Origin of the sequence: Serratia sp. CY71090, assembly GCF_052166845.1 — a bacterium.
In the GTDB taxonomy this organism is placed as follows: Bacteria; Pseudomonadota; Gammaproteobacteria; order Enterobacterales; family Enterobacteriaceae; genus Serratia; species Serratia nematodiphila.
The window spans coordinates 1-55762 of record NZ_JBJNOA010000014.1 but is presented as its reverse complement, the minus strand read 5'-3'; the positions used below and the strand labels follow the sequence as shown (position 1 = coordinate 55762).

Genomic DNA, 55762 nt, shown 5'->3' with positions numbered 1-55762 from the left:
CGCTGTTCGGGCCGACCGATCCCGGCCTGATCGGCGGTTACGGGCAAAATCAGCACTCGCTGATTTCGCCGGAAAAAAGCATGGCGACAATCGACGCCGATACGGCATGGCAGGCGTTGCAAAAGGTTATAGCATGAAAAAACTGCACATTATCAACCTGGGTAAAATGGGCGGCGTCGAGCGCCTGTTCCTGCAGTACATCAACGATACCACCGACGGCAGCAACCAGGTCCTGTGCATCAGCGGCGACATTGGCGAAGAGATCCGCCGCCAGTTGCCGGCGCATCAGCCCGTCACCTTCGCCAACCGCCTTATCAATGCGCTGCCGTTGCGTTGCCCGCAATTCCTGCGCAAATTTTTGCTGAAACGGAAAATTGAACGGGCGAACGCTGACGTGGTGATCGTCTGGGACCTGGTGCCGGGGCTGGCGGCCAAACCCAAGCGCGGCAAGCTGGTTTACTACGATCACGGCTGCTCCTGGCGTTACCCCAAGAATAAAAAGACGCTGCGTTTCTTCGCCATGCTGGACGGCGTCATTTCCGCCTCACACGCGTCGAAACGGGTGATGGCGCTGCGCTTTAATCTGCCTTGCCCAAATCACGTGGTGATCAACCGCATCAAGACGCCGGCGGGGATCGACGCTGCGCCGAAAACGCTGTCGCAGCCGGTCAGGATCGGCACTGCTTCACGCCTGGTCAGCCTGAAAGGCATCAGCGTTTCATTATTGATGATGCAGGAACTGCTGCGGCGCGGGCATGACGTCACGCTGGAAGTGGCCGGCAAAGGGCCGGATCGCGCGGCGTTCGAAGCGCTGGCGGCACGGCTGCAGCTCGGCGATCGCGTCACCTTCAGCGGTTATCAGGATGACGTCGCCGGTTTCTTCAATCGCACGCACATCTACATGAGCACGCCAATCACCGAGCCGTTCGGCTTGTCCTGCATGGAATCGCTCTATTTCGGCGTGCCGGTCATTTTCCCGCGGGTCGACGGCCAGCCGGAAGCGGTCAGGGACGGGGTCTGCGGCCTTGGCCTGACGCCGTCGGTCACCATCGAACAACACCGGCAGCTCACCGATATCGAGGTCGACTTCCCGCATGAGGTCTACGATCCGCAGACCGACAGCCTGGTGGCGCCCAAGCTGCTGTCGCATATCGACTGTGCAGATGCCGTTGAGAAATTGCTGGAGCGAGAAACCTACCAGACTCTGAGCCGAAATGCGCAGCGCTATCCTGCGGATCATTTCAACTATGCTCAGTTCAAAGTTGAGTTCGACGACACGCTGCGCTCCTTCATCGCTTAATTAAAACGTGAGCCGGAAAACACGCCCAATGTTAAAACACAGAACACCGCACCCTGCCTTTAGCTATCTGATCTATCTGGGGTGCGCCATCGCTTTTTGCACCATTCCTTTCGGTTCCGCGACCGGACGCAATCTGTTTTATGTTTCCAGCTACATCGCCTTTATCGCCGTTTGCCTGTATCCGCGCTACTACTTCAGCAACGTTAGAAATCTGCTGCTGCCCGCGCTGATGTTCAGCGTAGGCATGGGAACCATCCTCTGGATGCACCACTTCAAACAGCCGGGTGAATACATCAACATTTACCGCTCTTATATGTCGACCGGTAAACTCCAACTGGCAACCGCCTTCATCCTGCTGATTGCGCTTAATGAGCGGTTGTGCGTGCAGCGCCTGCTCGTTGTCGTGGCCCTCATTACCGGTCTGGCGGTCAACGGTTATTCACTCTATCAGGGGCTGCGGCTGGATATTCCGCGCGTGGAGCTCAACTTCGATCGCGCCACGGTCGTTGCCTACCTGATGACCGCCATCGATCTGGTGATGATGCAAGCCATCCTGATGCTGCGCACCCGCTACCGTCTGGTGTTGTACATTGCGGCGTTCCTGCTGTCCTTCTCTGCGCTGGTGCTCACCGGCACGCGCGCGGCCATGCTGGTTTACCCGGTGGCGGTTTGCCTGTCGCTGCTGGCGACCAAGCATCTGGTATCCAGAAAACACAAGTTTTTGCTGGTCTCCTCGGTGCCATTATTGCTGCTCATCTGCGGATTCGTCTTTAAAGCGCAGATTGAACAACGCATTGCCGACTTCAAAACCAACATGCAACTGATCGATAAACCCGAGATAGATAACTCGATCATTTCCCGGCTGTCGATGCAAACGCTGGCATGGCGTACTGGTTCACAAGCCCCTTGGGGCCAATCCGCCGAACAACGCGGTGAAGAGATCCGCACCATCGTCGCGCAGCAGCCACATCTGTACGGCGTCATGCCCTACATCAACGTTCACCTGCACAACGAACTGCTGGAAACCTACTCGCTCAAGGGCGTCTGGGGCGCACTGCTGCTGCTGGCGCTCTACGCCGGCCTGCTCTTCTCTTCGTTCCGGCCGCAGCGCAACGCGTTACTGCTGAGCGTCAGCGCCAGCCTGTTCGTTTACGGCCTGAGCGACGTCATCTTCTTCAGCACGGAAGGCACCGTCATGTTCTGCCTGGCGCTGATCGCCGCCGTTCTTTCCGTTACGAAACAGCCCCCAGTTCAGGAGCCCGCCTTGTGAATCCTCAGCAGCCGCTGCTCAGCGTTATCGTGCCGTTTTATAATAATGAAGCGTTCGTTATCGCTGCGCTGGATTCGTTATTTGTACAGATTGGCGACGATATCGAGGTGGTGATCATCGACGATGGCTCCACCGACGCCTCCGGCGCGCTGGTCAGCCACTATCTGGCGCAGCGGCGGCATCCGCGCGCGGTCCTTACTTCACAGGCCAACGGCGGCATTGCGCACGCCCGCAACGTCGGGCTACAGCGGGCCACCGGGCGCTATGTCACCTTTCTCGACGGCGACGATCTGCTGAGCGACGACTATCTGGCGATCCTGCGCCCCCTGTTGATCGCCGGTGAATATGACCTGATCGATTTTAATTATCAGAAGTTCACCGAACATCCGTCGACAGCGGATAACCGCGCGGCGCAGCCCGCAGCCTACGACTTTTCACAGTTGGGGCTCGGCTGCCTGCAACCGCTGTTTGCACGCTCGATGTGGCATCTCTGGAGCCGGGTATATAAACGCACGCTGCTGGAAGGGGAAGCGTTCGAAGACGGCAGGCGCTACGAAGACGTGATTTTCACGCCTTTTCAGTATTTCAAAACTCGCCGCATCGCCCATCTTGACTGCGAACTCTACTTCTATCGGGACAACAGCCAGGGCATCACCCGCAATATCAAACCCAAAGATATTGAAGATCTGCTGTTCGCCATGGAGAAGATGCTGCGTTTTGTGGCGCAGCATCCCGGGGATGAGCCGCTGCGCCGGTTAGCCGCACTGATGCTGGCCAACTGCTTTTCCGAGGTGAAAAGCATGTCGAAGGCGGTATACGGCTATTACCATTACGCGCCGGCAACGCTACATATCCTGCGCCGCGCCGCCGCTGTCTGCCGCAACAGCGACGTGCCGGGCAAAAAAGTCCGCCAGATGCGCTATGCGCGAGTGGATACCTTTCTTTCGAAGCTGCGCGGGCGCAGGCCGCATTAACCGCATCGGCCGGGCGGCCGATGCGTCGTCTCGCCTTTAGCGCGCTAAAGGCACGTGCGCGACCAGCTCGTCATAAATCCGCTGCGGCTGGATAACCCCCATCGGGCTTTCCGCCTCCAGCGGCATCGTATAGCCGGTACGAGACACCTGAATGATGCGATGCAGTTCAGGATCCTGAATCGGCCCGGTGGAACGTGAGTCGGCGGTCACGAACAGGCTGATGGTTTTCACCTTCAACGCCACCGCCAGATGCAACGGCCCGGTATCGCCGGTAACCAGAACATGGAAACTGTCGAGCAACGTCAGCAAACCTTGCAGCCCCGTTTTACCGATCTGGTTATCCACGCAGGCCTGCGTTTGCGGGCCGATCAGACTCAAAAACTGTTTGGCCTTGCCGTCGTCAAACGGTGCGCCAATCAGCACGATGCGTACATTTGGGTGCTTCGCCACCAGCTCATCGGCCAGCCGCGCATAGTGCGCAACCGGCCAGCAACGCGACTCCGTTGACGCCCCCAGCTGAAAACCGATGGTGGGATGCTCGCTGCTTTTGACGCCGCGCTGATAATCCACGGGAATTTCCATCGTCGGATCGTCGCTGCGGCAGCCCAAAATGGAAATCAGCTCCAGCTTGCGGCGCACGAAGTGGCCGTAATAATGGAAGACGTAGTTGGTTAGCCAAGGCTCCAGCCCGCAAATGCCTGAACTGTAGTTATCCCTGATAATGTACTTCGCCCCGGCCAGTACGGCGCTGATGATGTCATAAGGCAGATGGGAATGCAGGATCAGCGCCAAATCCGGCTGATGTTCGCGCAGCGATTTCAGCAACGGGCGCATCGTCTTGATCTTGCTGTCCCAATACACCACGCGATCGTAATAGCGGCCGTTTTCCACCAGCTCGCGGTTTTTCTTGTGCACCACCAGCGTGATGTGCGCGTTGGGGTAGCGTTCCCGCATCGCCCGCAGTGCCGGCGTGTTGAACATGAAGTCGCCCAACGCCGTGGTGGAATAGATGACGATATTGTCAAACTGCTGGGCGCCGTCGAACGTCGCCTTATCCTGAAAACGGCCGTACTTCGCCGTATAGCGCCGCAAGAACCAGTCGGCAACCTTGATTTTCCATTTCTTCGACATGTGCGTGCTTAATTCGCTTTAAGTTGATAATACTCGGCCAGCGTCATGCCCACCGTGCGCTGCTGCAGCCAGTCAAACAGCTGCTCCAGATCGCGGTACAGCCCTTCGATATCCTGCTCGGTTTTGAACGTCGGGCTGCCGCCCGGCATAAATTCGGAGGAGTGCAGCATGAATTCGACGTAGTCATGCCCCTGCGCCAGCGATGTTTCAGCCACGCTTATCATCTTGGCCACATTGCCGCCACTCGGCCGCAGCCAGTTGACGGACGGCGAACGCCGCTTGCCGCGCAGCCGGTCATAGCCCTGCTTGAAGGCATTCATCAGCGCCGAGTGCTTGTACTGGATACTCATCGGCACTTCCAGCAACGACGAAGCGCCCGGTTTGGCGATGTTCTGCGGATCGATGAAATAGGCCTGCGACGGGAACCGGCTATAGTCTGTGCCGCCGTTGCCCTGCGGATTGCCCGGCGAAAACTGCCAGTTGACCCGCGGCGTCACCGAACAGTCCACCTGATAGCCATACTCCAGCAGCAGCGAGGCATAATATTCGTTGAACGCCCAGCGGCCGGCGCGATGGCTGAGCATTTTGGTCTGGAAGGCATCTTCCAGCAGCTTGGTCATGTGATCGACCTTGGCGCGGATCTGATCGGCGGGATACTCGATCAAATAAGGCTTGTGGCGCCAGTCGTCGTCGGTCAGCGGCGTCAGCGGCGGGCTGTTCCAGGCATGCAGGTGCATGCCCACTTCACCCGTGCCGCGAGCGATCACGTCGCGCGCAAACTCGACATAAGCCGGGTCCATCGCCATTTCATAGTTGGTGAGATAAACCGGTTTGAAGGCGTATTTTTCGCACAATGCCTGAAAGCGCGGCAAGAAACGCGTGTTTTCGGTCGCGATGCGATCGTGGTTTTGCCACAGATTATCGCCTTCGGTATCAATGGTGATGAGAAACGCCGGTTTAGTCATGAATATCGAGCCTGATATCAACAGAATGCACTATGTTACGCAGGCCGTTTCGCCAGGGCAAACGACTTTGCTGCCTGGTTTGGACAACGTTGAAGCGCATTCGTCCCCGGCTCGGCGATTTTTTTACGGCCAGGCAAGAAAACCTTGCAACAGTAGCCACATGCGATCGTGTCATTTAGAATCAAAGATTGGTTTCCCAGAAAGCGACTCATGATGAACGACGCGCCAGCCCCAACTTCCGCCCCATCCGTACAGCGTATTTTGATCATAAAACTGCGCCATCACGGCGATATGCTGCTGGTCACGCCGGTCATCAGCAGCCTGCGGCAAAACTACCCGCAGGCGCAGATCGATGTGCTGCTGTATCAGGAAACGCAGGAAATGCTGGCCAGTAATCCGGAACTGTCGACGCTGTTCGCCATTGACCGTCAATGGAAAAAACAGGGCACCCGCGCGCACCTGGGGCACGAACTGGCGCTGCTGCGTCGCCTGAAGGCGCAACGCTACGATCTGGTGGTCAACCTGGCCGATCAATGGCGCAGCGCCATCCTCACGCGCCTGACCGGTGCGCGTATCCGTCTGGGCTTCGATTTCCCCAAACGCCGCGGCTTCCTGTGGCGCCATTGCCACACCCAGCTGGTGCCGGTCGACAATCACGCCCACCTGCATACCGTCGAACAGAATCTTTCGCTGCTGGCGCCGCTGAACCTGCCCGCGCTCAATGAACATGTGACCATGAGTTACGATCCGCAGGATTGGCAGACCTGTGAGCAACGGTTGCAGAAACAGGGCGTCGCCGGCAGTTATATTGTGGTGCAGCCCACCTCGCGCTGGTTCTTCAAATGCTGGAGCGAAGAGAAAATGGCCGCCACCCTCACCGCCTTGCAGGCCGACGGCCACCAGCTGGTGATCACCTCCGGCCCCGACGCCAGAGAACAAGCCATGGTCGAGCGCATTTTGGCGCTCTGCCCGCCACAGGGCGTGATCTCGTTGGCCGGCCAGCTGACGCTGCGCCAACTGGCCGCCCTGATCGACCACGCCAAGCTGTTTATCGGCGTGGATTCGGTGCCGATGCACATGGCCGCCGCGCTGCAAACGCCGTGCGTGGCGCTGTTCGGCCCTTCCAAGCTGACTTTCTGGCGGCCGTGGCAAGCTACCGGCGCCGTGATCTGGGCCGGCGACTTCGGCGAACTGCCCGATCCGGACGCCATCGATACCGGCACCGACGAACGGTATCTCGACCTTATTCCTACAGACGCGGTGATTGCAGCCGCGCGGAGCACGCTGGCATGAAAGCATTCCGTTTGGCGATCGTTCGCCAAAAATACCGCCCGGACGGCGGAGCCGAACGTTTCGTTTCCCGCGCCCTGGAAGCGCTGGAGCAACAGGATCTCGATCTGAACGTCATCACTCGCGAATGGCAGGGCGACGCCAATCCCAACTGGCATATCCACCTGTGTAACCCGTTAAAGCTCGGCCGCATCAGCCGCGAGCGAGGCTTCGCCGTGGCAGCCAGGGCGCTGTGGCAGAAAGAGCGCTTCGATCTGGTGCAAAGCCACGAGCGCATTCCCGGCTGCGACATCTATCGCGCCGGCGACGGCGTACACCGCCGCTGGCTGCTGCAACGCGCGCGTCTGCTGCCGGAATGGCGCCGCAAGTGGCTGTTCTCCAATCGCTATCACCGCTATGTGATGTGCGCCGAACGCGCCATGTACGCCGCGCCCGAGCTGAAAGCCGTCATCTGCAACGCCGAGATGATCAAGCAGGAAATCATCGCCGACTTTGGCGTGCCCGCCGACAAGATCACGGTGATCTATAACGCCATCGACAATCAAAAGTTCCCGCCCGCCGACGAGGCCCTGCGTCAACGTCTGCGCGAGCAATATCAGATCCCGCAACAGGCGCACTGCCTGATCTTCGTCGGCTCCGGTTTCGAGCGCAAAGGGCTGGCCGCCGCCATCCGCGCCGTGGCGGCGACCGACAGTCACCTCCTGGTGGTCGGTAAAGACAAAGCCGAAAAACGCTACCGGGCGCTGGCGCAGTCGCTGGGCTGCGGCGATCGCATTTACTTTATGGGCGTGCAGAAGCAGACCCTGCCGTTCTATCAGGCCGCGGACGCGCTGCTGCTGCCGACGCTGTACGATCCGTTCCCGAATGTAATTCTGGAAGCGATGTCGTGCGGCCTGCCGGTTATCACCAGCACCACCTGCGGCGGCGCCGAGTTTATCACCCCCGGCCAGAACGGCTTCGTGACCGACGCGCTCGATGTACCGGCCATCACGGAGGCTATTCGGGCACTGCCGCGCCAGGCGCTGGGATCATCCATGGGCGAAGCGGCGAGATTGCGCATTATGACGGCTACGCCGGCGCATCTGTCCGAACAGCTGATTTCCCTCTATAACCGGTTACTGGATTAGCTATGCGTATTCTGATGATCATCGACGGCCTGCCGGGAGGCGGCGCGGAAAAAGTGGTGCTGACCCTGTGTCAGGGCATGCAGCAACAGGGGCACGACGTCAGTCTGATCTCGCTGCGCGACGTCTGCAATTACCCTATTCCACCGGGCATTGATTATCAGGTGCTGGCCGATCGCAGCCGTGCCCCCTGGCGCAAGCTGACCGAGCTGTCGCGCCGCGCCGCCGCGCTGGATCGCGCTATAGCCGAACACGAGCGCCAAAACGGCGCGTTCGATCTGGTGTTCTCCAACCTGCATAAAACCGATCGTATCGTCAGCCGCAGCAAGCGGTTGGCCGCGGATCGCCTGTGGTTCTGCATTCACGGCATCCTCTCCACCTCCTACCTCGGTCACCGCAAGGGTCTGGATCGCTGGCTGAAGCAACGCAAAATCGCCAACGTTTACCAGGGAAGAAATATCGTCGCCGTTTCACAGGCGGTCGGCGACGATCTGCAGCGGAACTTGCCGATCCGCCCGCGCCGGTTGGCGGTCATCAACAACCCGTTCGACATCGACGCTATTCAGCAACAGGCGGCGGCGCCTTGCGAACTGGCCGGCCAGGACTATCTGGTGCACGTCGGCCGCTTTCACACCACCAAGCGGCATGACCGCCTGTTGAAAGCCTATGCGCTCTCCGGCATTCAGGCACCGCTGGCCTTGATCGGGTCCGGTGACGACGCCAAAGTCGCCGAGGTCAAACGTCTGGCGACAGACTTGGGCATCGCAGAGCGCGTGTTGTTCCTCGGTTTCCAGAGCAATCCCTACCCGTTTATTCGCCATGCCTCGCTGCTGGTGCTCAGCTCCGACAGCGAAGGGTTTGGCAACGTACTGGTAGAATCGCTGCTGTGCGGCACACCGGTGGTCAGCACTCGCTGCCCGGGCGGCCCTGCGGAAATTCTGGAAAAAGCCGGCATGGCTAACGCGCTGGCGGAATTAAACGAAGCGTCGCTGGCAGAAAAAATGGCGGAGTTTTACGCCAACCCGCCGCAGATAAATCAACAGCAATTGCTGAGCTATGGGCTTGAGCCTATTTGCCATCAATATATTGAGCTGAAAGAAGAACAATAAAAAAATAAATAAGGCAGGGGATGCCTGCCTTATTTTCTTCGTTAGTTGAGCGCCTGCATTTTCTGCCAAACCTCATCGACAGAAACATCTTCACAGTGCCCCGATTCGCTTTGCAAAATATGATGGCGGCCAGTCCATGGATGCCAGGACACTTTATCGGTATCGCCAAAGAACACCACCATGTCCTTATTCAACGCAGCAGCAAGATGCATCTGCCCACCGTCGCTGCACAGCACCCGGTCGCATAAATCAAACCCGCCCAACAGCTCACGCACCGACGCCGTCGGATAAAGCGCGACGCGTTCGTTTTGACACAGCGCCAGCAGCTGTTCGGCGCGCTGCTGATCGCCGATGTCGTCCGGTGCCAACGTGCCCTGCGGCGACCAAAAGATCAGCACGCCGGTGCGGGGATCGGCAACCAGACGGTTGATGATTTCGGCATAGCGTTCAACCGGCCAACGCCGTTTCGGGCTGCGGCTGCTGATGTGCACGGCGCATACGCGCTCGACCGGCGGCAGACGTTCCTGCCGCCGCTGCGCCGCCAATTGCCGCTCTTCAGGCGCCAGAAACACCCGCACCGGCGGGATCGGAATGGATTGATCGGTTATCGCCGATAAATAGCTGTAGGTGTGCTCGACCTGATGGAGGCCACGGAAATCGTCCTTGCGGAACGGGCGATGAATATCTTTCGTGCCCAGATCGGCGCCGATGATATGGGTGGCGCCGGCCATTTTCGCTAGACGCAGGCTGTATTTGCAAGGCACCGGGTTGGCCAGAATAACCGCATCGAACTTTATTTTGCGCAGCTTCAGGAAGATCATCATACGTTCGAAATAAACGCCCAACGTGGTCTCATTTTTCGCCTTGTGCTTGGCCTTTTTATAGACAAAGACTTTCTCGAGATGAGGATTGTTTTTAACAACATCCTGGCTGACTTTATTGATCAGCAGATAAACTTTTGCGTCCGGATAGGCAATTTTCACCCCCTCAATCAAGGGCGTGGTGCAAACAAGATCGCCGATGTTGTCGCGGCGAATAATTAAAATATTCTTCATTCCGAGCCTGTCGGCGAAATCGCTCGCCGGTTGTCTGAAACTGACACCCAAGGTTACCAAATTAGCGCCTTTCCCTTCCAGTTATGGTACTATTCCGAATAACCCATATAAATGAAATTGATAGAATGTTGCTGCGTTTATATCAGGTACTACTCTACCTCATCCAACCCCTGATCTGGCTCCGCTTACTGCTGCGCAGCCGCAAAGCTCCAGCCTACCGTAAACGCTGGGCGGAACGCTATGGCTTCTGCGCCGGGAAAGTCGTGCCAGGCGGCATCATGCTGCATTCCGTCTCCGTCGGCGAAACGCTGGCGGCCATCCCGCTGGTGCGGGCGCTGCGCCATCGTTACCCCGCTTTGCCGATAACTGTGACCACAATGACCCCGACAGGTTCAGAACGCGTCCAGTCCGCTTTCGGCAAAGACGTGCATCATGTCTATCTGCCCTACGATCTGCCCGGCGCCATGAACCGTTTCCTCGACCAGGTGAATCCCAAGCTGGTGATCATCATGGAAACCGAGCTATGGCCTAACCTGATCAACGCGCTGCATCAGCGGCAAATCCCCCTGGTGATCGCCAATGCGCGTCTGTCGGCCCGCTCCGCCGCCGGCTATAAGAAAATTGGCGGATTCATGCGCGATATGCTGCGCCGCATCACGCTGATCGCCGCACAGAACCAGGAAGATGGCGATCGATTTATCGAACTGGGCCTGAAACGCTCGCAGTTGGCCGTCACCGGCAGCCTGAAATTCGATATCTCCGTCACCCCGGAGCTGGCCGCCCGCGCTGTTACATTGCGCCGCCAATGGGCGCCGCGCCGCCCGGTGTGGATCGCCACCAGCACCCACGACGGTGAAGAGACCATCCTGCTGGAAGCGCACCGCAAACTGCTGGAAAAACACCCTGACCTGCTGCTGATCCTGGTGCCGCGTCACCCGGAACGCTTCCCGACCGCCAAAGAGCTGGTGCAGAAGGCCGGCTTCAGTTACACCCTGCGCAGCAGCGGCGAAATCCCGTCCGGCAGCACCCAGGTGGTGATCGGCGATACCATGGGCGAACTGATGCTGCTGTACGGCATCGCCGATCTGGCCTTTGTCGGCGGCAGCCTGGTGGAACGCGGCGGGCACAACCCGCTGGAAGCCGCCGCGCACGCCATCCCGGTGTTGATGGGCCCGCATACTTTCAACTTTAAAGACATCTGCGCCAAGCTTTCGCAGGCCGAAGGCCTGATCACCGTGACCGATGTCGATTCGCTGGTGAAGGAAGTGGCAACCCTGCTGACCGACGAAGACTACCGTCGTTACTACGGCCGCCATGCGGTGGAAGTGCTGTATCAGAATCAGGGAGCGTTGCAGCGCCTGCTGCAGCTGCTGGAACCGCACCTGCCGCCCCGGAGTCACTGAATGAGCAGCCGCAAAAGCCTATCGGTGGTGATGATCGCCAAAAACGAAGCCGGGCTGTTGCCGGACTGCCTGCGCTCGGTCGAGTGGGCCGATGAAATCATCGTGCTGGACTCCGGCAGCGAAGACGACAGCGTCGCCGTCGCCGAAAGCCTGGGCGCCAAAGTCTTCACCCACACCGACTGGCAAGGGTTTGGCAAGCAGCGTCAGCTGGCGCAAAGCTACGCCAGCCATGACTACGTTTTGATGATCGACGCCGACGAACGCGTCACACCCGAGCTGCGGCAATCTATCGAACAGGTGTTGAACGCGCCGGAGGACGGCGCTGTCTACAGCTGCGCGCGGCGCAACCTGTTCCTCGGCCGCTTCATGCGCCACAGCGGCTGGTATCCCGACCGCGTCAACCGCCTGTACGCCAACCAACGCTATCGCTATAACGACGATCTGGTACACGAGTCGCTGAACATCGGCGACGCCAAAGTGATCCCCCTCAGCGGCGATATGCTGCACCTGACCTGCCGCGATTTCTTCGCCTTCCAGCGCAAACAGCTGCGCTATGCCGAAGAGTGGGCCACGCAGCGCCACCGGGCCGGCAAGCGTTGCGGCTATTTGTCTATCCTGACCCACACGCTCGGCGCCTTCGTCAAAACCTGGCTGCTGCGCGCCGGCTTCCTGGATGGCAAACAGGGGTTGCTGTTAGCGGTGGTCAACGCGCAATATACCTTCAATAAATATGCCGCATTATGGGCATTGGGCCGCAACTACTCAGAGAAGTGAATCATGACCAGCAAAGCCATCTATCCCGGGACGTTCGATCCCATGACCAACGGCCACCTGGATTTAGTGACGCGCGCGTCGCTAATGTTCGATCACGTCATTCTGGCCATCGCCGCCAGCCCGAGCAAAAAACCGCTGTTCAGCCTGGATGAGCGCGTGGCGTTAGCGACGCAGGTCACCTCACATCTGGGCAATGTTGAGGTACTGGGCTTCAGCGAACTGATGGCACACTTCGCCGCGCACCAGAATGCCAATATCCTGGTGCGTGGCCTGCGTGCGGTGTCTGACTTTGAATATGAATTGCAGCTGGCGAACATGAACCGCCATTTGATGCCAACGCTGGAAAGCGTATTTCTGATGCCTTCCGAAGAGTGGTCGTTCATCTCCTCCTCACTGGTGAAGGAGGTCGCCCGTCACGGCGGCGATATCGCGCCTTTCCTGCCCGATGTGGTCACCCAGGCGCTGATGGCGAAGCTCGCCGCCGAGTGATCGGCTCAGCGCTGGCAGCGGCGGCAAAAGAAGGTGCTGCGCTGCCCGTGCTTGGCGGATTCGATCGGCGTGCCGCACGCGCGGCACGGTTCTCCCGCCCGGCCGTAAACCTGCAACTCCTGCGCGAAATACCCCGGTTTGCCATCCGACTGCAAAAAGTCGCGCAATGTCGTGCCGCCCTGCTCGATAGAGCGCTGCAACACCGCCTTGATGGTCTTCGCCAGCAGTTCCGCTTCGGCTTTGCTCAAGGATCCCGCCGGACGATCGGGCAGGATCCCGGCGCTGAACAGCGATTCGCTGGCGTAAATGTTACCAACGCCGACCACCAACTTGTTATCCATCAGCCACGGTTTGATCAGCGTGCGCTTATTGCGTGATTTTTCATACAGGTAGTCGCCGTTGAACGCTTCGCTCAGCGGTTCCGGCCCCAGATGCGCCAACACGCTGCTGGTCGCCAGGTCTTCGCACCACAGCCAGGCGCCGAAACGGCGCGGATCGGTATAGCGCAGGATCATGCCGTTGCTGATCACCAGATCGACGTGGTCGTGTTTGCCGGCTTCGTCTTCGTTTTCCTCGCGCAGCATGCGCAGGCTGCCCGACATGCCCAGGTGCACGATAATCCAACCGTTCTCCAGCTCGATCAGCAGGTATTTGGCCCGGCGCTGCACGCTGAGCACCGGCCGATCGCTCAGCGTCAGGATCTGCTCGGAAACCGGCCAGCGCAGGCGCGCATTGCGCACCACCGCATACTGAATGCTGTGGCCGACAAGATAAGGCTCTATACCGCGTCTGCTCGTCTCAACTTCCGGTAATTCAGGCATCTGGCTTCCCCTCCGACGTTTTCTACCCTTTATAAAACAAAAAACCCGGCCAAGGCCGGGTTTTTCATTAATCCACTAAAATTATTTAATTTTAGCTTCTTTGTATACTACGTGCTGACGGACAACTGGATCGAATTTCTTCAGTTCCAATTTTTCCGGCTTAGTACGCTTGTTCTTCGTGGTGGTATAGAAGTGACCAGTACCAGCAGAAGAAACCAGCTTGATCTTCTCGCGAACACCTTTAGCCATGATTCAGTTCCTTAATACTTCTCACCACGGGCACGCAGATCGGCCAGAACCGTCTCAATACCCTTCTTATCGATAACACGCATACCTTTAGCAGATACACGCAGAGTTACAAAGCGCTTCTCAGCCTCAACCCAAAAACGGTGTGAGTGCAGGTTAGGCAGAAAACGGCGTTTGGTCGCGTTCATTGCGTGGGAACGGTTGTTACCGCTCACCGGGCGCTTGCCAGTAACTTGGCAGACTCGGGACATGTCTATTCTCCAAAAATCAAATCAGCTCGAGCTTCGTATAGGGTATGGCCGCCTCGTCAGGCTTTTAGAGCCCATCTCAGCAAACTTCATACTGAGGAGACTCTCGTCATCAGGTAGAAACCACACATCAGGTCAGAAACCTGCTGAGATAGGCTCTTGCGCCAAACCCAAGATTCTCAAAGGTGGCGTAGTATACGCTCTGAAGCGTAAGTGCTCAAGTCCCGAACAGCTAAAGATCCCACAAGGATCGCGAAAAAATCGCTTAAAGCCATCCGCGCTCGGCAAAAGAGACGCATTCACCCCGACCGATCACCAAATGATCAAGCACTCGGATCTCCAATAACTGACAGGCTTTCACCACCTGTTCCGTTATCAAACGGTCGGCATGACTGGGTTCAGCCTTACCCGAAGGGTGATTATGCGCGAGAATCAGCGCGGCGGCATTAGCCTTCAACGCTTCACGCACAATTTCTCTCGGATAGACGACGACGCTGCTGATGGTACCAGCAAACATCTCCTGATGGCGAATAACCCGATGCTGATTGTCTAAAAACAATACCAAAAAGACCTCTCGCTCGCGATGCGCCAGCAGGCTTTGCAGATAATGCTGGGTGACGCGCGGGTTGAGCATGGCGTTTTCCTGCGACAAGTGGCTGGAAAAGAAGCGCAGCGCCAGCTCGGCAATCGCCTGCAGTTGGGTATAGCTGGCGTCGCCCAGGCCTTTTTGGCTGCAAAAAGCCTGATGGTCGGCCGACATCAGGTGATAAAGCGAGCCGAATCGGCGCAGCAGTTGCTCCGCCAGCTGCATCACATGCACGCCGGGCAACCCGGTGCGCAAGAAAATGGCCAACAGCTCTGCGTCAGACAGCGACGCCGCCCCCTGCATCAACAGCTTTTCACGCGGCGCCAACGCGCCCGGCCAGCACGCCACAATCGGGTTGCTCATCGTGTTCCTCCCTGAAAGGGCTACAGCATGCCATGCGCCACCCGACGCGTTCGACAGGTGTTTGATAACATTGCGAAGTGTTTCGCAAAGCACAATGTAACGCCCTGCAGCCATTGCGGAATCGCTCACCTGAACGGCGGATATGCTAAAATGGCGCATCTTTCGGCTTTCAATCGGACAATGATGATGACGGGACTTTCCGGCAAACATATTGTGCTTGGCATCAGCGGCGGCATCGCCGCCTACAAGTGCCCAGAGCTGGTGCGCCGCCTGCGCGACAGGGGCGCGGAAGTGCGCGTGGTGATGACCCACGCCGCCAAGGCGTTCATTACGCCGCTGACGCTGCAGGCCGTTTCCGGCCATCCGGTGTCCGACGATCTGTTGGATCCCGCCGCCGAAGCCGCCATGGGCCACATCGAGCTCGGCAAATGGGCGGATCTGGTGATTCTGGCGCCGGCGACCGCCGATCTGCTGGCGCGCGTCGCCGCCGGCATGGCCAACGATCTGCTGACCACCGTCTGCCTGGCGACCGACGCCCCTATCGCCGCCGCGCCCGCCATGAACCAGCAGATGTATCGCGCCGCCGCCACGCAGGCCAACCTGCAAACGCTGCAGGCGCGCGGCATGCTGCTCTGGGGGCCGGACAGCGGCAGCCAGGCCTGCGGCGACGTCGGCCCGGGCCGCATGCTGGATCCGCTGGACATCGTCGAGCTGGCGAGCGGTCATTTCTCCGCCCCGCAGGATCTGCAACATTTGCAGGTTATGATCACCGCCGGCCCGACGCGTGAAGCGCTGGATCCGGTGCGTTTCATCAGCAATCACAGCTCCGGCAAAATGGGCTTCGCCATCGCCCGCGCCGCCGCCGCCCGCGGCGCGCAGGTGACGCTGATCGCCGGGCCGGTGAGCCTGCCGACGCCGCCGAAGGTCACACGCGTGGACGTCACCAGCGCGCTGGAGATGGAGCAGGCAGTGCAACAACGCGCCGCTCAGCAGCAGATTTTCATCTCCTGCGCCGCCGTGGCCGACTATCGCCCCGAGCGGATCGCCGATGAAAAAATAAAAAAACAGGGTGATGAAATCGTCCTCAAGATGGTAAAAAACCCCGATATCGTCGCCGGCGTGGCGGCGATGACCAAAAATCGACCGTTTGTCGTGGGGTTTGCCGCCGAAACCCAGAATGTGGAAGAATACGCGCGGCAAAAACTGGCGCGTAAGAAGCTGGATTTGATTTGCGCTAACGATGTTTCGCTTGCAGAGCATGGGTTCAACAGCGACACCAATGCCCTGCACCTTTTTTGGCAGGATGGAGAAAAGCGCCTGGCGCTGAGCGACAAGGCACTCCTTGGCCAACGTTTAATAGACGAGATAGTCAGCCGTTATGATGAAAAAAATCGACGTTAAGATCCTCGACCCGCGCATCGGTCAGGATTTCCCGCTACCGACCTACGCTACGCCGGGCTCCGCCGGTCTCGACCTGCGCGCCTGCCTGGATAGCGCGGTAGAGCTGGCGCCGGGTGAAACCACGCTGCTGCCTACCGGCCTCGCGATCCACATCGCCGACGCCGGCCTGGCGGCGGTGATCCTGCCGCGCTCAGGCCTGGGCCATAAGCACGGCGTCGTGCTGGGCAATCTGGTCGGCCTGATCGACTCCGATTATCAGGGCCAGCTGATGGTGTCCGTCTGGAACCGCAGCCAGAAGCACTTCACCATCGAGCCGGGCGAACGCATCGCGCAGATGGTCTTCGTGCCGGTGGTGCAGGCCGAGTTCAACCTGGTGGAAGAGTTCGACAGCAGCGAGCGCGGCGAAGGCGGCTTCGGCCACTCGGGGCGCCACTAAGCGCCACCCAATGCACGAGGGCCGGCAGGGAAACGTCGCCTGAACCTTGCTTTCCGGGGAGATGGATGTCTCTGCGGCAAGGTTTTACCGCGACAATTGCAGCGCACACCAGGCAGCGCGGAAAAAGGCCGTTAAGGCCGCTGACCCCAGCATCGTAAAAAAGCTATCACATAAGCCGCACAGAGCCTGCTCTGCAGCGGCCGGTGCGCGGGTTTCCGTCAGTTAAGTTTTAGCAAGGGTCTAATCAGACATGGCAGAAAAAGAAAAGACGAAAAGGAATCGGCGCGAGGAAATATTGCAGGCGTTAGCCCAGATGCTGGAGTCCAGCGACGGCAGCCAACGCATCACCACCGCCAAGCTCGCCGCGAACGTGGGTGTTTCTGAAGCTGCGCTGTACCGGCATTTCCCCAGCAAGACACGGATGTTCGACAGTCTGATCGAGTTTATCGAAGACAGCCTGATCACCCGCATCAACCTGATCTTGCAGGACGAGAAAGAGACGTTTAATCGTCTGCGCCTGATTTTGCTGCTGATTCTGGGCTTTGCGGAGCGCAACCCAGGGCTGACGCGCATCATGACCGGCCACGCGCTGATGTTTGAACAGGATCGCCTGCAGGGCCGCATCAACCAGCTGTTCGAGCGCATTGAGGCGCAGCTGCGTCAGGTGCTGAAAGAACGCAAATTGCGCGAAGGCAAAGGCTTTATCGTCGATGAAACGCTGCTGGCCAGCCAACTGCTGGCCTTCTGCGAAGGCATGTTGTCGCGCTATGTGCGTTCGGAATTCCGCTATCGCCCCACGCAGGAATTCGACGCCCGCTGGCCGCTATTAGCGGCACAGCTGCAATAACGAAAACGCCGGGCATGCCCGGCGTTGTTATTTATACCCCGTACTGCTCGCGGTAAGCGCGCACCGCCGCCAGGTGGTCCGCCATCTCCGGTTTCTCTTCCAGATAGGCGATCAGATCCTTCAGCGTGACGATTGAAATCACCTTGCAGTGATAATCGCGTTCCACTTCCTGAATGGCGGAGATATCCGCGCGGCCGCGTTCCTGACGGTCGAGGGAGATCAGCACACCCGCCAGCGAAGCGCCGCTGGCGCCGATGATTTCCATCGACTCGCGGATCGCGGTGCCGGCGGTGATCACATCGTCCACCAGCATCACGCGCCCCTGCAGCGGGCTGCCCACCAGCGAACCGCCTTCGCCATGAGTTTTGGCTTCCTTGCGGTTAAAGCAGTAAGGCACGTCGCGCTCATGGTGTTCCGCCAGCGCCACCGCCGTGGTGGTGGCGATAGGAATGCCTTTATAGGCCGGGCCAAACAGCAGGTCGAAATCGATGCCGGAATCCATCAGGGCTTCGGCGTAGAAGCGCCCCAACAGCGCAAGATCGCGCCCGGTATTAAACAGGCCGGCGTTGAAGAAATACGGGCTGGTGCGGCCGGATTTCAGGGTGAACTCGCCGAACTTCAATACCTGCTTGTTAAGCGCGAACTCGATAAACTGGCGCTGATAGGCTTTCATTACTGCTTCTCCTCGTCTGAATCTGCTTGGGTCTTGTCATTACTGCCGCCCGATCGCCGGGCATAAAAAAGGCGACTTCTCAGTCGCCTTGAAAAATCAGTCCGCCAGCGCCGCTTTCTGCGCCTGGAAGATGGTTTCGATGCCCCCTCGGGCCAGCGCCAACAGCGCCAACAGCTCATCATGGCTGAACGGCTCGCCTTCGGCGGTGCCCTGCACTTCAATCATGCGGCCGTCTTCCATCATCACCACGTTCATATCGGTTTCCGCGGCGGAATCTTCCACATACTCCAGATCGCACAGCGCTTCGCCATTGACGATGCCGACGGAAACCGCCGCCACCATGCCCTTCATCGGGTTGGCTTTCAGCTTGCCGTTGGCCACCAGGGTGTTCAGCGCGTCGGCCAGCGCCACGCAGGCGCCGGAGATGGAGGCGGTGCGGGTACCGCCGTCGGCCTGCAGTACGTCGCAGTCGAGGGTGATGGTGAATTCACCGAGCTTTTTCAGATCCACCGCGGCACGCAGCGAGCGGGCGATCAGACGCTGGATTTCCAGCGTGCGGCCGCCCTGCTTGCCTTTGGCGGCTTCACGGGCGTTGCGGCTGTGGGTGGAGCGCGGCAGCATACCGTACTCGGCGGTGATCCAACCTTGCCCCTGGCCTTTCAGGAAGCGCGGAACGCCCTCTTCTACCGTGGCGGTGCACAAGACTTTGGTATCGCCAAACTCAACCAGCACTGAACCTTCAGCGTGTTTGGTATAGTGACGGGTCAGTGTCAGGGGGCGAACTTGCTGTGGTGCTCTGCCTGCAGGACGCATGGGCTCTCTCCGGCTTCAAATCAACTATTGGCTGCGCATTATACGGGCTTCGTGACGTAATGCCTATCCTGCCCGCAGCCGCGACGCTATAATCGCCCCATCTTTTCCTATTACGGGTACGCATCAATGATCCGCAGCATGACCGCCTACGCCCGGCGTGAAATCAAGGGTGAATGGGGCAGCGCAGCCTGGGAGCTGCGTTCCGTTAACCAGCGCTACTTAGAAACCTACATCCGCCTGCCGGAACAATTCCGCAGCCTGGAGCCGGTGATCCGTGAACGTATCCGTGGCCGCCTGACCCGCGGCAAAGTCGAATGCAACCTGCGTTTCGAACTGGATCCAAGCGCGCAAAGCTCGCTGATCCTGAACGAAAAGCTGGCCAAACAGCTGGTCGAAGCCGCCAACTGGGTGAAAATGCAGAGCGACGAAGGGGAAATCAACCCGATCGACGTGCTGCGCTGGCCGGGCGTGATGTCCGCGCAGGAGCAGGATCTGGATGCCATCAGCGCCGAGCTGATGCAGACGCTGGACGGCGCGCTGGATGACTTTATCGTCGCACGCGAAAGCGAAGGCGCCGCGCTGAAAACGCTGATCGAACAGCGCCTCGACGGCGTCAGCGCCGAAGTGGTCAAAGTGCGCGCCCAGATGCCGAACATCCTGCAATGGCAGCGCGAGCGCCTGGTCAGCAAGCTGGAAGAGGCGCAGGTGCAGCTGGAAAACACCCGCCTGGAGCAGGAGCTGGTGCTGATGGCGCAGCGCATCGACGTCGCCGAAGAGCTGGACCGCCTGGAAGCGCACGTGAAAGAGACGCACAACATCCTGAAGAAGAAAGAAGCCGTCGGCCGCCGTCTCGACTTTATGATGCAGGAGTTCAACCGCGAATCGAACACCCTGGCCTCCAAGTCGATCAATGCCGACGTCACCGCCTCCGCCATCGAGCTGAAGGTGCTGATCGAGCAAATGCGCGAGCAGATCCAGAACATCGAGTGATCCCGCTCCGCTCACCGTCAAGCCCGCGCCACGCGGGCTTTTTTCCGGCTGCAGATCAGCGATAGGCGGCCGCTTGCTCCTCACCGATCAACCCCATTTTCTGCAGCTGCACCGCAATGCTCCAGGTTGAGCGCTCGAACTCATCGCTCAGCGCTTCCAGCGTCGTCCCGGCCGCATGGCTCTCGCGCAGCCGCAGCTTTTCCTCTTCCGGCCAGGGGAAGTAGGCATTGGCCGGCCGCCCCTCGGCCAGATTCTTCTGCCGCTTCTCCTCCGGTGTCAGCCGGGCTTTTTTCTGCAGTTCGGATTCACCGTCAAACTCGTTGGCCAACGCGAACAGCAGCCGGATAGCCTCCGGCGCGCAGGCCGCCGAAGCCGGTCTCAACAGCTCGCCGGTGTCGGGATTAACGCCGTTGGCCAGCGCCCTGAGCAACGTGCCGGTATTCATCGTTCGCCTCCTGGTTTGAGAAAATGCGCGCCAGTCGCGGCGCCTTGCCCAAACATGTTTCTCCGCCTTAGCCAAGAAAACCACATTTTGCGCCGGGAAAAATCGCCCATTGCGAGCCAGATTCCAGGTGCCTGAACGTGCGGGACGGTGGTTGCATCAGGCTGCGAGCCGGCAGGCATCATGGAAGACGGCTCACTAAGGCACTTCGGGGGCTTATGAAAAACTGCCGAGCAGCGCGTGCGGATGACAATCGGCAAGATATCCCGCATGCCATAAGTATTTTGTTCTAATTATCACGCAAGGTAATGAAAGGACGGCAATGCTGTGGCTAAATGTGTTTTTTTCCTGCCCGTGAACCGTACGGACCGTTTATGCCACAAATTCTGCAATTTATTATGGCCCTGGTGGTGATCATCGCCCTGGCGCTGCTGGTCAGCAATAATCGCAAGAAAATCCGCCTGCGCTATATCATCCAGCTGTTGGTGATCGAAGGCGCGCTGGCCTACTTCTTCCTGCACTCCGCCAGCGGGCTCAGCGTGATCAAACACGTCGCCGGCTTCTTCGACACCCTGCTCGCCTACGCCGCCCAAGGATCGGAGTTCGTATTCGGCGGCATGAGCAAGGATGGCCTGGCGTTCATCTTCCTCGGCGTTTTGTGTCCTATCATCTTTATTTCCGCCCTGATCGGCATTTTGCAGCATTTCCGCATTCTGCCGCTGATCATCCGCATGGTGGGCACCCTGCTGTCCAAGGTCAACGGCATGGGCAAGCTGGAATCGTTCAACGCCGTCAGCACGCTGGTGCTGGGGCAGTCAGAGAACTTCATCGCCTACAAGGGCATCATCGGCGACATCTCGCCGCGCCGCATGTACACCATGGCCGCAACCGCCATGTCGACGGTATCGCTCTCCATCGTCGGCGCCTACATGTCGATGATCGACGCGCAGTACGTGGTGGCGGCGTTGATCCTTAATATGTTCAGCACCTTCATCATCCTGTCGATCATCAACCCGTATCAGGTCGAAGACGAGCCGGAGCTGAAGCTGAACAAACTGCACGAAGATCAGAGCTTCTTCGAAATGCTGGGCGAGTACATTCTGGCCGGCTTCAAGATTGCGATGATCATCGCGGCGATGCTGATCGGCTTTATCGCGCTGATCTCCGCCGTCAACGCGCTGTTCTCGGCGGTGCTCGGCATCAGCTTCCAGCAGATCCTCGGCTACGTGTTCTATCCGCTGGCCTGGCTGATCGGCATCCCGGCGGAGGAGGCCCTGAAGGCGGGCAGCATCATGGCGACCAAACTGGTGGCCAACGAATTCGTGGCGATGATTGAACTGAAGAAGATCGCGGCGGAGCTGTCGCCGCGCGGGCTGGGCATTTTGTCGGTGTTCCTGGTGTCGTTCGCCAACTTCGCCTCCATCGGCATCGTCGCCGGCGCCATCAAAGGACTGAACGAGCAGCAAGGCAACGTGGTTTCCCGTTTTGGCCTGAAGCTGGTTTACGGCTCGACGCTGGTGAGCCTGTTGTCGGCAGCCATCGCCGGCCTGGTGCTGTAATCCCCACTCCCGGCCAGGCGGCCGGGAGTGCGTTTTAGAACGCCACGCACACCGGCGCATCCACCCGCATCACCGAATCCTGCGCAAACTGCTGCTTATAGCCGCTGCGCAGCGCCTCGATATTCGCCTCGCTCTCTTTGCCCGGCGCATGGATCAGCAGCAGCGCCTTGCTGTTCTCGCGCGCCAGTTTGCCGTCGTGGCCCAGCCACTGCCCTTTGGCATCAAACACCGTCAGCCCGTCTTTAAAACGTGGTGTCACCTGGCTATCGACGAAGGTTTGCCACTCGGCGGCGGTGATCGCCGGCCCCGCCGGCCGGTTCAGGCCGAAGTAGAGCGTTGTCTGCACCAGCGGATCGCCGGTGCGGCAAGCCGGGGTGGGGGAAACAGCCTGGTGGCCTGGCGCCACGCAGCCGCTCAGCAGCAGGGCTGCCATCATGGCGCCAGCAGCCAGTCTCGGGGAGTTTTTCATCTGCAGTCTCGGTTTCTCGGTTGAAGGATTCGCTGCAAAAATCATAGTCAGCGATGGAAATTAGCGCGAAATTTCTAATGCTTTCATTAACAGCCAGATGTTAAAAAAGGCTGGTTATCGGCAATAAAAACGGAGTTTGGATTAGCTATATTAATCCGAAATTCCATCAGTGAAAAAAACTCAGTGGCGCGCGTCCTCGGCGGCGATTACCCTGCCGGCCATCATTCTGACGCAAGTACGCTGTGAATCCCTTATGTTACTGAGCATCCTTTATATCATCGGCATCACCGCCGAAGCCATGACCGGCGCGTTGGCGGCCGGCCGCCGCCAAATGGACATGTTCGGCGTGATCATCATCGCCTCGGTCACCGCGATCGGCGGCGGGTCGGTGCGCGATATGCTGCTCGGGCATTTTCCGTTGGGCTGGGTCAAACACCCGGAATACATCGTCATCGTCGCAATAGCGGCGATCGTCACCACCTGGGTGGCTCCTCTGATGCGCCATCTGCGCCGCCTGTTTCTGGTGCTCGACGCCGTCGGCCTGATCGTTTTCTCGATCATCGGCGCGCAGGTGGCGCTGGATATGGGGCACAGCGCGATTATCGCCGCCATCGCCGCGGTGATCACCGGCGTCTTCGGCGGGGTGCTGCGCGACATGTTCTGCAACCGTATCCCGCTGGTTTTCCAGAAAGAAATCTACGCCGGCATCTCCTTCAGCGCCGCCTGGCTGTATATCGGCCTGCAGCACCTCAGCCTGCCGCACAATCTGGTGGTGATCCTCACGCTGGTCGCCGGCCTGAGCGCGCGTCTGATCGCCCTGCGCTTCCGCCTCGGTCTGCCGGTGTTCAACTACCAACATCCGGATCACTGATCCCGGGGCGGCAGCGCGCCGCCGCTGGGCCAAAACTGCCAAAATATCGCTCTTCAGCGCGCATATTCGCGCATTCGACGCTTTTTCCGCGCAAAGCCACGGGCAAAATGCGAGCTAACGCTGCACCCGGCGCGTTAGCCGTGTATACTGTGCGGAGAAAATACACATCCGCTGTTTTTGGCATATCAACCGTTATCAACGAACATCATCATGGCTCAAGGCACGCTTTATATTGTCTCTGCTCCCAGTGGCGCAGGTAAATCAAGTCTGATTCAGGCTTTGTTAAAGACGCAACCGCTGTACGACACGCAGGTTTCGGTTTCGCACACCACGCGCGACAGCCGCCCGGGTGAAAATCACGGCGAGCACTATTTCTTCGTCTCGAAAGACGAATTCCGCCGGATGATCGAGCAGGATGCGTTTCTTGAGCACGCCGAAGTGTTCGGCAACTATTACGGCACCTCGCGCGCCGCCATCGAACAAGTCTTGTCGACCGGCGTGGACGTGTTTCTGGATATCGACTGGCAGGGCGCGCAGCAAATCCGCGCCAAAATGCCGCAGGCGCGCAGCATCTTCATTCTGCCGCCGTCGAAGGAAGAACTGGGCCGCCGCCTGCGCGGGCGCGGGCAGGATTCCGAAGAGGTGATCGCCAAACGCATGGCCCAGGCCGTGGCGGAAATGACGCATTACGCGGAGTACGATTACCTGATCGTGAACGATGATTTCGATCTGGCGCTGTCCGATCTGAAGACCATCATTCGCGCCGAACGCCTGCGTTTGGGCCGCCAGTTGCTGCGGCATGACGCTTTAATCAGCAAACTATTGGCAGACTGAAGGCAGTTTCAGTATCATGCCCAGTCTTTTCGTCACCTGTGGAGTAGCACAAATATGGCACGCGTAACTGTTCAAGACGCTGTAGAGAAAATTGGTAACCGTTTTGACCTGGTGTTGGTCGCTGCTCGTCGGGCGCGTCAGATCCAGACCGGCGGCAAAGATGCACTGGTTCCGGAAGAGAACGACAAGTACACCGTTATCGCCCTGCGCGAAATCGAAGAAGGCCTGATCACCAGCCAGATCCTCGACGTGCGTGAGCGCCAGGAGCAGCAAGAGCAGGAAGCCGCAGAGATTCAAGCGGTTACCGCGATTGCTGAAGGTCGTCGTTAATTAGACAGCGAGTCCGCCTTGTACCTGTTTGAAAGCCTGAATCTGCTGATTCAACGTTACCTGCCCGAGGAGCAGATTAAGCGCCTCAAACAGGCATACCTCGTCGCGCGCGACGCGCACGAGGGTCAGACACGCTCCAGCGGTGAGCCCTACATTACTCACCCGGTCGCCGTGGCCTGCATCCTGGCGGAAATGCGTCTCGATCACGAGACGCTGATGGCGGCGTTGCTGCACGACGTCATCGAAGACACCCCGGCCACCTATCAAGATATGGAACAGCTGTTCGGCAAGAGCGTCGCCGAACTGGTCGAGGGCGTCTCCAAGCTCGACAAGCTGAAGTTCCAGGACAAGAAAGAAGCGCAGGCGGAAAACTTCCGCAAGATGATCATGGCGATGGTGCAGGATATCCGCGTCGTGCTGATCAAGCTGGCCGACCGTACGCACAACATGCGCACCCTCGGTTCGCTGCGCCCCGACAAACGCCGGCGCATCGCGCGTGAAACCCTGGAAATCTACAGCCCCCTCGCCCACCGCCTGGGTATTCATCACCTGAAAACCGAGCTGGAAGAGCTGGGCTTCGAGGCGCTGTACCCAAACCGCTACCGCGTGATCAAGGAAGTGGTGAAAGCCGCGCGCGGCAACCGCAAAGAGATGATTCAAAAAATCCTCTCCGAGATCGAAGGGCGGCTGACGGAAGCCGGCATCGCCTGCCGCGTCAGCGGGCGGGAAAAACACCTCTATTCCATCTACCTCAAGATGCACCTGAAAGAACAGCGTTTTCATTCCATCATGGATATCTACGCGTTTCGGGTGATCGTCAAAGAGGTCGATACCTGCTACCGCGTGCTCGGCCAGGTGCACAGCCTGTATAAACCGCGCCCGGGGCGGGTGAAAGATTATATCGCCATTCCCAAGGCCAACGGCTATCAATCGCTGCATACCTCGCTGATCGGCCCGCACGGCGTGCCGGTCGAAGTGCAGATCCGCACCGAAGACATGGATCAGATGGCTGAGATGGGGGTGGCCGCGCACTGGGCTTACAAGGAAAGAGAACAGGGCGAAACCGGCACCACGGCGCAGATCCGTGCCCAGCGCTGGATGCAAAGCCTGCTGGAGCTGCAGCAAAGCGCCGGCAGTTCGTTTGAATTTATCGAGAGCGTCAAATCCGATCTGTTCCCGGATGAGATTTACGTTTTCACCCCGGAAGGCCGCATCGTCGAGCTGCCCGCCGGCGCCACGCCGGTCGACTTCGCCTATGCGGTGCATACCGATATCGGCCATGCCTGCGTCGGCGCGCGCGTCGATCGTCAGCCGTACCCGCTGTCGCAGTCGCTGACCAGCGGCCAGACCGTCGAGATCATCACCGCGCCGGGCGCGCGGCCCAACGCCGCCTGGCTGAACTTCGTGGTCAGCTCGAAAGCGCGCGCCAAGATTCGCCAGATGTTGAAGAACCTCAAGCGCGACGACTCCGTCGGCCTCGGCCGCCGTCTGCTCAACCATGCGCTGGGCGGCAGCCGCAAACTGGCCGAAATCCCGCAGGAAAATATTCAGCACGAGCTGGATCGCATGAAGCTGGCGACGCTGGACGATCTGCTGGCGGAAATTGGCCTCGGCAACGCCATGAGCGTGGTGGTGGCGAAGAACCTGCAGGGCGATCAGTCCAGCCTGGGCTCCACCTCCGGCGTGCGCAACCTGGCCATCAAGGGCGCCGACGGCGTGTTGATCACCTTCGCCAAGTGCTGCCGTCCGATTCCGGGCGACCCGATTATCGCTCACGTCAGCCCGGGCAAAGGGCTGGTGATCCACCATGAATCCTGCCGCAATATTCGCGGCTATCAGAAAGAGCCTGAGAAGTTCATGGCGGTCGAGTGGGATAAAGAGACCGAGCAGGAGTTCATCGCCGAGATCAAGGTGGATATGTTTAACCACCAGGGCGCGCTGGCCAACCTGACGGCGGCGATCAACGCGGCCGAATCCAATATTCAGAGCCTGAACACCGAAGAGAAAGACGGTCGGGTTTATAGCGCCTTTATCCGCTTGACCACCCGCGATCGCATCCATTTGGCAAACATTATGCGTAAAATCCGTATCATGCCGGATGTGATCAAAGTTAACCGCAACCGAAACTAGCGCTTATGAGTCCTGAACGCTATGCGCGGATTTGTGAAATGCTCGCGACCCGGCAGCCGGATCTGACGGTCTGCCTGGAGCAGGTACACAAGCCGCATAACGTCTCCGCCATTATCCGTACCGCCGACGCCGTCGGCGTGCATCAGGTCCACGCCGTGTGGCCCACCACCCGCATGCGCACCCTGGTCTCCTCCGCCGCCGGCAGCAACAGTTGGGTCAGCGTTAAAACCCATCGCACCATCGGCGACGCGGTCGGTCACCTGAAAGCGCAGGGCATGCAAATTCTGGCCACCAACCTGTCTGCGCGCGCGGTCGATTTCCGCGAGGTGGACTACACCCGGCCAACCTGCGTGCTGCTCGGCCAGGAAAAAACCGGCATCACCGAAGAAGCGCTGGCGCTGGCCGATCAGGACATCGTCATTCCGATGATCGGCATGGTGCAATCGCTCAACGTCTCCGTGGCTTCGGCGCTGATCCTGTATGAGGCGCAGCGCCAGCGGCAAAACGCCGGCCTGTACCGTCGCGACAACAGCATGCTGGACGAAGAAGAGCAGCAGCGTCTGCTGTTCGAAGGCGGTTACCCGGTGCTGGCCAACGTGGCCAAGCGCAAAGGGCTGCCGCGCCCGCAGATCGATGAACAGGGCCAGGTGGTCGCCAGCGCCGAATGGTGGGCGGCCATGCAGGCGACGGTGCGCAAATGAAAGGCCGCCTGCTGGATGCTGTCCCACTCACCACGCTTTCCGGGGTTGGCGCCAGCCAGGCGGGCAAATTGGCCAAACTCGGCCTCGACACCATTCAGGATCTGCTGCTGCACCTGCCGCTGCGCTACGAAGACCGCACCCGCCTCTACCCGATCAACGATCTGCTGCCGGGCATCTACGCCACGGTAGAGGGGGAAGTGCTGCGCAGCGACATCAGTTTCGGCCGCCGCCGCATGCTGACCAGCCAGATCAGCGACGGCACCGGCATCCTCACCATGCGGTTCTTCAACTTCAACGCCGCAATGAAAAACAGCCTGGCCACCGGCCGCCGCGTGACCGCCTACGGCGAGATCAAACGCGGCAACCACGGCGCGGAAATCATCCATCCGGAATACCGCATTCAGGGCGAAGCCAGCGAGGTTGAGCTGCAGGAGTCGCTGACGCCGGTTTATCCCACTACCGAAGGGGTGCGGCAGGCCACGCTGCGCAAGCTGACCGATCAGGCGCTGGCGCTGCTGGATACCTGCGCCATCGCCGAACTGCTGCCGCCGGAGCTGAGCGGCGGCCTGATGAGCCTGCCGCAGGCGCTGCACACACTGCACCGCCCGCCGCCGGACATCCAGCTGGCGGATCTGGAGCTGGGCAAACACCCGGCGCAAAAACGCCTGATCCTCGAAGAGCTGTTGGCGCATAACCTCAGCATGCTGGCGGTGCGCGCCGGCGCCCAGAGTTACCGGGCGCAGCCGCTGCTGCCGGACGATCGGCTGAAAAAACGTTTTCTCGCCCAGCTGCCGTTCTCGCCGACCGGCGCGCAAACGCGCGTGGTGGCCGACATCGAAGCCGATATGCAAAAAGACTTCCCGATGATGCGGCTGGTGCAGGGCGACGTCGGCTCCGGCAAAACGCTGGTGGCGGCGCTGGCGGCGCTGCGCGCCATCGCGCACGGCAAACAGGTGGCGCTGATGGCGCCGACCGAGCTGCTGGCCGAGCAGCACGCCAACAATTTCCGCCAGTGGTTTGAACCGCTGGGGCTGGAGGTCGGCTGGCTGGCCGGCAAACAGAAAGGCAAGGCGCGCATCGCGCAGCAGGAAGCCATCGCCAGCGGCCAGGTGTCAATGGTGGTCGGCACCCACGCCATCTTCCAGGAGCAGGTACAGTTCAACGGCCTGGCGCTGGTGATCATCGATGAGCAGCACCGCTTCGGGGTACATCAGCGGCTGGCGCTGTGGGAGAAAGGCGAAGAGCAAGGCTTCCACGCCCATCAGCTGATCATGACCGCCACGCCGATCCCGCGCACGCTGGCGATGACCGCCTATGCCGATCTCGACACCTCGGTCATCGACGAGCTGCCGCCGGGCCGCACGCCGGTGACCACCGTCGCCATTCCCGATACCCGCCGCGCCGACATCATTCAACGGGTGAAGAGCGCCTGCCTGGAAGAGGGGCGGCAGGCTTACTGGGTGTGTACGCTGATCGAGGAATCTGAGCTGCTGGAAGCGCAGGCGGCGGAAGCCACCTGGGAGGAATTGAAAGCCGCATTGCCAGAGCTGAAGGTGGCGCTGGTGCACGGCCGCATGAAAGCGCAGGAGAAGCAGGCGGTGATGCAGGCGTTTAAACAGGGCGAGCTGCAGCTGCTGGTCGCCACCACGGTGATCGAAGTCGGCGTCGACGTACCGAACGCCAGCCTGATGATCATCGAAAACCCGGAACGGCTGGGCCTGGCGCAGCTGCACCAGCTGCGCGGCCGCGTAGGGCGCGGCGCGGTGGCCTCACACTGTGTGCTGCTGTACAAAACGCCGCTGAGCAAAACCGCGCAAACGCGCCTGCAGGTGCTGCGCGACAGCAACGACGGCTTTGTCATCGCCCAGCGCGATCTGGAGATCCGCGGCCCGGGCGAGCTGCTCGGCACCCGCCAGACCGGCAGCGCCGAATTCAAAGTGGCGGACCTGCTGCGCGACCAGGCGATGATCCCCGAAGTGCAGCGCGTCGCTCGCCACCTCCACCAGCACTACCCGGAACACGCCCAGGCGCTGATTGAACGCTGGCTGCCGGAGAAGGCGCGCTACTCCAACGCATAAAAAAGGGCGCCGACGGCGCCCTCTTCTTTTTTTCTGGCTCGCGATATCACCCCACCGCCGGGAACACCGGCAGCAGCAGATACAGCTTGATGACGATGGCGTTGGCGATATCGATAAAGAACGCCCCCACCATCGGCACCACCAAAAACGCCACGTGCGACGGGCCGAAGCGATCGGTGATCGCCTGCATGTTGGCGATCGCCGTCGGCGTGGCACCCATGCCGAAGCCGCAGTGGCCGGCGGCCAGCACCGCCGCGTCGTAGTTCTTGCCCATCACCCGGTAGGTGACGAATATCGCGTACAGCGCCATCACCAGCGTCTGCATCGCCAGGATCGCCAGCATCGGCAGCGCCAGCGAGGCCAGCTCCCACAGGCGCAGGCTCATCAACGCCATCGCCAGGAATAGCGACAGGCTGACGTTGCCCAACACCGACACCGCCCGCTCGAACACGGTATAGAAGCCGGTGAAGGCCAGCGTGTTGCTGAGGATCACCCCGACGAACAGCACGCAAACGAAGTTCGGCAGTTCAAACACCGTGCCGCCCAGCAGGCCGGCAATCAACTGCCCCAGGCTCAGACAGATGGCGATCATGGCGATGGTTTCGATCATCACCAGCGAGGTGATGAGACGGCCGCTTTCCGGCTTCTCAAAACCGCTCGGCTGCACGCTGTCATCCGGGGTGCCTTCCGGCGTGGAGGAGTGTTTGACCAGATAGCGCGCCACCGGGCCGCCGATCAGGCCGCCCAGCACCAGGCCGAAGGTGGCGCAGGCCATGGCGACTTCCGTGGCGTTTTCAAAACCGTAGCGCTCGATGAACAGCTTGCTCCAGGCCGCCCCGGTGCCGTGGCCCCCCGACAGGGTGATCGATCCGGCAATCAGGCCCATCAGCGGATCCAGCCCCAGCATTTTCGCCATGCCGATGCCGATGGCGTTCTGCACGATAAGCAGCCCCAGCACCACGAACAGGAACACTACCAGCACCTTGCCGCCGGCGCGCAAACGCGCCAGGTTGGCGTTCAGGCCGATGGTGGCGAAGAAGGCCAGCATCAGCGGATCCTTCAGCGACATGTCAAAACTGACTTCCCAGTTGACGAGCTTTTTCAGGGCTAACAGCAGAAGGGCCACCAGCAAACCGCCGGCGACGGGAGCGGGAATGGTATATTTTCGCAGCAGGGGAATGGTTCTGACGCACTTGCCTCCGAGGAGCAAAACCAGCGTCGCCGCGACTAACGTGCCATAAGTATCAAGATGAAACATCCAGGTACTCCATGTAAGGGAAAAGATCCAAATAAAAATAATAAGTTATAGAAAACCACTTAGTTTTTAAACTTGATGAGTGCAGGATTAGAAGTAAAAAACGCTGAGATGACAAGAAAAAATGAATGAAAATGCGACATAAACGGGAAAGTCGGCAACATAATATTTACGCGCAACCGTTTGCTTTTGCGGGGCGGGGCATTAAAATGCCTGCTTTGCCGTATCTGGAAACGCCACACCATGAGCATGTCATCCTCCGAGCTTGATGCCGCGCGCCAAGCCGCCTCAGAACCCCGCGCCAGTGAACTGATTTATCGCCTGGAAGATCGCCCGCCGCTGCCGCAAACGCTGTTTGCCGCCGGCCAGCATCTGCTGGCGATGTTCGTCGCGGTGATCACACCGGCTCTGCTGATCTGCCAGGCGCTGGGCCTGCCGGCACAGGATACCCAGCACATCATCAGCATGTCGCTGTTCGCCTCCGGTCTGGCTTCCATTCTGCAAATCAAAACCTGGGGGCCGGTGGGTTCCGGGCTGTTGTCGATTCAGGGCACCAGCTTCAATTTCGTTTCGCCGCTGATCATGGGCGGTCTGGCGCTGAAAAACGGCGGCGCCGACGTGCCGACCATGATGGCCGCGCTGTTCGGCACGCTGATGGTCGCTTCCTGCACCGAAATTTTACTGTCGCGCGTGCTGCATCTGGCGCGCCGCATCATCACCCCGCTGGTTTCCGGCATCGTGGTGATGATCATTGGCCTGTCGCTGATTCAGGTCGGTCTGACCTCGATCGGCGGCGGTTATGCCGCGATGAACGATCACAGCTTCGGCTCGCCGAAAAACCTGCTGCTGGCCGGCGCGGTGCTGGCGGTCATCATCCTGCTGAACCGCCAGCGCAACCCTTACCTGCGCGTCGCTTCGCTGGTGATCGCCATGGCGGTCGGCTATCTGTTGGCCTGGGCGATGGACATGCTGCCCGCCGACGCATCGGCAGCCCCCACGGCGGCGATCACCATCCCCACGCCGCTCTATTACGGCCTGGGCTTCGACTGGAACCTGCTGCTGCCGCTGATGCTGATCTTTATGGTCACCTCGCTGGAAACCATCGGCGACATCACCGCCACCTCTGACGTCTCCGAACAGCCGGTCAGCGGGCCGCTGTACATGAAGCGCCTGAAGGGCGGCGTGCTGGCCAACGGCCTGAACTCGATGCTGTCGGCGGTGTTCAACACCTTCCCCAACTCCTGCTTCGGCCAGAACAACGGCGTGATCCAGCTGACCGGCGTCGCCAGCCGCTACGTCGGCTTCGTAGTGGCGCTGATGCTGATCGCGCTGGGGCTGTTCCCGGCGGTGGCCGGCTTCGTGCAGCACATTCCCGAGCCGGTACTGGGCGGCGCGACCATCGTGATGTTCGGCACCATCGCCGCCTCCGGCGTGCGCATCGTGTCGCGCGAGCGCCTGAACCGCCGCGCCATCATGATCATGGCGCTGTCGCTGGCCGTCGGCATGGGCGTCTCTCAGCAGCCGCTGATCCTCCAGTTCGCGCCGGACTGGCTGAAAACCCTGCTCTCTTCCGGCATCGCCGCCGGCGGCATTACCGCCATCGTGCTGAACCTGGTGTTCCCGCAGGAACACGAGAAAAAGTAACCCGTCCATTGGCGTTCAAACGGCCGCTTGCGGCCGTTTTTTATTGTCTATCAGACCATTGCCCTTGAGATGCCCGGCCAATTGCGGCATAAACAGGGTATCTTTTTTGACCGATGCGGATGTAGACGATGAAATTTATCGGAAAGCTGTTGCTGACGTTGCTGCTGCTGACCGTGCTGGCGGCGGTGGTGCTGTATCTGGTGGGGCAAACCCGCTGGGCGGCAGGCCGCCTGAGCGCCTGGATCAGCGACAACAGCGAATACCGCCTGTCGATAGGAAAAATCACCCATTCGTGGCGCCAGCCGGACCAGATCGGTCTGGAAGAGGTGCAGCTGGCGCGCAATGGCCAGCCGCAGGCGCTGGCCGCCAAACGCGTCGATCTCGGCCTCAGCCTGCGCCAAATCACCGAACCGCGCTATTTCCGCAGCGTCACGCTGCGTGACGGCACGCTGAACGTGCAGCCGCAGACTGCTGCGCTGCCTGTACAGGCCGACGTGCTGCAGCTGAGCAACATGGCGCTGCAATCCAACGATAACGAGTGGCAACTCAACGCGCAGCGGGTCAATGCCGGCATCACGCCGTGGCGCCCGCTGGCCGGCCATCTGCTGGGGGACAACAATCAGTTCCAGTTCAGCGCCGGTTCGATGACGCTGAACGGCATTCCCGCTTCGAAGGTGTTGGTGCAGGGGGAGCAAAAACAAGGCCAGCTGCTGTTGAACAATTTCGGCGCCGATCTGGCGCAGGGCGACCTGACCGGCGTGGCCAGCCGCGCCGCCGACGGCAGTTGGCAGGTGGATCGCCTGCGGCTGAGCGGCGTGCGCATGCAGACCCCGTTGACGCTGGCGGAATTCATGCAGCGCTTTACCACTCTGCCGCCGGTCACCCTCAAGCGTTTCGATCTGATCGACGCGCGCCTGGAAGGCAAGGCGTGGGCGTTTAACGATCTCGATCTGTCGCTGCAAAACGTCAGCATCGAAAAAGGCGACTGGCGCAGCAAAGACGGCTCGCTCAACGTCAATGCCAGCGATGTGATCAACGGCGGTTTCCACCTGATCGACCCGATCGCCACCCTGCGCCTCTCCTCCGCCGGCATCGCCATTCAGCAATTCACCACCCGCTGGGAAGGCGGGCTGCTGCGCACCTCCGGCAATTGGCTGCGCGCCGGCAAACGCCTGCAGCTGGATGAAGTGGCCATGGCGGCGCTGGAGTACACCCTGCCTATCGACTGGCGCGAGCTGTGGCTGAAACCGCTGCCGGACTGGCTGGCGGAGGTGTACGTCACCAAGCTGACCACCAACCGCAATCTGATTATCGATATCAACCCGGCATTCCCGTTCCAGATCACCGCGCTGGACGGTTACGGCAGCAACCTGCTGCTGGCGCGCGACCACCAGTGGGGCATTTGGTCCGGTTCGTTAAACCTGAACGGCAGCGAAGCGACCTTCAACAAGATCGACGTGCGGCGCCCTTCGCTGGCGCTGAACGCCGACGCCAACCAGATCGCCGTCACCGAACTCAGCGCCTTTATGCCTAATGGGCTGCTTGAGGCCAACGCGACCGTCGATCAGCTGCCGGGCAAACCATTCCTGCTGACGCTGCACGGCCGCTCGGTACCGCTCAATACCTTGCAGCAATGGGGATGGCAGCCGGTGCCGCTGACGGGCGACGGCAACCTTGAGCTGCAGTTGAAAGGGCTGTTGAACAGCGACGGGCCGTTCAAAGCTTCATTGAAGGGGACTCTGCAAGCCACCGCCGGCGACGGCCAGACGGTGAACCAACAGCTGCCGTAATCTATCGCGCGGCCCGCCGCCAGGCAGGGCCGCCGTTTTACTCTTCCAGCGCTTCGGAACCGCCCTGATCCAGCGGCACATCCGGCTCGGCCGGCAACACCATGTAAGTGCCTTCGAACACCGCGCCCTTATCCTCATCGCCGAACAGATGCACTTCGGCGTGCACGCGCGCACGGCGGCCCCGCGCCAGACGCGCCAAATCACCGCTTAGCGAACCGAGATCCGCCACCGCCCGCGGCCTGCCGGTGATCGGTTTGCTGTAGCGAATGTGCGCGTCCGCCAGAATGATAGTGCCACCGAGATGGCGCTCGCGCAGCAGCAGCCAAATCAGCCCCCAGGCGGTCAGCGTCGCCAGCGAGAACAGGCTGCCGGCAAACAGCGTATGGTGCGGGTTCTGGTTGCCGATCTCCGGCATGGTGGTGACGAAGCGCTGGCCGGTGTACTGGCTGATGCGCACGCCCATCTTTTCGCTCAGGGGGATATGTTCATACCAGGCCTGCTGCAATTGGCCGCACCAATCGGGGCGATGCAGGATATCGTCCAGCGTCGCTACCGGTTTGATCATCAAAAAGTGGCGGATCGGGGTGGTCTGCGGTGCAGTGATCTCGCCCTGATTGACGAACCCCAGCTTGGCAAAGAAATCCACCGCGTCTTCACGGGCGCTGCACACCACCCGCTTCACGCCTTCCTGCCGCGCGACGGACTCCAGCGTCATCGCCACCAGCGTCCCCAGCCCTTTATCCTGCAGCGTCGGGTCTACCGCCAGAAAACGGATCGCCGCCTCGTTATCAGCATTGATGTACAGCCGCCCGATGGCGACGATTTTACCGGCTTCATCCACCACCATTTGGTGATGGGCCATGGCGTCATAGGCATCCTTTTCCGAACCCACCGGCTGGTGCAGCGGCTTGCGCAGCATTTCCCAGCGAAACTGGTAATACTCTTTCAGTTCTTGCTCTGTTACGGGTACTCGTAGGTGATACATAGACGCCTGTTCTCCGAATGCTTAGACCTGTAGCCAGAATGTCACCGGACCATCGTTGACCAGCGCCACCTGCATGTCGGCGGCGAACTCGCCGGTCTGGGTCTCTACGCCGCGTTCGCGGCACTGGCCAACAAAATATTGATACAACCGATCGGCTTCTTGCGGCGCCGCGCCGCGCGAGAAGCTGGGCCGCATGCCCTTCTGGGTGTCCGCCGCCAGGGTGAACTGCGAAACGACCAGCACGCTGCCCCCGGCCTGCTGGACGTTGAGGTTCATCTTGTCGTTCTCGTCGCCGAAAATGCGGTATCCCAACACGCGTTCGCACAGGCGCTGCGCTTTTTGCTCGTTATCGCCCTGCTCCACGCCCAATAACACTAACAAACCGGGGCCAATTTTGCCTACCGTCTCGCCACCCACCGTGACGCTGGCGTTTAACACCCGTTGAATCAACGCAATCATTCCTGCTGCCCTTCTGGTTTTGGTTCCTGTTGCTCCGCCTTCTGCCGGCGGTAGTCGCGGTATTCGCCGATGGTCACGGTAATTTCCGCGCCGAGTAACACGATACACCAGCTCCAGTAGACCCACAGGAATAAAATCGGGATCACCGCCAGCACGCCGTAAATCAGCTGATAGGAAGGGAACATGGTGACGTACAGCGCGAATCCCTTCTTGCCCAGCTCGAACAGCAATCCGGCCACCACCGCGCCAATCAGCGCGTCTTTGGGCGGCACGCGCACCGTCGGCACGATGCAATACAGCAGCCAGAAGGAGATGCACGACAAAATCAGCGGGAAGATGCGCAGCACCTGATCCACCAGGCCATTGACGCCGGTCTGCGCCAGCCAGTTGAGCGACAGCAGGTAAGAACTGATGGCCATGCTGGCGCCCACCAGCAGCGGCCCCAGCGTCAGCACCATCCAGTACACGGCGAAGGAGAAGACGATCGGCCGTTTGTTCTTGCTGCGCCAGATGGTGTTCAGCACGCTGTCCACCGAGGAAATCAGCAACAGCGCAGTGACGATCAGCCCGCAGGTGCCGACGGCGGTCATCTTGTTGGAATTGGCGACGAACTGTTCCAGGTAGTTCTGGATCACGTTGCCGGCGGCCGGCACGAAATTGGAAAAGATAAAGCTCTTCAGCTGCTCGCTGATGTCGGAAAACATCGGGAAAGCCGCGAACAGCGCGAACACCACCGTGACCAGCGGCACCAGCGACAGCAGGGAAACATAGGCGAGATGGCCCGCCAACATCGTCAGGCCATCATGATCGATACGCTGGTACAGCAGCCGTCCGAAGGTGACGCCGGGCTTAATCGCAGAGGGCAGCTTCTTGCGGCGGAAAAACGACATGGTCACTCCTTGATGTCCGTTGATACGCCTTAAGCTTAACGCGCCCTGCGCTCATTGAGCAAAATAGGCCGGCACCACGTCGCGATCGGTGACGTGCACCGTCTTGATCCCCAGCGCCTGCGCGGCGAGGACGTTCGCCGGGTGATCGTCGAAGAACACCGCGTCGGCGGCGGCGGTGTTTTCCGCGGCCAGCACATGTTGATAGATATCGGCCTCCGGCTTGCGCATGCCGAGATCTTGCGACAAATAGAGATGATCGGCGGCGGCGGCCACTTCAGGATAGTGCTGCGGCCAGTAGTTGCAGTGCAGGCGGTTGGTGTTCGACAGCACCACCACCCGGTGGCCTTCGTTGCGCAGGCGCTGCATGATGTCGATCACTTCCGGGCGCAGCGCGACAAATACCGCCTGCCAACCGGTGGCGAATTGTTCGAAGCTGAGCGCAATGCCCATTTCATCGCACAGCTTGCCGGCGAAGTCTTCATCGCTGATTTCACCGCGCTCATGTTGCTGGAACACCTCACCCATGGCGAAACGATCGGACAGCACCGCCAACGGCGTGCCGCTCAAATTGCTCCACACGCCCAGCACACGCTTGAAATCGATATCGACGATCACATTACCTAAATCAAAGATATACAGCATAGTCCTCTCCTGATGGGCCGGTGAGATTTCACTGTAGCGGGAAAAGGAACAGCTGAACAGGGAGCGAGCGGAAAAGCGCATAGCGCGCCGCACAAACGGGGAACAACAGAGGAAAAAACTCAGGGCGCGAGAACCGCGCCCTAAGCATGAGACACTCAATCAGCGATTAAGCGTCTTTAGGACCGCGGCTGGCACGCTTACGATCGTTTTCCGTCAGGTGACGCTTACGGATACGGATCGAGGCTGGCGTTACTTCTACCAGTTCGTCGTCATCGATGAACTCCAGAGCTTGCTCCAGGGTCATTTTGATGGCCGGAACCAGGGTAGTCGCTTCGTCAGTACCGGAAGCTCGCATGTTGGTCAGCTTCTTACCGGTCAGGCAGTTTACGGTCAGGTCGTTGGAACGTGAGTGAATACCGATGATCTGGCCTTCATACACTTCCGCACCGTGGCCCAGGAACAGCTTGCCGCGATCCTGCAGGCCAAACAGCGCGAACGCGACCGCTTTGCCCTGGCCGTTGGAGATCAGCACGCCGTTCTGGCGCTGGCCCACTTCGCCCGGACGCACGTCGTCGTAGTGGCTGAAGGTGGAGTACAGCAGGCCGGTACCCGAAGTCATGGTCATGAATTCGTTACGGAAGCCGATCAGACCGCGGCTTGGGATCACGTAGTCGAGACGCACGCGGCCCTTACCGTCCGGATCCATGTTTTTCAGGTCAGCTTTACGCTCACCCATCGCCTGCATCACGGAACCCTGATGCTGCTCTTCGATATCCAGCGTTACGTTCTCGAATGGCTCCTGCTTGCGGCCATCGATTTCGCGGAAGATAACTTTCGGACGGGAAACCGCCAGCTCGAAACCTTCGCGACGCATGTTTTCGATCAGCACCGACAGGTGCAGCTCGCCACGACCGGATACGCGGAAGGCGTCCGCATCGTCGGTTTCTTCGACGCGCAGCGCCACGTTGTGCACCAGCTCTTTGTTCAGACGATCCAGGATCTGACGCGAGGTCACGTACTTACCTTCTTTACCGCAGAACGGCGAGGTGTTGACGTTGAAGAACATGGTTACGGTCGGTTCGTCGACGGACAGCGCCGGCAGCGCTTCTACGGCGTTGGTGTCGCAGATGGTGTCGGAGATGTTCAGCTCGCCCAGGCCGGTGATGGCGATGATGTCGCCCGCTTCCGCCAGGGTGCTGTCGATACGCTCCAGACCCAGGTGACCCAGCACTTTACCCACTTTACCGTTGCGAGTTTTGCCTTCGCTGTCGATGATGGTGACCTGCTGGTTCGGCTTCACTTTACCGCGCTTGATGCGGCCGATGCCGATAACGCCCAGGTAGTTGTTGTAGTCCAACTGGGAGATCTGCATCTGGAATGGCGCTTCCAGCTCAACCTGCGGCGCAGACACGTGGTCGACGATCGCCTGATACAGTGGGGTCATGTCTTCCGCCATGTCGGTGTGATCGACGCCGGCGATGCCGTTCAGCGCAGAAGCGTAGATGATCGGGAAGTCGAGCTGCTCGTCGGTCGCGTCGAGGTTCACGAACAGGTCGAACACCTGATCCACAACCCAGTCAGGGCGCGCGCCTGGACGGTCAACCTTGTTGATGACCACGATCGGCTTCAGACCGTTGGCGAAGGCCTTCTTGGTCACGAAGCGGGTTTGCGGCATAGGGCCATCCATTGCATCCACAACCAGCAGCACCGAGTCAACCATCGACATCACGCGCTCTACCTCGCCGCCGAAGTCGGCGTGTCCCGGGGTATCCACGATGTTGATACGGTAACCGTTCCAATTAATGGCGGTGTTTTTTGCGAGGATGGTAATCCCACGCTCTTTCTCCAAATCGTTGGAGTCCATTACGCGTTCGGTGGCTTCCGCACGCTCTCCGAAAGTACCGGATTGTTGCAGCAGCTTATCAACCAGGGTGGTTTTACCATGGTCAACGTGGGCAATAATGGCGATGTTACGCAAATTTTCGATCACAGCTTTGCCTCGGGCATTAGAAATAGCGCGCTATTGTACACGTATTAAGCGAGGGACTAAACAAGATCACAACCATCTCTTATAAACAACCGCGTACCGGTCAGTTTGTGATCCCTTTCACGGTGCAAAAAGCCGCAATCGTTGCACTTTTGCACCATTTCAGTGCCCACGCCCACCCCAATTGCACCATTTCGGTGCAATTTATCACTAATGGTGCATACTGTGGTTGGGTAAAACCCGCGCAGAAAGGCGATGAAAGCCTTTTTTAAAAGTTGGCACGCTTTTCGCTTTAGTCTTTTCAAGGCGAAAAAAAGCCAGTTCCACAGATTCGTTCCACGACGACGACAATGATAAACCGGGAGAGTTAAGTATGTCCGCTGAACACGTTTTGACGATGCTGAATGAGCATGAAGTGAAATTCGTAGACCTGCGTTTCACTGACACCAAGGGTAAGGAACAGCACGTGACTATCCCGGCTCACCAGGTAAACGCCGACTTCTTCGAAGAAGGTAAAATGTTTGACGGCTCCTCTATCGGTGGTTGGAAGGGCATCAACGAATCTGACATGGTGCTGATGCCGGACGCCAGCACGGCGGTTCTGGATCCGTTCTTCGAAGAACCTACGCTGATCATTCGCTGTGACATTCTCGAGCCGGGCACCATGCAAGGCTACGATCGCGACCCGCGCTCCATCTCCAAACGCGCCGAAGACTTCCTGCGCTCCTCCGGCATCGCGGACACCGTGCTGTTCGGGCCAGAGCCTGAGTTCTTCCTGTTCGACGACATCCGCTTCGGCAGCAGCATCCGCGGTTCCCACGTGGCGATCGACGATATCGAAGGCGCCTGGAACTCCGGCACAAAATACGACGGCGGCAACAAAGGCCACCGTCCGGCGGTGAAAGGCGGTTACTTCCCGGTTCCACCGGTCGACTCTTCGCAGGATCTGCGTTCCACCATGTGTCTGACCATGGAAGAGATGGGCCTGGTGGTTGAAGCGCACCACCACGAAGTGGCGACCGCCGGTCAGAACGAAGTGGCGACCCGCTTCAACACCATGACCAAGAAAGCCGACGAAATTCAGATCTACAAGTACGTGGTGCACAACGTGGCGCACGCCTTCGGTAAAACCGCGACCTTCATGCCGAAACCCATGTTCGGCGACAACGGTTCCGGCATGCACTGCCACATGTCGCTGTCCAAGAACGGCACCAACCTGTTCGCCGGCGACAAATACGGCGGCCTGTCTGAAACCGCACTGTTCTACATCGGCGGTATCATCAAGCACGCCAAGGCGATCAACGCGCTGGCCAACCCGACCACCAACTCGTACAAACGTCTGGTGCCAGGCTACGAAGCGCCGGTGATGCTGGCTTACTCCGCCCGTAACCGCTCCGCGTCCATCCGTATCCCGGTGGTCGCCAGCCCGAAAGCGCGCCGCATCGAAGCCCGCTTCCCGGATCCGGCGGCTAACCCATACCTGTGCTTCGCCGCACTGCTGATGGCCGGCCTGGACGGCATCATCAACAAGATCCACCCTGGCGATGCCATGGACAAGAACCTGTACGACCTGCCGCCGGAAGAAGAAGCCGAGATCCCAAAAGTGGCCGGCTCGCTGGACGAGGCGATGGCCGCACTGAACGAAGACCGCGAGTTCCTGACCCGCGGCGGCGTGTTCACCGACGATGCGATCGATGCCTACATCGAACTGCGCAAAGAAGAGATGGACCGCATTCGCATGACGCCACACCCGGTTGAGTTCGAACTGTACTACAGCGTCTAAGTTCTACCCGCGCCGTCTGCCCTGGCGGACGGCGCCCACAATTTTTGTTATCGCTTTTTTGTTGCCGTGGAAACTTTCAGCCCATCTTCGGATGGGTTTTTTTCTCCACCGTATTTTCTGCAAAACTATTCCATACCGTGTCGATCCCGGATGGAGTAGGATAGATGCACTAAAAAGGTGCAGGAGTCTGCTGTATGGCAACTGGCAAGCTGCCCGATGCTGGGCAGATCCTCAATTCACTCATCAACAGCATCCTGCTGTTGGATGACTCTCTGGCGGTTCACTACGCCAACCCGGCGGCACAGCAGCTGCTGGCGCAAAGCTCCCGCAAGCTGTTCGGCACGCCGCTGCCCGATTTGCTCGGTTATTTTTCGCTGAACGTCTCTTTGATGCGCGAAAGCCTGCGCGCCGGGCAGGGCTTCACCGACAACGAAGTGACTCTGGTGGTCGACGGCCGCGCGCATATCCTTTCCCTGACCGCTCAGGCGCTGCCGGAAGGCTATATCCTGGTCGAACTGGCGCCGATGGACAATCAGCGCCGCCTGAGCCAGGAACAGCTGCAGCATGCCCAACAGGTGGCGGCCCGCGATCTGGTGCGCGGTTTGGCGCACGAAATTAAAAACCCGCTGGGCGGCCTGCGCGGCGCGGCGCAGCTGCTGGCCAAGGCGCTGCCCGATCCGGCGCTGACCGAATACACCAAGGTGATCATTGAGCAGGCCGATCGGCTGCGCAATCTGGTGGATCGCCTGCTCGGACCGCAGCGGCCCGGCCAGCACATCACCCAGAGCATCCATCAGGTCGCGGAGCGCGTCTGCCAGCTGGTGTCGCTGGAAATGCCGGATAACGTCACGCTGGTGCGCGACTACGATCCGAGCCTGCCGGAAATGGCCCACGACCCGGATCAGATAGAACAGGTGCTGCTGAACATCACCCGCAATGCGCTGCAGGCGCTGGGTGAGGCGGGCGGCACCATCACGCTGCGCACCCGCACCGCGTTTCAGATAACGTTGCACGGCACCCGCTATCGCCTGGCGGCGCGCATTGACGTCGAAGACGACGGCCCCGGCGTGCCGGCGCAGCTGCAGGACACGCTGTTTTACCCGATGGTCAGCGGCCGTGAAGGCGGTACCGGCCTGGGATTATCCATCGCCCGCAATCTGATCGATCAGCATTGCGGAAAAATTGAGTTCAACAGTTGGCCAGGTCATACCGAATTCTCGGTCTACCTGCCCATTCGTCAGTGAGGTTTGCAATGCAACGAGGGATAGTCTGGATCGTCGATGACGATAGCTCCATCCGCTGGGTGCTTGAGCGCGCGCTCACCGGCGCGGGCCTGAGCTGCGCCACCTTCGAAGGCGGCAATGACGTGCTGGAAGCCTTGGCCACGCAAACCCCCGACGTGCTGCTGTCCGATATCCGCATGCCGGGCATTGATGGTCTGGCGCTGCTCAAGCAGATCAAACAGCGCCACCCGATGCTGCCGGTGATCATCATGACCGCGCATTCGGATTTGGACGCCGCCGTCAGCGCCTATCAGCAAGGGGCCTTCGACTACCTGCCGAAGCCGTTCGACATCGACGAAGCGGTGGCGCTGGTCGAGCGCGCCATCAGCCATTATCAGGAGCAGCAGCAGCCGGTGCGCAGCCAGCCGGCCAGCGATCCGGCGGCGGACATCATCGGCGAAGCGCCGGCGATGCAGGACGTGTTTCGCATCATCGGCCGGCTGTCGCGTTCGTCGATCAGCGTGCTGATCAACGGCGAATCCGGCACCGGTAAAGAGCTGGTGGCACATGCGCTGCACCGCCACAGCCCGCGCGCCAAATCACCGTTCATCGCCCTGAACATGGCCGCTATTCCCAAGGATCTGATCGAGTCCGAGCTGTTCGGCCACGAGAAAGGCGCCTTCACCGGCGCTAACCAAATCCGTCAGGGGCGCTTTGAACAGGCCGACGGCGGCACGCTGTTCCTCGACGAGATCGGCGATATGCCGCTCGACGTGCAAACGCGCCTGCTGCGGGTGCTGGCGGACGGCCAGTTCTACCGGGTCGGCGGCTATGCGCCGGTGAAGGTCGACGTGCGCATCATCGCCGCCACGCACCAGAACCTGGAGCTGCGGGTACAGGAAGGCAAGTTCCGCGAGGATCTGTTCCACCGCCTGAACGTGATCCGCGTACACCTGCCGCCGCTGCGCGAACGCCGTGAAGACATCCCGCGGCTGGCGCGCCACTTCCTGCAGATCGCCGCCAAGGAGCTGGGCGTCGAGGCCAAGAACCTGCATCCGGAAACCGAAACCGCGCTGACCCGCCTGCCCTGGCCGGGCAACGTGCGCCAGTTGGAGAACACCTGCCGCTGGCTGACGGTGATGGCCGCCGGGCAAGAGGTGCTGATTCAGGATCTGCCGGGTGAACTGTTCGAAACCGCTGTGCCGGAGAGCCCCAGCCACAGTCTGCCGGACAGCTGGGCCACGCTGCTGGCGCAGTGGGCCGATCGCGCGCTGCGTTCCGGTCATCAAAATCTGCTGTCGGAAGCACAGCCGGAAATGGAGCGCACGCTGCTCACCACCGCCCTGCGCCACACCCAGGGGCACAAACAGGAAGCCGCGCGCCTGCTGGGCTGGGGGCGCAATACCCTCACCCGCAAGCTTAAAGAGCTGGGCATGGAATAGGAACGGGGTGGATGATGAAAAACGCAGTCCGGCGCACAAAAAAACGCCAACCTCAGGCTTTACAGCAGGTGCGGGCGCAGTATGATCGTGTCGCACACTCTGGAGGTTGACGATGCTGGACTCATTCATCGCATTCATTTCTCAGGGCGCGGAGCTGGGCTCCGCCGCCAGCCACACCCCGCAGGCGGCGGTCGCCGCAGTGTTGTGCGCCGCGCTGATTAACTTCTTCAGTTAAAAAAACAGCCGCATCAGCGGCTGTTTTTTCATCCTCAGATCACCCGTGAGAACTGCTGGCTGCGCGCCTGTTGCCGCAGATAGCGGTCAAAACACATGCAGATATTGCGGATCAGCAAGCGCCCGCGCGGCGTGACGCGAATGCCCTGCTCGTCGCGCTCCACCAGCCCATCGCGTTCAAACGGCGCCAGCAGCTGCAGGTCTTCGGCGAAATAGGCGGTGAAATCGATGCCGTATTGCCGTTCGAGCGGCTGATACGCCAACCGAAAGTTGCAGATCAGGGTTTTGATCAGATCGCGCCGCAGGCAATCGTCGTCCGTCAGCGCCAGCCCGCGCCACAGGGCGTTGCCCTGCGCCGGTACGCTCTCATAGTAACGCTTCAGCTCTTTCTGGTTCTGCGCATAGCTGTCGCCGAGCATGCTGATGGCCGACACGCCCAACCCCAGCAAATCGCTGTCGCCCTGGGTGGTATAACCCTGGAAATTGCGGTGCAGCTTGCCTTCGCGTTGCGCAATCGCCAGCTCATCGTCCGGGCGTGCAAAGTGATCCATGCCGATAAACTGATAGCCGGCGTCAGTCAGGAACGCGATGCTCTGCTGCAGGATATCCAGCTTCTGCTGCGCGCTGGGCAGATCGGCGTCTTTGATTTTGCGCTGGGCGGCGAATAAATTCGGCATATGCGCGTAGTTGAACACGCTGAGGCGATCGGGATTCAGTTCAGCCACCCGCTGCAGGGTGAAGGCGAAGCTTTCCGGCGTCTGTTTCGGCAGGCCGTAGATCAGATCGATATTGGTCGAGCGGAAGCCCAGCGCTTTGGCCCGCTCGATCAGGGCGAAGATAAAGGCTTCGTCCTGCTCGCGGTTGACCAACTGCTGCACCTGCTTGTTGAAATCCTGCACCCCCATGCTCAGGCGGTTAAAGCCTTCGGCGCGTAAATGATCGAGCACATCCAGCGCTATCTCGCGCGGATCGACCTCGATCGACATCTCCGCATCGGGCAGAAAATCAAAATGTTCGCGCAGCAGCGCCACCAGCCGGCTGATTTGCGCTTTATCCAGATAGGTTGGCGTACCGCCGCCCCAGTGCATCTGGCCAACCTTGCGGCCGGCGAACAGCGGCGCACGGCTGGCGATCTCTTGCGCCAAAACGTTCAGGTATTCGTCGGCCTTGTGCGTCTGGCGCGTCACCAGCTTGTTGCAGCCGCAGAAGTAGCACAGCTTATGGCAGAAAGGGATATGCACATACAGCGACAGCGGGCGCTCAGGGTAGCGCACCGCGGCGCGTTGAAACGCCGCTTCGTCGTAGCGCTGGTTAAACTCGAGCGCCGTGGGGTATGAGGTATAACGCGGCCCTGAGTAGTTATATTTTTGGATCAGGGCCAAATCCCAGACAATCGTCTGCTCTGACATGCTCACTCCTTCCGATATCTTTTTCTACCGGGCCGGGAGAGAGGCGGTTGTCTGCGCTGTCTGGCCACGGAAGCGCTGCGAAAACGCGCTTTGCGCTTAGACAGCCGCCATAGTTTACCGAATAACCACAGCAGATAACACATCAAGAGTAGGGCTATTGTCGGGATCAGCCACATGGCGCGTTAAAAGGCGTCCTTCGGGTTACCGCCTTTCAGCAGCTTCAGAATATCTTCCTGCTTCTCTTCTTCTTCTTCGTCGTCTTCATCGCCCAGCTCGATGCCCAGCACGTCCATCAGCACATCGATACGATCCAGCGTCTTGTCGACATACGCCTGCTCTTGCGCGTTCAGCGTTTCGCCATCGTCGATGCGATCCAGCAGCGCGTTCAGGCGTTCGTCATTTTCCAGCTTCGCCAGCTCTTCTTCCGGCGACAGACGCGGTTTCGCTTCGGCCTTTGGCTTCGGCTGCGGTTTGGCCTTCACTTTGGTTTCGTCGACCACCAGCGCAACCGGCACTTTACTGCCGATACGCGGATCTTTGGCTTCCGCCGCCGATTTGTTTTTCTGGCTGCCGGACTCGACCTGAGTGCGTGAACCGGAAGCGTGGCCGCGGCGCTTTTTCAGGCGTTTGCGCTCGCGCGCTTCCTGATCGAGCTCCATACGGCTTTTCTTTTTCGTTTTTGACTTCGCCGCGCTGCCGCGAGGTGCTTTTGATGGCTGGTTCATAGCGTGTGCTCTTAGGTATGTAGATTCAGTATAGAATTGCGGCGGAATCTAGCAGAAAGCGGACAAAGAAAAAAGGCGGCAGGTTAAACCTGCCGCCTATTTCGCACCTTCTTGCGAAGGGTATTCCTGTTACGCGCTCCTTGCGTACATGCAACATCCCGGTTTTTCCTTCTGCTATAACCGCATTCCCTGCCACTACGTCCTTCATCCTGAAAGGAAAATCGTCCATGGCGCAATCCATTCGCATCCGCTCTTCCCGAGCGCGCTTCCTGCGGGCATCCAAACTGCCGATACTTCACCATCCGATGTGCCTGCCGCCTATTCCGGTGCGAAAGGGTCACTTCCTTTTGCGTTCATCCTGGCACTCATTGCACGCCCTGTGCATTCCCTGAGATTTGTCATCCTTCCCGGATGTTCCCTAATCCTGCGCAACCCTGCGTTAACGAGTACTTTACGTTATTGTTGCGAAGGCTCAAGGCACCTGACGCCGATTTGACTGACATTTCCACACAACGAAAAAACAACATGTTGTTTTTAAAATAAAAATAGAAATATCACTTTCGAATAAAGCGACATTACCCGCGATTCGAATGGCAAATGTCTCACAACGTACGGTCGGCTTAACTGTCGTTTTATCGCGCCCCGCCGCTTAAAAACGGAGAAACACGCCATTTTTACCGCTGATGCAGTTATAATCGCCAACCAGTTAGCCATCCTCACGGAGACGAAAAATTTTGACCAGCAAGAACTACAACTATCATGTGACCCATTTCGTCACCAGCGCACCCGATATTCGCCATCTTCCGGGGGATGCAGGAATTGAAGTCGCCTTTGCCGGCCGTTCCAACGCCGGTAAATCCAGCGCGCTGAATACGCTGACCAACCAAAAAAGCCTGGCGCGCACCAGTAAGACGCCGGGGCGCACCCAGCTGATCAACCTGTTCGAAGTGGAAGACGGCATTCGTCTGGTCGACCTGCCGGGTTATGGCTACGCCGAAGTGCCGGAAGAAATGAAGCGCAAATGGCAACGCGCGCTGGGCGAATACCTGCAGATGCGCAACAGCCTGAAAGGGCTGGTGGTGCTGATGGATATCCGCCATCCGCTGAAAGATCTCGACCAGCAGATGATCCAGTGGGCGGTCGACGTCGGCACGCCGGTGCTGGTGTTGCTGACCAAGGCCGACAAGCTGGCCTCCGGCGCACGCAAGGCACAGCTCAACATGGTGCGTGAAGCGGTGCTGCCGTTTATGGGGGATATCCAGGTCGAAGCCTTCTCATCGCTGAAAAAGATCGGCGTCGACAAGCTGCGCCAGAAGCTGGACACCTGGTTTAACGAGATCCCGCCGGAAGTGCTGCCGGAAGAGGACATCGGCGAATAAGCCCTGATCGCACGTTTGAGCCGATGTCTTACCGCATCGGCTTTTTTATGCCCGCAGATCGGCCGCAGGCGGGATTTTTTGTTATCTAATTACACTTTTGAAATAAAGCCATCATAAAGACTTATTGCCAAAACGGGCTTGTCTCGCCGAATTACGCGGATTGAGGGAGCGGAAGCTGAAATGAAAAGCGAGGCCGAGCGATAGGAAAAACGTATGGTTTGCTGCTGTTTTTACAATAAAAAACGCCCCAGTCAATACTGACTGGGGCGGCTAAATATTCAGCCAAATCCGATTACGTGAAGTAAAAGGTCTGAAAGATAGAACATCTTACCTCTGTACCCTACGCCTGTAACTCTACATCATTTTTTCGCAGGGAAAAAGAATTTTTTGTAGTTTACTTACACAATTTGCGGCGCAAGAACGGCGAAGTTGGGGAAACTATCGCCGCATCTTGTAGCTTAATTACGAAAAGTGCTTAGCTTCTCGCCAGTTAGCGCATACGGCGATAACCCGGCGATCAGTGCGCTTCATCCCAGTTCATGCCGACGCCCACATCGACCTTCAGCGGCACCGCCAGGGCCATGCTGCCTTCCATCAGTTGGCGGATGCGCTGGCTGGCTTCTTCGATCACCGATTCATGCACCTCGAACACCAATTCATCGTGCACCTGCATGATCGCGCGCACCAACGGCTTCTCCTGCCCTTGCAGCCAGGCGTCGACCTCGATCATCGCACGCTTGATGATATCGGCTGCCGTGCCCTGCATCGGGGCGTTGATGGCGGCGCGCTCGGCCGCCTTGCGGCGCATGGCGTTGCTGGAGCGGACGTCCGGCAGATACAGACGGCGGCCGTCCAGCGTGCTGACATAGCCCTGCTCGGAAGCCTGCTGACGGGTGCGCTCCATGTAATCCAGCACGCCCGGGTAACGCTCAAAGTAGAGATCCATATAGCGCTGGGCTTCCCCACGCGGGATCCCCAACTGACGCGCCAGGCCGAAGGCGCTCATGCCGTAAATCAAACCGAAGTTAATCGCCTTGGCGCTGCGGCGCTGCTCGCCGGTCACTTTATCCAACGGCACGCCGAAAACTTCCGACGCCGTGGCGCGGTGAATGTCTTTCCCTTCGGCAAAGGCCTTCAGCAGCCCCTCATCCTGTGATAGATGCGCCATGATGCGCAGCTCGATCTGCGAGTAGTCGGCCGCGACGATGCGGTAGCCTTCCGGCGCAATAAAGGCCTGGCGAATGCGCCGCCCTTCTTCGTTGCGCACCGGGATATTCTGCAGGTTCGGATCGCTCGAGGAGAGACGGCCGGTGGCGGTCACCGCCTGATGGTACGAGGTATGCACCCGGCCGCTGACCGGATTGATCATCAGCGGCAGCTTGTCGGTATAGGTGGTCTTCAGCTTCGCCAGGCCGCGGTATTCCAGGATCACCTTCGGCAGCGGGTAGTCCAGCGCCAGCTCGGCCAGCACCTCTTCGTTGGTGGACGGTGCCCCGCCCGGGGTTTTCTTCAGCACCGGCAGCTTTTGTTTTTCGTACAGGATCGCCTGCAGCTGCTTGGTCGACGCCAGGTTGAACGGCTCTTCCGCCAGCTCGTGGGCCTGCGCCTCCAACTCTGCCAGACGCTTGGCCAACTCCTGGGAGTGGGCCGACAAAATGGCCGGATCGATCAGCACCCCGGTGCGTTCGATATGCGACAGCACCGGCAGCAGCGGCATTTCAATCTCATTGAATACCGTCAGCAGTTCCGCGCTCTGTTTCAGCTGCGGCCACATCGCCAGGTGCAGCTGCAGCGTGACATCGGCGTCTTCGGCGGCGTAAGGCGCCGCCTGCTCCAGCGCGATCTGATTGAACGTCAGCTGGTTTTTGCCCTTGCCGGCGATCTCTTCGAAGGTGATGGTTTTGTGGCCCAGATAACGATCGGCCAGGCTGTCCATATCGTGACGGCCGCCGACGCTGTCCAGCACATAGGACTCCAGCATGGTGTCGTAGGCGATGCCGCGCATCTCGATGCCGTAGCGCGCCAGCAGGCTCATGTCGAACTTCAGGTTTTGCCCGACCTTGAGCGCCTTCTCGTCTTCCAGCAGCGGCTTGAGCGCCTCCAGCACGTAAGCGCGATCCAGCTGCGCCGGCGCATCCAGGTAATCGTGCGCCACCGGCAAATAAGCCGCTTCGCCCGGCGCGACCGCGAAGGACAGGCCGATCAGGTTGGCGGTCAGGGTATCCAGACCGTCGGTTTCGGTATCGAAGGCAAACACGTCGGCCTTTTTCAGCCGCGCCAGCCAGTCGGTAAAGGTCGCTTCATCCAGGATAGTGACATACCCGTCCTGGGACAGCTTGGCTTCCGCCAAGGCTTTCGGCGCTTCCACGGCGGCTGCCGGTTTGGCGACGCCGGCAGCTTTCGCGCCCGCGCCTTTCTTGTTTTCCAGCCAGACGCCGGCTTCCACGTCCGCCAGCCAGCGTTTGAACTCGTACTGTTTGAACAGCTGTTGCAGCGTATCGACATCCGGCTCGGAGACCGTCAGGTCCGCGCAGGTCAGATCCAGTTCGACGTCGGTTTTGATCGTCGCCAGCTTATAGGAGAGGTACGCGACCTCTTTGTTCTGCTCCAGCTTGGCCGCCATGGTTTTGGCGCCGCGGAAGCTCAGCGTGGCGATGTTCTCCAGATTGCCGTACAGCGCATCCAGCCCGCCGATCCCCTGCAGCAACGCCTGGGCGGTTTTCTCGCCCACGCCCGGCACGCCGGGAATGTTGTCCGATGAATCGCCCATCAGCGCCAGGAAGTCGATGATCAACTCCGGCGGAATGCCGTACTTGTCGCACACTTCCTGCGGGCCGAGGATCGTGTTGTTCATGGTGTTGATCAGGGTGACGTTCGGCGTCACCAGCTGCGCCATGTCTTTGTCGCCGGTGCTGATCAGCACCGCATGGCCGGCCTTTTCGGCCTCCAGCGCCAGCGTACCGATAACGTCGTCCGCCTCAACGCCGGGTGTCACCAGCAGCGGCAGGCCCATCGCTTTGACCATGCTGTGCAGCGGCTCGATCTGCGCGCGCAGATCGTCCGGCATCGGCGGCCGGTGTGATTTGTATTCAGCGAAGAGATCATCGCGGAAGGTCTTCCCTTTGGCATCAAACACCACGGCAACGTGGCTCGGTTGATACTGCAGCAGCAGGCTGCGCAGCATATTCAGCACGCCGTACATCGCGCCGGTCGGCTCGCCCGCCGAGTTGGTCAGCGGCGGGAAGGCGTGATAAGCGCGGTAGAGGTAGGAGGAACCGTCAACCAGGATTAGTGGGTTTTCTGCAATCTGGGCCATAGCGTTTCTTTATCGTGATCGGACATAGGGGTAAGCATGCCATAGCTGGCCGCCGGAGACGAACCTTAGCGTGCATTGCGGACGAAAATGATGTGATTGTGTGCGAGGATCCGCAAGATCTTACCTGTGGATAACTTTGTGCATAGAAAAGAGACCGAATTATAACGCTGCGATTATCGTTATAACGGCGAATAAAATTCCTATTTAAATCACCGCGTTAAAAGAACGAATTCCGGCGATGCTTTATTACTGGCATTTATTGAATTTGTGGATATAACTTTCGCCGGATTTTAATCGCACTATTAATCAAATTCGGCGCCTCAATTACCATAGCACAAGCTGGACAAGTTGCACGAAAACTCAGCAAATGGTTATCCATCGAGACGAAAAACAGTGATTTTTAGCGGCGCTTTACCCCGGCGATTTCTGTTAAAATGCGTTTTTGTTCATGCGCTTTGGCATGCAACGATGTTCCCAACAACCGTCAGCCCATAATCATGCCAAGATTGTTAACGCCTGTTATCTTTATCATTTCCGTCATACTTACCATTCTGGTGACGGTGTTGTGCTCCATCCCCATCACGCTGGCCGGCATCGTGAAACTCCTGGTGCCCATTCCCGCCGTCTGGCGATATATCTCGGCTTTCGCCGATTTCATGATGTGGTGTTGGTGCCAAGGGCTGGCGTTGTTATTGCGCATTAACGGGCAATTGCGTTGGGATATTGAAGGGCTGGAAGGGTTGGATCGCAAAAACTGGTATCTGCTGATCAGCAACCACGAAAGCTGGTCGGACATTGTTGTGTTATGCGTGCTGTTCAGAAATCATATTCCAATGAATAAGTATTTCCTCAAGCAACAGCTCGCCTGGGTGCCTTTTGTCGGCCTGGCCTGCTGGGCGCTGGATATGCCATTCATGAAGCGTTATTCCCGCGCCTATTTGCTCAAGCACCCGGAAAAACGCGGCAAGGATATCGAAACGACGCGCCGTTCCTGCGAAAAATTCCGCCAGCGCCCAACCACCATCGTCAATTTCGTCGAGGGTTCGCGCTTCACTGAAGCCAAGAAAATTAAAAGCAATTCGCCGTATCGCAATTTGCTGGCGCCTAAAGCCGCCGGCATCGCGTTTACCCTTAGCGCGCTGGGCAATCAGTTCGACAAAGTGTTGAACGTTACTCTGCTCTATCCGGAAAATAACCAGCGGCCTTTTATGGATATGCTGTGTGGGCGGCTGACGCGTATCGTGGTGAGAATAGAGACGCTGCCGATCGATGAAACCCTGCACGGCGACTACTTCAACGACAAACAGTTCAAGCGGCGCTTCCAGCTGTGGCTGAATACGCTGTGGCAGGAAAAAGACCGGTTGCTGGATAAATTGAAGCGGCAATACGGATAAAAAAACGCCGGCGATGCCGGCGTTTTTCATGTTGAATCAGGCTTATTTCTGCTGGCTGAGGAATTTAACCACATCGGCGAACTGCTTCACGTAAGCGTCCATCGAGCTGGTGTCCAGGCCATCGTTTTTCACCATGTATTTGCCGTTGACGAATACCGCCGGCACGCCGCGCAGCTGCAGATCTTCTGCGGCTTTCTCCTGTTGAACCACCAGAGATTTCACCACGAAGCTGTTCCAGGCCGCGTCATAATCTGCGGCGGTCACGCCCGCTTTCACGAAGACGTTGCGGATATCGTCCGGCGTTTGCACGGTCTGGGTTTTCTGCACCGCTTCAAACATCAGCGGGCTCACCTTGTCTTCCACGCCCAGCGCCATCGCCACCGCCCACGCCTGAGTCAGCTGTTTGCCCAACGGCCCCAGGAACTCCACGTGGTACTTGGTCATTTTGGTGCCGGCAGGCAGCGCTTTCTTTACGTTCTCAGACACATGATAGACCTGCTCGAACTGGTAGCAGTGCGGGCAGTAGAAGGAGAAGAACTCCAACACCTGCGGCTCGCCGGTCACCGGTTTGTCCAGAGTCACATACTGAGCGCCATCGCTAAACTGTGCCGCCGAGGCACTGAATGCCATTACCATGCCAACGAGCGCCAACCATATTTTTTTCATAAGACTAAACTCTCCATTGTGTTAAAGCTTCAATACATTGGCGTCAGCTGCAGAGGGGGCTCCTGCAACAGCTTAACCTGTTCGGTGAAGGCCGCAGTCTGAGACAACCAGAAATCAGACTCCGCCATCCACGGAAAACTCTTAGGGAAGGCCGGATCCTGCCAGCGGCGAGCGACCCAGGCCAGGTAATACACCATGCGCATCGCCCGCAGTGGTTCAATCAACGCCAGCTCGCGCTGATCGAACTCGGCAAATTCGCTATACGCCTCCAGCAAGACATCCAGCTGCATCAGTTGATCGCGACGTTCGCCGTGCAGCAACATCCACAGATCCTGCACTGCCGGGCCGTTGCGCGCGTCATCAAGATCGACGAACAGCGGGCCATCGCGCCACAGAATATTGCCCGGATGGCAATCACCGTGCAAACGGCGCGGCTGCCAGTTCAGATGCCAGTGCGACTTGATCGCCGCAATCAGATCATCCGTCACCTGCAGGAACGCGTCACGCTGCGTTGCCGGTAGCAGCTCGCAATCGGCCAGCACCTGGCGCGGGGCGGTGAGGTACTCTTCAATCCCCATCGTTGGCCGCTCGGCAAACAAACGCTCACCGCCGACCTGGTGGATACGCCCCAGAAAACGGCCCACCCATTCCAACTGATCCAGATTGTCTATCTCGTATTGCCGGCCCCCCACGCTGGGGAACAGGGCAAAGAAAAAGCCGCCGTGCGTATGCAGCGTAGCGCCTTGCAGCGCCAGCGGCGCCACCGCCGGGATCTCCGCGCCGGCCAGATCCAGAGCGAACTGATGTTCCTCACCGATCTGTGCGGCGCTCCAGCGCTCCGGGCGGTAAAACTTCACCACGTAGCGCCGGCGATCTTCGTCCATAAACTGATAGACGCGGTTCTCGTAGCTGTTCAGCGCCGTGAGGCCGGAATCGACGCGCAGGCCAACTCCTTCTAGCGCGTCCATAATCAAATCTGGCGACAGGGTTTCGAAATTAAAAGCAGAGTTATTCATAACGTTCGTTTGATCGCTGACAGCACGGTGCCGGGAATGAGAAATAGTAGCATTAATGGCGCATTTCACGCGCGATGCTTTCTCGCACCGCACGAGGATCAGTCCTTGATAACGCCGCGAGCGCGCAGCAGCGCCGTTTTAAAATCTTCTTCGTAATCTTTCTTCAGACCCGGGATCTGATCCGTGCCTGCACTACCGCGCATTTTCAGGTGATAAATGAGAATATCGTCGCTCAGTTCGGACAACTCGCCCTGGAAGCCCGCTTCCTTCGCCAGCTTTTGCAAAAACTGCATCAAATTGAGATCGGGATCTTCCTGCCAGGCCGGGTGCAACAGCTCGATCAACTCGTTTACGCGATGCGTTTTCATCTCAATATCGTCCAATAGCATGAATAAACTCACAAAGTAGCAGGCTTACCCACACAGTGAAAGAACCGGCTTGTCAATAAAGGTAAATCCTGATGTCACGCCTGCTTTAGCGCTACAATCAGCCCATCGACAAGGCGGGATAAACGAGATGCATAAAGAAATCAGCGGCGTCATTTTGGCCGGTGGACGGGCCACGCGTATGGGCGGTGAAGACAAAGGCCTGGTGTCGATTGGTGGTATCGCACTCTATCAACACATATTGGCTCGGTTACGGCCGCAGGTGGCTTCCATCGTCATCAGCGCCAATCGCAATCAGGCATGTTATCAGGCGAGCGGTTTGCCGGTGATTGGCGATCTGACGCCCGATTTCGCCGGGCCGCTAGCCGGTATGCTGGCCGGGCTCAAGCAATCTTCCAGCGAATGGGTGGCCTTCGTCCCTTGTGACGTCCCTGACTTTCCCACCGATTTAGTCGCTCAACTCTGGCGACAAAAAGACGCGGCGCCGGCGGCCTTTGCCAGTGATGGCGAGCGAGATCACCCTACGCTGGCGTTATTGCATACCCAACTAGCGCCGCAGCTGGCCGACTACCTGGCGCGCGGTGAACGCAAGCTGATGCTGTTCTTGCATCAAATTGGCGCACAACGCGTAGTGTTCAGCGGGCAGCAAACGGCATTTCATAACCTGAATACGCCGGAAGACTGCCTACATTGGCAGCAAACACGAGAGCTAAAGAAATGAATCGTTCATTGCCCCCCTTGCTGGCCATCGGCGCCTACAGCGGTACGGGAAAAACCACCCTGCTCAAACAGCTAATCCCGTTGCTGAAACAACGCCAGGTAAGGATTGGACTGATCAAACATACGCATCACGATATGGATGTGGATACGCCAGGTAAGGACAGCTATGAGCTGCGTAAAGCGGGCGCCGAGCAAACGCTGGTCGCCAACGATCGCCGCTGGGCATTAATGACCGAAACGCCGGAGCAACAACCTTTGGATCTGCGCTATCTGGCTGAGCGTTTTGATGCCGATAAGATCGATTTAATTCTTGTTGAAGGGTTTAAACATGAGCCGGTCAGCAAAATCCTGCTTTATCGGGCCGAGATCGGCAAACCGTTGGAAGACATGTTGGATCAGTTTGTCGTCGCGGTAGCCAGCGACCGACCACTATCCATCTCAGCTAAGCAGCTGGATCTCAATCAACCGGAAAGCATCGCCGACTTTATTGTCGAGTGGTTGAAAGGCGCAGCGTAGCTGCGCTTTTTTACGTATTGCACATAGCAAAAAGCCCTGAACGTCAGTTCAGGGCTTTTTGCTTTATTTGATGCCTGGCAGTGTCCTACTCTCGCATGGGGAGACCCCACACTACCATCGGCGCTACGGCGTTTCACTTCTGAGTTCGGCATGGGGTCAGGTGGGACCACCGCGCTATT

The 55762-nt window shown here is 59.1% G+C and carries 55 protein-coding genes and 1 rRNA gene (1 of these 56 cut by a window edge); 31 read left to right on the top strand and 25 right to left on the bottom strand.

Features of this window, described 5'->3' with window-relative positions:
• The 4 genes in view from rfaC to ACJ8OK_RS21805 are tightly spaced (at most 28 nt apart) and all read left to right on the top strand, a layout consistent with a single transcriptional unit that may run on beyond the window.
• A protein-coding gene (rfaC, locus tag ACJ8OK_RS21820; protein WP_442531033.1) for a lipopolysaccharide heptosyltransferase RfaC crosses the window boundary here: on the top strand, positions 1-137 show its end. 829 nt of this gene lie to the left of the window's left edge; only the last 137 of its 966 coding nucleotides appear in the window; the start codon falls outside the window, past its left edge; it ends in the stop codon at positions 135-137.
• Complete coding sequence (locus ACJ8OK_RS21815) at positions 134-1300, top strand: glycosyltransferase (RefSeq protein WP_085058911.1); 1167 nt, start codon at positions 134-136, stop codon at positions 1298-1300. Before rfaC ends, ACJ8OK_RS21815 begins: the two co-directional genes overlap by 4 nt.
• Positions 1301-1328: 28 nt before the next feature.
• A complete protein-coding gene (locus ACJ8OK_RS21810; protein ID WP_033631344.1) occupies positions 1329-2570 on the top strand; it encodes an O-antigen ligase family protein in 1242 nt (413 codons plus the stop codon).
• Complete coding sequence (locus ACJ8OK_RS21805) at positions 2567-3544, top strand: glycosyltransferase (protein WP_033631345.1); 978 nt, start codon at positions 2567-2569, stop codon at positions 3542-3544. The genes ACJ8OK_RS21810 and ACJ8OK_RS21805 overlap by 4 nt, the downstream gene beginning before the upstream one ends.
• A 36-nt stretch (positions 3545-3580) precedes the next feature.
• Here ACJ8OK_RS21805 and ACJ8OK_RS21800 read toward each other — a convergent pair whose 3' ends face one another.
• Positions 3581-4675: a glycosyltransferase family 9 protein gene (locus ACJ8OK_RS21800; RefSeq protein WP_004931167.1), complete on the bottom strand. Its 1095-nt coding sequence runs from the start codon at positions 4673-4675 to the stop codon at positions 3581-3583.
• 8 nt (positions 4676-4683) lie between these two features.
• On the bottom strand, positions 4684-5640 hold the full coding sequence (locus ACJ8OK_RS21795) for a polysaccharide deacetylase family protein (protein ID WP_033631347.1): 957 nt from the start codon (positions 5638-5640) through the stop codon (positions 4684-4686).
• A 210-nt stretch (positions 5641-5850) separates the two neighbouring features.
• Between ACJ8OK_RS21795 and rfaQ the strand changes: the two genes are divergently transcribed.
• From rfaQ to ACJ8OK_RS21780, 3 genes are read left to right on the top strand one after another with little or no spacing between them, the layout of a single operon-like run.
• Complete coding sequence (rfaQ, locus tag ACJ8OK_RS21790) at positions 5851-6933, top strand: putative lipopolysaccharide heptosyltransferase III (RefSeq protein ID WP_033631348.1); 1083 nt, start codon at positions 5851-5853, stop codon at positions 6931-6933.
• Positions 6930-8057: a glycosyltransferase family 4 protein gene (locus ACJ8OK_RS21785; protein WP_033631349.1), complete on the top strand. Its 1128-nt coding sequence runs from the start codon at positions 6930-6932 to the stop codon at positions 8055-8057. Before rfaQ ends, ACJ8OK_RS21785 begins: the two co-directional genes overlap by 4 nt.
• Positions 8058-8059: 2 nt before the next feature.
• Complete coding sequence (locus ACJ8OK_RS21780; RefSeq protein ID WP_033631350.1) at positions 8060-9163, top strand: glycosyltransferase; 1104 nt, start codon at positions 8060-8062, stop codon at positions 9161-9163.
• Positions 9164-9204: 41 nt separating this feature from the next.
• Here the strand turns inward: ACJ8OK_RS21780 and ACJ8OK_RS21775 are convergent, their stop codons facing one another.
• Positions 9205-10218 (bottom strand): glycosyltransferase family 9 protein, encoded by a 1014-nt coding sequence (locus ACJ8OK_RS21775; protein WP_033631351.1) that lies wholly within the window; start codon positions 10216-10218, stop codon positions 9205-9207.
• A gap of 125 nt (positions 10219-10343) precedes the next feature.
• Between ACJ8OK_RS21775 and waaA the strand changes: the two genes are divergently transcribed.
• Genes waaA through coaD form a run of 3 tightly spaced genes read left to right on the top strand, consistent with a single transcriptional unit; the run spans position 10344 to position 12884 of the window.
• The gene (gene waaA / locus ACJ8OK_RS21770) at positions 10344-11621 is read left to right on the top strand and encodes a lipid IV(A) 3-deoxy-D-manno-octulosonic acid transferase (RefSeq protein WP_015379436.1); all 1278 of its coding nucleotides are present in this window, start codon (positions 10344-10346) and stop codon (positions 11619-11621) included.
• On the top strand, positions 11622-12395 hold the full coding sequence (locus tag ACJ8OK_RS21765) for a glycosyltransferase family 2 protein (protein ID WP_049240849.1): 774 nt from the start codon (positions 11622-11624) through the stop codon (positions 12393-12395). It abuts the gene before it with no gap.
• A gap of 3 nt (positions 12396-12398) precedes the next feature.
• Positions 12399-12884 (top strand): pantetheine-phosphate adenylyltransferase, encoded by a 486-nt coding sequence (gene coaD / locus ACJ8OK_RS21760; RefSeq protein ID WP_033631353.1) that lies wholly within the window; start codon positions 12399-12401, stop codon positions 12882-12884.
• Positions 12885-12889: 5 nt separating this feature from the next.
• On the opposite strand, the gene mutM is transcribed toward coaD, so the two are convergent.
• The 4 genes from mutM to radC all read right to left on the bottom strand — a co-directional run bounded on the left by mutM (position 12890) and on the right by radC (position 15148).
• Entirely contained in the window at positions 12890-13705 is an 816-nt protein-coding gene (mutM, locus tag ACJ8OK_RS21755; RefSeq protein WP_028128080.1) for a bifunctional DNA-formamidopyrimidine glycosylase/DNA-(apurinic or apyrimidinic site) lyase, read from the bottom strand.
• Positions 13706-13786: 81 nt separating this feature from the next.
• Positions 13787-13954, bottom strand: coding sequence for a 50S ribosomal protein L33 (gene rpmG, locus ACJ8OK_RS21750; RefSeq protein WP_002442576.1), 168 nt, complete (start codon positions 13952-13954; stop codon positions 13787-13789).
• An 11-nt stretch (positions 13955-13965) separates the two neighbouring features.
• Positions 13966-14202, bottom strand: coding sequence for a 50S ribosomal protein L28 (gene rpmB, locus ACJ8OK_RS21745; RefSeq protein WP_004931195.1), 237 nt, complete (start codon positions 14200-14202; stop codon positions 13966-13968).
• A gap of 262 nt (positions 14203-14464) precedes the next feature.
• A complete protein-coding gene (gene radC, locus ACJ8OK_RS21740; RefSeq protein ID WP_004931197.1) occupies positions 14465-15148 on the bottom strand; it encodes a RadC family protein in 684 nt (227 codons plus the stop codon).
• A gap of 183 nt (positions 15149-15331) precedes the next feature.
• Here radC and coaBC point away from each other — a divergent pair, with 183 nt between their 5' ends.
• From coaBC to slmA, 3 genes are all read left to right on the top strand, one after another.
• Entirely contained in the window at positions 15332-16549 is a 1218-nt protein-coding gene (gene coaBC, locus ACJ8OK_RS21735; RefSeq protein WP_033650120.1) for a bifunctional phosphopantothenoylcysteine decarboxylase/phosphopantothenate--cysteine ligase CoaBC, read from the top strand.
• Entirely contained in the window at positions 16527-16985 is a 459-nt protein-coding gene (dut, locus tag ACJ8OK_RS21730) for a dUTP diphosphatase (RefSeq protein ID WP_277497057.1), read from the top strand. The genes coaBC and dut overlap by 23 nt, the downstream gene beginning before the upstream one ends.
• 250 nt (positions 16986-17235) lie before the next feature.
• A complete protein-coding gene (gene slmA / locus ACJ8OK_RS21725) occupies positions 17236-17832 on the top strand; it encodes a nucleoid occlusion factor SlmA (RefSeq protein WP_004931203.1) in 597 nt (198 codons plus the stop codon).
• Positions 17833-17863: 31 nt separating this feature from the next.
• Here the strand turns inward: slmA and pyrE are convergent, their stop codons facing one another.
• Together pyrE and rph are read right to left on the bottom strand one after the other, a co-directional pair.
• The gene (gene pyrE, locus ACJ8OK_RS21720; RefSeq protein WP_004931204.1) at positions 17864-18505 is read right to left on the bottom strand and encodes an orotate phosphoribosyltransferase; all 642 of its coding nucleotides are present in this window, start codon (positions 18503-18505) and stop codon (positions 17864-17866) included.
• 96 nt (positions 18506-18601) lie between these two features.
• A complete protein-coding gene (gene rph / locus ACJ8OK_RS21715; protein ID WP_025160305.1) occupies positions 18602-19318 on the bottom strand; it encodes a ribonuclease PH in 717 nt (238 codons plus the stop codon).
• 126 nt (positions 19319-19444) lie between these two features.
• Here rph and ACJ8OK_RS21710 point away from each other — a divergent pair, with 126 nt between their 5' ends.
• A complete protein-coding gene (locus ACJ8OK_RS21710) occupies positions 19445-20308 on the top strand; it encodes a YicC/YloC family endoribonuclease (RefSeq protein ID WP_129993673.1) in 864 nt (287 codons plus the stop codon).
• Between the two features lie 55 nt (positions 20309-20363).
• Here ACJ8OK_RS21710 and ACJ8OK_RS21705 read toward each other — a convergent pair whose 3' ends face one another.
• Positions 20364-20753: a hypothetical protein gene (locus tag ACJ8OK_RS21705; protein WP_033631363.1), complete on the bottom strand. Its 390-nt coding sequence runs from the start codon at positions 20751-20753 to the stop codon at positions 20364-20366.
• A 371-nt stretch (positions 20754-21124) separates the two neighbouring features.
• Here ACJ8OK_RS21705 and ACJ8OK_RS21700 point away from each other — a divergent pair, with 371 nt between their 5' ends.
• On the top strand, positions 21125-22309 hold the full coding sequence (locus ACJ8OK_RS21700; RefSeq protein ID WP_033631364.1) for a NupC/NupG family nucleoside CNT transporter: 1185 nt from the start codon (positions 21125-21127) through the stop codon (positions 22307-22309).
• A gap of 34 nt (positions 22310-22343) precedes the next feature.
• Here ACJ8OK_RS21700 and ACJ8OK_RS21695 read toward each other — a convergent pair whose 3' ends face one another.
• Positions 22344-22778: a DUF3574 domain-containing protein gene (locus ACJ8OK_RS21695; RefSeq protein ID WP_015379443.1), complete on the bottom strand. Its 435-nt coding sequence runs from the start codon at positions 22776-22778 to the stop codon at positions 22344-22346.
• A 253-nt stretch (positions 22779-23031) separates the two neighbouring features.
• On the opposite strand from ACJ8OK_RS21695, the gene ACJ8OK_RS21690 reads away from it, so the two are divergent.
• The 6 genes from ACJ8OK_RS21690 (at position 23032) to recG (ending at position 29722) form a co-directional block, all read left to right on the top strand.
• Positions 23032-23649 carry a trimeric intracellular cation channel family protein gene (locus ACJ8OK_RS21690; protein ID WP_025304704.1) on the top strand — a complete coding sequence of 206 codons (618 nt, stop codon included), beginning with the start codon at positions 23032-23034 and terminating at the stop codon, positions 23647-23649.
• Between the two features lie 210 nt (positions 23650-23859).
• A complete protein-coding gene (gene gmk / locus ACJ8OK_RS21685; protein WP_033636481.1) occupies positions 23860-24483 on the top strand; it encodes a guanylate kinase in 624 nt (207 codons plus the stop codon).
• 54 nt (positions 24484-24537) lie between these two features.
• Positions 24538-24813 (top strand): DNA-directed RNA polymerase subunit omega, encoded by a 276-nt coding sequence (rpoZ, locus tag ACJ8OK_RS21680; RefSeq protein WP_004931221.1) that lies wholly within the window; start codon positions 24538-24540, stop codon positions 24811-24813.
• An 18-nt stretch (positions 24814-24831) separates the two neighbouring features.
• Positions 24832-26943: a bifunctional GTP diphosphokinase/guanosine-3',5'-bis pyrophosphate 3'-pyrophosphohydrolase gene (spoT, locus tag ACJ8OK_RS21675; RefSeq protein ID WP_048326716.1), complete on the top strand. Its 2112-nt coding sequence runs from the start codon at positions 24832-24834 to the stop codon at positions 26941-26943.
• A gap of 5 nt (positions 26944-26948) precedes the next feature.
• Complete coding sequence (gene trmH, locus ACJ8OK_RS21670) at positions 26949-27644, top strand: tRNA (guanosine(18)-2'-O)-methyltransferase TrmH (protein WP_004931227.1); 696 nt, start codon at positions 26949-26951, stop codon at positions 27642-27644.
• Positions 27641-29722, top strand: coding sequence for an ATP-dependent DNA helicase RecG (recG, locus tag ACJ8OK_RS21665; protein ID WP_442531028.1), 2082 nt, complete (start codon positions 27641-27643; stop codon positions 29720-29722). Before trmH ends, recG begins: the two co-directional genes overlap by 4 nt.
• 46 nt (positions 29723-29768) lie before the next feature.
• On the opposite strand, the gene gltS is transcribed toward recG, so the two are convergent.
• Complete coding sequence (gene gltS / locus ACJ8OK_RS21660) at positions 29769-30980, bottom strand: sodium/glutamate symporter (RefSeq protein WP_410214467.1); 1212 nt, start codon at positions 30978-30980, stop codon at positions 29769-29771.
• 240 nt (positions 30981-31220) lie between these two features.
• Between gltS and ACJ8OK_RS21655 the strand changes: the two genes are divergently transcribed.
• Both ACJ8OK_RS21655 and ACJ8OK_RS21650 read left to right on the top strand, forming a co-directional pair.
• The gene (locus ACJ8OK_RS21655; protein WP_049278597.1) at positions 31221-32621 is read left to right on the top strand and encodes a nucleobase:cation symporter-2 family protein; all 1401 of its coding nucleotides are present in this window, start codon (positions 31221-31223) and stop codon (positions 32619-32621) included.
• 128 nt (positions 32622-32749) lie between these two features.
• Positions 32750-34411, top strand: coding sequence for an AsmA family protein (locus ACJ8OK_RS21650; RefSeq protein WP_442531025.1), 1662 nt, complete (start codon positions 32750-32752; stop codon positions 34409-34411).
• 37 nt (positions 34412-34448) lie between these two features.
• On the opposite strand, the gene fabY is transcribed toward ACJ8OK_RS21650, so the two are convergent.
• The 5 genes from fabY to typA form a co-directional block, all read right to left on the bottom strand.
• Positions 34449-35396: a fatty acid biosynthesis protein FabY gene (fabY, locus tag ACJ8OK_RS21645; protein WP_004931235.1), complete on the bottom strand. Its 948-nt coding sequence runs from the start codon at positions 35394-35396 to the stop codon at positions 34449-34451.
• 21 nt (positions 35397-35417) lie between these two features.
• Positions 35418-35855: a D-aminoacyl-tRNA deacylase gene (dtd, locus tag ACJ8OK_RS21640; protein WP_025304712.1), complete on the bottom strand. Its 438-nt coding sequence runs from the start codon at positions 35853-35855 to the stop codon at positions 35418-35420.
• Positions 35852-36745 carry a virulence factor BrkB family protein gene (locus tag ACJ8OK_RS21635; RefSeq protein WP_004931239.1) on the bottom strand — a complete coding sequence of 298 codons (894 nt, stop codon included), beginning with the start codon at positions 36743-36745 and terminating at the stop codon, positions 35852-35854. Before ACJ8OK_RS21635 ends, dtd begins: the two co-directional genes overlap by 4 nt.
• A 51-nt stretch (positions 36746-36796) precedes the next feature.
• Positions 36797-37387 carry a glucose-1-phosphatase gene (gene yihX, locus ACJ8OK_RS21630; RefSeq protein WP_004931242.1) on the bottom strand — a complete coding sequence of 197 codons (591 nt, stop codon included), beginning with the start codon at positions 37385-37387 and terminating at the stop codon, positions 36797-36799.
• A 166-nt stretch (positions 37388-37553) separates the two neighbouring features.
• Positions 37554-39377, bottom strand: coding sequence for a ribosome-dependent GTPase TypA (typA, locus tag ACJ8OK_RS21625; RefSeq protein ID WP_048326721.1), 1824 nt, complete (start codon positions 39375-39377; stop codon positions 37554-37556).
• 370 nt (positions 39378-39747) lie between these two features.
• On the opposite strand from typA, the gene glnA reads away from it, so the two are divergent.
• From glnA to ACJ8OK_RS21605, 4 genes are all read left to right on the top strand, one after another.
• Positions 39748-41157: a glutamate--ammonia ligase gene (gene glnA, locus ACJ8OK_RS21620; protein WP_004931244.1), complete on the top strand. Its 1410-nt coding sequence runs from the start codon at positions 39748-39750 to the stop codon at positions 41155-41157.
• 194 nt (positions 41158-41351) lie between these two features.
• Positions 41352-42401, top strand: coding sequence for a nitrogen regulation protein NR(II) (gene glnL / locus ACJ8OK_RS21615; RefSeq protein WP_004931246.1), 1050 nt, complete (start codon positions 41352-41354; stop codon positions 42399-42401).
• An 8-nt stretch (positions 42402-42409) separates the two neighbouring features.
• On the top strand, positions 42410-43822 hold the full coding sequence (glnG, locus tag ACJ8OK_RS21610; protein ID WP_033631367.1) for a nitrogen regulation protein NR(I): 1413 nt from the start codon (positions 42410-42412) through the stop codon (positions 43820-43822).
• A gap of 112 nt (positions 43823-43934) precedes the next feature.
• Positions 43935-44057: a YshB family small membrane protein gene (locus ACJ8OK_RS21605; protein ID WP_004931250.1), complete on the top strand. Its 123-nt coding sequence runs from the start codon at positions 43935-43937 to the stop codon at positions 44055-44057.
• Positions 44058-44091: 34 nt separating this feature from the next.
• Here ACJ8OK_RS21605 and hemN read toward each other — a convergent pair whose 3' ends face one another.
• Positions 44092-45465, bottom strand: a complete 1374-nt coding sequence (gene hemN, locus ACJ8OK_RS21600) for an oxygen-independent coproporphyrinogen III oxidase (RefSeq protein ID WP_442531021.1) — start codon at positions 45463-45465, stop codon at positions 44092-44094.
• Positions 45466-45647: 182 nt separating this feature from the next.
• Positions 45648-46190: a Der GTPase-activating protein YihI gene (yihI, locus tag ACJ8OK_RS21595; protein ID WP_015379455.1), complete on the bottom strand. Its 543-nt coding sequence runs from the start codon at positions 46188-46190 to the stop codon at positions 45648-45650.
• A gap of 734 nt (positions 46191-46924) precedes the next feature.
• Between yihI and yihA the strand changes: the two genes are divergently transcribed.
• Positions 46925-47569, top strand: a complete 645-nt coding sequence (gene yihA / locus ACJ8OK_RS21590; protein ID WP_004931258.1) for a ribosome biogenesis GTP-binding protein YihA/YsxC — start codon at positions 46925-46927, stop codon at positions 47567-47569.
• A gap of 278 nt (positions 47570-47847) precedes the next feature.
• On the opposite strand, the gene ACJ8OK_RS21585 is transcribed toward yihA, so the two are convergent.
• Together ACJ8OK_RS21585 and polA are read right to left on the bottom strand one after the other, a co-directional pair.
• On the bottom strand, positions 47848-47895 hold the full coding sequence (locus ACJ8OK_RS21585; RefSeq protein WP_071892919.1) for a spot 42 RNA, inhibition of DNA synthesis: 48 nt from the start codon (positions 47893-47895) through the stop codon (positions 47848-47850).
• Positions 47896-48086: 191 nt separating this feature from the next.
• Positions 48087-50885 carry a DNA polymerase I gene (polA, locus tag ACJ8OK_RS21580; protein ID WP_033631371.1) on the bottom strand — a complete coding sequence of 933 codons (2799 nt, stop codon included), beginning with the start codon at positions 50883-50885 and terminating at the stop codon, positions 48087-48089.
• Between the two features lie 497 nt (positions 50886-51382).
• Here polA and ACJ8OK_RS21575 point away from each other — a divergent pair, with 497 nt between their 5' ends.
• Entirely contained in the window at positions 51383-52279 is an 897-nt protein-coding gene (locus ACJ8OK_RS21575; RefSeq protein ID WP_015379457.1) for an acyltransferase, read from the top strand.
• Positions 52280-52321: 42 nt separating this feature from the next.
• On the opposite strand, the gene dsbA is transcribed toward ACJ8OK_RS21575, so the two are convergent.
• The 3 genes from dsbA to ACJ8OK_RS21560 form a co-directional block, all read right to left on the bottom strand.
• Entirely contained in the window at positions 52322-52945 is a 624-nt protein-coding gene (gene dsbA / locus ACJ8OK_RS21570; RefSeq protein WP_004931264.1) for a thiol:disulfide interchange protein DsbA, read from the bottom strand.
• A gap of 29 nt (positions 52946-52974) precedes the next feature.
• Complete coding sequence (locus ACJ8OK_RS21565) at positions 52975-53961, bottom strand: serine/threonine protein kinase (protein ID WP_156866557.1); 987 nt, start codon at positions 53959-53961, stop codon at positions 52975-52977.
• Positions 53962-54059: 98 nt separating this feature from the next.
• Positions 54060-54329: a YihD family protein gene (locus ACJ8OK_RS21560; protein ID WP_004931268.1), complete on the bottom strand. Its 270-nt coding sequence runs from the start codon at positions 54327-54329 to the stop codon at positions 54060-54062.
• A gap of 148 nt (positions 54330-54477) precedes the next feature.
• Here ACJ8OK_RS21560 and mobA point away from each other — a divergent pair, with 148 nt between their 5' ends.
• Entirely contained in the window at positions 54478-55068 is a 591-nt protein-coding gene (gene mobA, locus ACJ8OK_RS21555) for a molybdenum cofactor guanylyltransferase MobA (protein WP_060557999.1), read from the top strand.
• Complete coding sequence (gene mobB, locus ACJ8OK_RS21550; RefSeq protein WP_060558001.1) at positions 55065-55583, top strand: molybdopterin-guanine dinucleotide biosynthesis protein MobB; 519 nt, start codon at positions 55065-55067, stop codon at positions 55581-55583. Before mobA ends, mobB begins: the two co-directional genes overlap by 4 nt.
• Positions 55584-55655: 72 nt before the next feature.
• On the opposite strand, the gene rrf is transcribed toward mobB, so the two are convergent.
• Positions 55656-55762, bottom strand: a 5S ribosomal RNA gene (gene rrf / locus ACJ8OK_RS21545); the annotation flags it as partial.

Bases quoted from the DNA above. Each gene is read 5' to 3' on its own strand.
- ACJ8OK_RS21815 (WP_085058911.1), top strand. From the start codon at position 134: ATGAAAAAACTGCACATTATCAACCTGGGTAAAATGGGCGGCGTCGAG.
- ACJ8OK_RS21810 (WP_033631344.1), top strand. From the start codon at position 1,329: ATGTTAAAACACAGAACACCGCACCCTGCCTTTAGCTATCTGATCTAT.
- ACJ8OK_RS21800 (WP_004931167.1), bottom strand. From the start codon at position 4,675: ATGTCGAAGAAATGGAAAATCAAGGTTGCCGACTGGTTCTTGCGGCGC.
- ACJ8OK_RS21795 (WP_033631347.1), bottom strand. From the start codon at position 5,640: ATGACTAAACCGGCGTTTCTCATCACCATTGATACCGAAGGCGATAAT.
- rfaQ (WP_033631348.1), top strand. From the start codon at position 5,851: ATGATGAACGACGCGCCAGCCCCAACTTCCGCCCCATCCGTACAGCGT.
- ACJ8OK_RS21785 (WP_033631349.1), top strand. From the start codon at position 6,930: ATGAAAGCATTCCGTTTGGCGATCGTTCGCCAAAAATACCGCCCGGAC.
- ACJ8OK_RS21780 (WP_033631350.1), top strand. From the start codon at position 8,060: ATGCGTATTCTGATGATCATCGACGGCCTGCCGGGAGGCGGCGCGGAA.
- ACJ8OK_RS21775 (WP_033631351.1), bottom strand. From the start codon at position 10,218: ATGAAGAATATTTTAATTATTCGCCGCGACAACATCGGCGATCTTGTT.
- waaA (WP_015379436.1), top strand. From the start codon at position 10,344: ATGTTGCTGCGTTTATATCAGGTACTACTCTACCTCATCCAACCCCTG.
- ACJ8OK_RS21765 (WP_049240849.1), top strand. From the start codon at position 11,622: ATGAGCAGCCGCAAAAGCCTATCGGTGGTGATGATCGCCAAAAACGAA.
- coaD (WP_033631353.1), top strand. From the start codon at position 12,399: ATGACCAGCAAAGCCATCTATCCCGGGACGTTCGATCCCATGACCAAC.
- mutM (WP_028128080.1), bottom strand. From the start codon at position 13,705: ATGCCTGAATTACCGGAAGTTGAGACGAGCAGACGCGGTATAGAGCCT.
- rpmG (WP_002442576.1), bottom strand. From the start codon at position 13,954: ATGGCTAAAGGTGTTCGCGAGAAGATCAAGCTGGTTTCTTCTGCTGGT.
- rpmB (WP_004931195.1), bottom strand. From the start codon at position 14,202: ATGTCCCGAGTCTGCCAAGTTACTGGCAAGCGCCCGGTGAGCGGTAAC.
- radC (WP_004931197.1), bottom strand. From the start codon at position 15,148: ATGAGCAACCCGATTGTGGCGTGCTGGCCGGGCGCGTTGGCGCCGCGT.
- coaBC (WP_033650120.1), top strand. From the start codon at position 15,332: ATGATGACGGGACTTTCCGGCAAACATATTGTGCTTGGCATCAGCGGC.
- dut (WP_277497057.1), top strand. From the start codon at position 16,527: ATGATGAAAAAAATCGACGTTAAGATCCTCGACCCGCGCATCGGTCAG.
- slmA (WP_004931203.1), top strand. From the start codon at position 17,236: ATGGCAGAAAAAGAAAAGACGAAAAGGAATCGGCGCGAGGAAATATTG.
- pyrE (WP_004931204.1), bottom strand. From the start codon at position 18,505: ATGAAAGCCTATCAGCGCCAGTTTATCGAGTTCGCGCTTAACAAGCAG.
- rph (WP_025160305.1), bottom strand. From the start codon at position 19,318: ATGCGTCCTGCAGGCAGAGCACCACAGCAAGTTCGCCCCCTGACACTG.
- ACJ8OK_RS21710 (WP_129993673.1), top strand. From the start codon at position 19,445: ATGATCCGCAGCATGACCGCCTACGCCCGGCGTGAAATCAAGGGTGAA.
- ACJ8OK_RS21705 (WP_033631363.1), bottom strand. From the start codon at position 20,753: ATGAATACCGGCACGTTGCTCAGGGCGCTGGCCAACGGCGTTAATCCC.
- ACJ8OK_RS21700 (WP_033631364.1), top strand. From the start codon at position 21,125: ATGCCACAAATTCTGCAATTTATTATGGCCCTGGTGGTGATCATCGCC.
- ACJ8OK_RS21695 (WP_015379443.1), bottom strand. From the start codon at position 22,778: ATGAAAAACTCCCCGAGACTGGCTGCTGGCGCCATGATGGCAGCCCTG.
- ACJ8OK_RS21690 (WP_025304704.1), top strand. From the start codon at position 23,032: ATGTTACTGAGCATCCTTTATATCATCGGCATCACCGCCGAAGCCATG.
- gmk (WP_033636481.1), top strand. From the start codon at position 23,860: ATGGCTCAAGGCACGCTTTATATTGTCTCTGCTCCCAGTGGCGCAGGT.
- rpoZ (WP_004931221.1), top strand. From the start codon at position 24,538: ATGGCACGCGTAACTGTTCAAGACGCTGTAGAGAAAATTGGTAACCGT.
- trmH (WP_004931227.1), top strand. From the start codon at position 26,949: ATGAGTCCTGAACGCTATGCGCGGATTTGTGAAATGCTCGCGACCCGG.
- recG (WP_442531028.1), top strand. From the start codon at position 27,641: ATGAAAGGCCGCCTGCTGGATGCTGTCCCACTCACCACGCTTTCCGGG.
- gltS (WP_410214467.1), bottom strand. From the start codon at position 30,980: ATGTTTCATCTTGATACTTATGGCACGTTAGTCGCGGCGACGCTGGTT.
- ACJ8OK_RS21655 (WP_049278597.1), top strand. From the start codon at position 31,221: ATGAGCATGTCATCCTCCGAGCTTGATGCCGCGCGCCAAGCCGCCTCA.
- ACJ8OK_RS21650 (WP_442531025.1), top strand. From the start codon at position 32,750: ATGAAATTTATCGGAAAGCTGTTGCTGACGTTGCTGCTGCTGACCGTG.
- fabY (WP_004931235.1), bottom strand. From the start codon at position 35,396: ATGTATCACCTACGAGTACCCGTAACAGAGCAAGAACTGAAAGAGTAT.
- dtd (WP_025304712.1), bottom strand. From the start codon at position 35,855: ATGATTGCGTTGATTCAACGGGTGTTAAACGCCAGCGTCACGGTGGGT.
- ACJ8OK_RS21635 (WP_004931239.1), bottom strand. From the start codon at position 36,745: ATGTCGTTTTTCCGCCGCAAGAAGCTGCCCTCTGCGATTAAGCCCGGC.
- yihX (WP_004931242.1), bottom strand. From the start codon at position 37,387: ATGCTGTATATCTTTGATTTAGGTAATGTGATCGTCGATATCGATTTC.
- glnA (WP_004931244.1), top strand. From the start codon at position 39,748: ATGTCCGCTGAACACGTTTTGACGATGCTGAATGAGCATGAAGTGAAA.
- glnL (WP_004931246.1), top strand. From the start codon at position 41,352: ATGGCAACTGGCAAGCTGCCCGATGCTGGGCAGATCCTCAATTCACTC.
- glnG (WP_033631367.1), top strand. From the start codon at position 42,410: ATGCAACGAGGGATAGTCTGGATCGTCGATGACGATAGCTCCATCCGC.
- ACJ8OK_RS21605 (WP_004931250.1), top strand. From the start codon at position 43,935: ATGCTGGACTCATTCATCGCATTCATTTCTCAGGGCGCGGAGCTGGGC.
- hemN (WP_442531021.1), bottom strand. From the start codon at position 45,465: ATGTCAGAGCAGACGATTGTCTGGGATTTGGCCCTGATCCAAAAATAT.
- yihI (WP_015379455.1), bottom strand. From the start codon at position 46,190: ATGAACCAGCCATCAAAAGCACCTCGCGGCAGCGCGGCGAAGTCAAAA.
- polA (WP_033631371.1), bottom strand. From the start codon at position 50,885: ATGGCCCAGATTGCAGAAAACCCACTAATCCTGGTTGACGGTTCCTCC.
- ACJ8OK_RS21575 (WP_015379457.1), top strand. From the start codon at position 51,383: ATGCCAAGATTGTTAACGCCTGTTATCTTTATCATTTCCGTCATACTT.
- dsbA (WP_004931264.1), bottom strand. From the start codon at position 52,945: ATGAAAAAAATATGGTTGGCGCTCGTTGGCATGGTAATGGCATTCAGT.
- ACJ8OK_RS21565 (WP_156866557.1), bottom strand. From the start codon at position 53,961: ATGAATAACTCTGCTTTTAATTTCGAAACCCTGTCGCCAGATTTGATT.
- ACJ8OK_RS21560 (WP_004931268.1), bottom strand. From the start codon at position 54,329: ATGAAAACGCATCGCGTAAACGAGTTGATCGAGCTGTTGCACCCGGCC.
- mobA (WP_060557999.1), top strand. From the start codon at position 54,478: ATGCATAAAGAAATCAGCGGCGTCATTTTGGCCGGTGGACGGGCCACG.
- mobB (WP_060558001.1), top strand. From the start codon at position 55,065: ATGAATCGTTCATTGCCCCCCTTGCTGGCCATCGGCGCCTACAGCGGT.